Below are 45,232 nucleotides of genomic sequence, written 5' to 3'. Positions count from 1 at the left end.
TTGAGGGGTTAAGGCTCCCAGTAGACGACTGGGTTGATAGGCCGGATCTGGAAGGCGGGTAACCGCTGGAGGTGACCGGTACTAATAGGCCGAGGGCTTGTCCTCAGTTGCTCGCGTCCACTGTGTTGGTTCTGAAACCACGAACAGCCCCACGTTCCTGTTAGGGCGTGGTGCGGCTGACAGTTTCATAGTGTTTCGGTGGTTATAGCGTGAGGGAAACGCCCGGTTACATTCCGAACCCGGAAGCTAAGCCTTACAGCGCCGATGGTACTGCAGGGGGGACCCTGTGGGAGAGTAGGACGCCGCCGAACAAATTGTGAGAAAGGCCCACGCCATATGGCGTGGGCCTTTCTGCGTTTAAGCTCGCGGTTATGCGCTATGACCTGGTCATCTTCGACAACGACGGTGTGCTCGTCGACAGCGAGCCCATCTCCAACAGGCTGCTCGCCGGCTATCTCACCGAGCTGGGGCATCCGACCTCGTACGAGGACTCGCTGCGCGACTACATGGGCTCCGCCATGCACCGCGTACATGATCTGGTGGAGGAGCGGACCGGGCGGCGGCTGCCGGCGGACTTCGACGATGTCTTTCATGGGCGGGTGTTCGCGGCTTTCGAGCGGGAGTTGGAGCCGGTGCCCGGGGCCGTGGCGGTACTGGAGAAGCTGGCCGCCGACGGGGTTCCGTACTGTGTGGCGTCGTCCGGGAGTCATGAGCGGATTCGGGTGGGGCATCGGACGACCGGGCTGGACCGGTGGTTCGAGGACTCGCGGATCTTCAGTTCGGAGGATGTGGGGCGGGGGAAGCCGGCGCCGGATCTGTTCCTGTACGCGGCGGAGCGGATGGGGATCGCGCTGGCGCGGTGTGTGGTGGTCGAGGACAGTCCGCTGGGGGTGCAGGCGGCTGTGGCCGCCGGGATGGACGTGCTCGGGTTCACCGCGATGACGCCGGCCGAGAGGCTTGTCGGGGCCACCCGATTCTTCTCGGACATGGGGGAGCTGGCTGACCTGCTGGTCTGACATTTGTCACGCCGAGGTACGGACGATCGTTTCTACTGGCGGGCCGAGGGCTGCCCCGAAGCTGGGGGCATGTCGAAGAAGAAGGCGTTTGTGCCGCTCGTTCTGGACGTGGCGGTGCCGGTGGGGTCGTACTACCTGTTCAAGGACGGGCTCGGGATGAGCACGTTGGCCGCGCTGGGGTGGAGCAGTGTGGTGCCTGCCCTGCGGACCGGGTGGAGTGTGGCCAGGGACCGGGCGGTCAACGGGCTGGCCGCGCTCATCCTGTTCGTGAATGTGGTCGGGCTGCTGCTGAGCTTTGTCTCCGGGGACGCACGGCTGATGCTCGTCAAGGACAGCGGGATCAGCAGTGCGATCGGGATCGGGATTCTGGTCTCCGTGGTGCTGGGCAGGCCGATGATGACGGCCTTCATGAAGCCGCAGCTGGTGAAGGGGGAGGCGGCGCGCGAGGCCGCGTGGGAGCGGCTGGAGAGCGGGTCCGAGGACTTCCGGCGGGCCGAGCGGGTGTTCTCCGTGGTGTGGGGTGTGGTGCTGCTCGGGGAGTGTGTGGTGCGGATCGTGGGGGCGTACACGTTGCCGGTGGACACGATGGTGTGGCTGGGCACGGTCATCATGATCGTTGCGATGGCCGGCGGGTTCGTCGTCAGTGGGGCCCTGGCCGTCATGCCCATGAAGGCCATGCTCGCGGCGGAGGTGTGTGAGAAGGGTGCCGGGAGCGGTGGGAGTCGCGAGAGCGGGGAGTGTTCGGCCGCGGTCGCCCCTGGGGCTTCCTTGGCCGCTGTCGCCGAGTGAGCATCGTAAAGCTGAAGGAAACTCATCTTTGGCTAGATCTACCCACGAGTACGCCGGGGCCCTACGCTCGCCGCCATGACTGATGTGCTGCGGCGCGGTAGGGCCTCGCTGGCGTTCAGCTTCTTCGCGCAGGGCGTGGCCTTTGCTCTGCTGGTGACGCGGATCCCGGCCATTCAGGACCGGTACGGCGTCTCTGACGCGCTGCTGCCCGCCTTCCTCGCCGCGGTACCCGTCCTGGCCGGTGTCGGGAGTGTGTCGACCGAGCAGTTGGTGAAGCGGATACCGCCGAGCCGGGTGCTGCGCTGGGCCCAGCCCGTCGTGCTCCTGGCGCTGCTCGGGGTGGGGGCCGGGGACTCCATGGTCGAGCTGGGGGTCTCGCTGGCCGCGTTCGGGCTGGCCGTGGGTGCGCTGGACGCCTCGATGAACATGCTCGGGGTGAGCCTTCAGCGGGCGTACGGGCGCAGCATCATGCTGAGTTTCCATGCCGTGTTCAGCCTGGGCGGGATCGTGGGGGCCTCGCTCGCCTGGGTGGGGGCGCACTGGCATCTCGCGCTGTGGGTGTCGTATCTGCCGGTGGTGCTGGTGCTGCTGCCGGCCGCGCTGGTGGGGAGCCGGTGGTATGTCGATACCCGCGACCAGGAGGACGGGAGCGGGGCCGGTGCGGGGGCGGCGGACGAGAAGGCGGGCGGCGGCGGTCAGGGCCCCGCCTTCAAGTTGCTGCTGCCGCTGTGCCTGGTGATGTGCTTCGCGTACATCGGGGACTCGACCGTCTCCAACTGGAGCGCGAAGTATCTCAAGGACGTGCTGGGGAGTTCGGAGCAGCTGGCGACCGTGCCGTACAACGTGTACATGGTGACCACGCTGGTGGGGCGGGCCATCGGGGACCTCGGGGTACGGCGGTTCGGGGCCGTGGCCGTCGTACGGTGTGGGGCGTTGGTGGCGGCGGTCGGGTTCGCGGTGGTGGCCGTGGCGCCCGGGGCGTGGGTGGGGATGCTCGGGTTCACGCTGCTGGGGCTGGGGTTGTGTGTGCTGGTGCCGCAGACCTTCGCGGCGGCGGGGCGGTTGTTCCCCGGGGCGTCCGATGCGGCCGTCGCGCGGCTCAATGTCTTCAACTACGTGGGCTTCCTGGTCGGGTCGCCGTTGGTGGGGGCGCTGGGGGACCTGTGGAGCTACCGCGGGGCCATGCTCGTACCGATGGTGTTGGTGCTGGTGACGCTGGTGTACGCCCGGTCGTTCGAAACTCAACCGGACCGATACGGTGGCGGGCATGAGCGGCCGCGCACAGCTGATGTGGGACGAGGCAGTAACGGGCTATGACTTCGGTCCGGACCATCCGATGGATCCGGTACGGCTTGCCCTGACCTGGAAGCTTGTTCAGGCTTTCGGGCTTGACCGGGACGTGGAGGTCGTGGCGGCGAAGCCGGCCGGGGAGTCGACGCTGCGGCTGGTCCATCGCGAGGACTATGTCGAGGCCGTGAAGGCGGCGTCGGCGGATCCCGGGGCGGCCGACGGGTCGTACGGGCTGGGGACGATGGATGATCCCGCCTTCGCGGGGATGCATGAGGCGTCCGCCCTGATCGCCGGGCAGTCGGTGGGGGCCGCGGAGGCTGTGTGGCGGGGGGAGGCGCTGCACGCGGTGAACTTCGCGGGTGGGTTGCATCATGCGATGCCGGGGGGTGCGTCGGGGTTCTGCATCTACAACGACGCGTCGTTGGCGATCGCTCGGTTGTTGGAGTTGGGTGCTGAGCGGGTCGCCTATGTGGATGTCGATGTGCATCACGGGGATGGTGTGCAGGCGGCGTTCTGGGAGGATCCGCGGGTTCTGACGATTTCGCTGCACGAGCATCCTCGTACGTTGTTTCCGCAGACCGGGTGGCCGGAGGAGACGGGGGCGGAGGGGGCCGCGGAGGGGTCGGCCGTGAATGTGGCGTTGCCTGCGGGGACCGGGGATGCGGGGTGGTTGCGGGCGTTTCATGCGGTGGTGCCTGAGGTGCTTGCGGAGTTTCGGCCGCAGGTGTTGGTGACGCAGCATGGGGCGGATACGCATTTCGAGGATCCGTTGGCGCATTTGGCTGTGTCGTTGGATGCGCAGCGGGCTGTGCAGGTGGCGTGTCATGAGCTGGCTCATTCGTATGCCGAGGGGCGGTGGGTGGCGCTCGGTGGGGGTGGGTACGCGGTGGTGGATGTGGTGCCGCGGTCGTGGACGCATCTGGTGGGGGTTGCTGCGGGGCGGGAGATCTTGCCTGAGGCGGTGATTCCTGAGGGGTGGCGGCAGGAGGTGTTTGCTCGGACTCGGCAGTTGGGGCCCGGGCGGATGACCGATGGGCGGTGGCCGGTGTCTTTTGCGGGGTGGGAGGCGGGGTACGACCCTGCGGATCGGTTGGATCAGGCGGTGTTGGCTGCGCGGCGGGCGGTGTTTCCGTTGCGGGGGCTTTTGGCTTAGGGGCGCGGGTGGGTGGGGGGTGCGGGTCTTGGGGGTTTCGCCCCCGCCGCCCCTACCCGTCCCATCACCAGGGGCTGCCGCCCCTTCGACCCCGCCGTCCCTGGGGCTGCGCCCCCAGACCCCCGCTGTCGGCCCTTAAGGGGCCTCGTCCTCAAACGCCGGACGGGCTGGGAGGGCCTGGGCCGGGGTTCAGCTGTCCTCAAACGCCGGGCGGGCTGAAAATGCCCGGGCCGGTGTTCAGTAGTTCCCTGGCGCCGGAAGGGACGACAGGGGCTGGGGTGGGGTTTGGGGCCTGTTGGGTTACGCCGAGTGTGGGGTGTTTGGGGGTTCGGGGGGTGGGGGGTGGGGGGATGCGTCAGCATCGCTGGGGTGTTGAGTGCTGGGGATTTGCGGGGGCATCTTGTGGCGGCGCGGTTGGCGGGGGTGGTGGCTACTTCGCGGGAGGTGAGTCTGCGGAGTTATCGGTTGTTCGCGGCTCGGGATCCCCGGGTGCTGATCGGGCTGGATCCTGAAGGGGAGTGGGGGGTTCGGGAGCTCGTTGGGTTGATGGCTGAGCGGTGTGGGGTTTCGGGCGATCACCGGTCCACTGAAGGTCAGGATGTGATCGATCCGGAGCTGACTTTGGCGGCTTTGGACGCGTTTGCGGAACGGGTGGGGGCGGCGGCGCGGGGGCGGGTTCCGGTGTTTCTGGGGACCGGGCACCCCCATCGGCTGCTCGGGTTCTACGCCGCTCTGGCGGACGCGCTGTCGGCGGCGGGATGTGCCGTTCTCACCCCTGCGCATGGCCACTGTGTCGACATAACGACCCGGTTCGGTCTACGCACGTACAACCTTGACTACGTACGAGGAGTCGCGCTGGTGCGGGAACCAGGGGTGCCGGGCTCCGGTTGTGCGACCGGCGCACACACGCATTCACCACTCCCGGTTCGTACCGCTCTGGCCGCCGCGGCGGAGGCCGGCGGGCCGCTGCCCGGGCTCGTCATCGGGGATCACGGATGGGTCTGCGGGGCTGGTCAGCTGGGGTTTGAGGCCATTGGGCTGGCCGACACGGATGACCCCGCGCTGTTCGTGGGGGAGGCCGAAGGTGTCGTGTCCGTCGCCGTTCCACTTGATGACGCCGTGCGGTCTGATTACTACAGGCCACTTACCCGCTACGTACTCAATCGAGCGTGTCTGTCACAGTAGGCCGCCGATGGGTGCACCTCTTCCCCACTTGCATCACCCGCCCCTACATTGGGGAGTGAGCACGCAACGACGAAGAGTCACCGGAAGGGGAAGCCGGTGCCCGTCGAGTGCGGAAGGTTCAGGTGTGTCATGGCTGCAGCTGGCGAGAGGCCTCTGAACGAGGTTCAGTTCCTAACCGTGGCGGAAGTCGCCTCGGTGATGCGAGTGTCGAAGATGACCGTGTACCGACTGGTGCACAGCGGTCATCTGCCCGCGATCCGGGTGGGGCGGTCCTTCCGCGTCCCCGAGCAAGCGGTTCACGAGTACCTTCGCGAGAGCTACGTGGGGGTGGAAACCGCCTGACGACGTGGTCCGGGGGGACCCTCAGGGCAAGGTCAGGGATCCCCCCGGCACCTCGATTACGACCTCAGCGCTCGGGCGGGTAGGCTAGCCCCTTGTAGGTCGTATGGGCCCATGGCGCCCAGCACCGAGTGATGAGAAGTGAGCGAGGGTAGTCGTGGGCTCTGTTATCAAGAAGCGGCGCAAGCGGATGGCCAAGAAGAAGCACCGCAAGCTGCTCAAGCGCACGCGCGTTCAGCGTCGTAACAAGAAGTAGGCGGCCGGCCCAACGGGCCTGCCAGGCACTACGACGCCGCGTAAGCAGCGTGAATGTGGCCCCCCACCACACCTGGTGGGGGGCCACACGCGTATCCCGGCACCGAGGTCCGGCAATCGAAGTCCGGCATCGAGGTTCGGCAATCGCGGTCCGGCAATCGAAGCCCGGCCTGGCGTACGCAGGGCGTCCACATGGCTTGCTCTGGTCGTACGTCTGTGGATGCCGTCACTTCACGCATTGGGCGGTCATCACAGCGCAACATCGACCCGCTAAGTTGGGCCGCACACGGGGAACGCGGCGGAGTACGAGGGCTGGAAGGAAGGCGCTGATCTTGGGCAAGGTCGTGCTCGTGACCGGAGTGGCCCGTCAACTGGGGGGCCGGTTCGTACGACGGATCCAGCGTGACCCGGAGGTGGAGCGGGTCGTCGCCGTGGACGCCGTGCCCCCCGAGCACCATCTGGGCGGGGCGGACTTCATCCAGGCCGACATCCGGCAGCCCGGCATAGCGCGGGTGCTCGCGGAGACGTCCGCCGACACGGTCGTCCACCTGGACGTGACCGCCACCGCGCTGGGCAGCGGCAGCCGGACCCTGGTCAAGGAGACCAACGTCATCGGCACCATGCAGCTGCTGGGCGCCTGCCAGAAGTCGCCGACCGTGAAGCGTCTGGTGGTCAAGTCCAGTACGAACGTCTACGGGTCGGCGCCCCGGGATCCCGCCGTGTTCACCGAGACGACCCCGCCGAAGTCCCTGCCCAGCGGCGGCTTCGCCAAGGACACGGTCGAAGTCGAGGGGTATGTGCGGGGGTTCGCCCGCAGGAGGCCGGACGTCGCGGTGTGTGTGCTGCGGTTCGCCAACATCCTGGGGCCGACCGCGGAGACGCCCCTGGTCTCGTACTTCTCGCTGCCCGTCCTGCCGACGGTGTTCGGCTACGACCCCCGGCTCCAGTTCGTGCACGAGGACGACGTGATCGACGTGCTGCGGATCGCCTCGCACGATCCGGAGCGGGGCACGCTCAACAGCGGTACCTTCAACATCGCCGGTGACGGGGTACTGCTGCTGTCGCAGTGCTCACGGCGGCTCGGACGGCCCACCGTGCCCCTCCTGCTGCCCGCCGTCACGTGGGCGGGCTCGCTGGTGCGTACGCTGGGCATGACGGACTTCTCGCCCGAACAGATCCGGCTGCTCACCCACGGCCGGGTCGTGGCGACGGGCCAGATGCGTGACACGCTCGGGTTCCGGCCGAAGTACACGACGGCGGAGACCTTCGCGGACTTCGCCCGCAGCCGGGGCCCCGGGCTCCTGCCGCCGGAGGCCCTTGCGGGGGCCGTCGACCGGATCGCCGCGCTGCCCCTGGCGGGCAGCGGCCACCCCCCGACGACGAGCGCCAACTGAGGAGCGCATCAACGATGGCGGACGCCAAGGTCATTCCGTTCGACGACGACCGGAGCCGCGGGGGTGCCGTGCAGCGCCCGCCGCGGCGCCGGAGTGCCGGAGGCCGGCGCAAGAGCACGGAATCCTCGCTGGTCCGCGAGGTCCAGCCCCTGCCCAGCGGGCCGTCCGCGCAGGATGATGTTCCTGTGACACATGAGGAACAGCCGCCCGAGAAGCCCCAGGCCGGCGGTGGCCTGGAGCAGCGCATCGCGGGCGGTCTCGCCTTCCTGCGCCGCCGCCTCACCGGTGACTACGAGGTCGACGACTTCGGCTACGACGAGGAGTTGACCGACCAGGTCCTGATGTCCCTGCTGCGGCCGGTGTACGAGAAGTACTTCCGGGTCGAGGTGAAGGGCGTCGAGAACATCCCGTCCGAGGGCGGGGCGCTGATCGTCGCCAACCACTCCGGGACGCTTCCGATGGACGGCCTGATGTTGCAGGTCGCCGTCCACGACCATCACCCCGCGGGCCGGCATCTGCGGTTGCTCGCGGCGGACCTGGTCTTCATGCTGCCGGTGGTCAACGAGCTGGCCCGCAAGCTCGGCCACACCCTGGCCTGCGCGGAGGACGCCGAGCGGTTGCTCGCGCAGGGCGAGGTGGTCGGGGTGATGCCGGAGGGCTTCAAGGGCATCGGCAAGCCCTTCAGCGAGCGCTACAAGCTCCAGCGGTTCGGCCGCGGCGGCTTCGTCTCCACGGCGCTGCGGCAGGGCACCCCGATCATCCCCTGCTCGATCGTCGGGGCCGAGGAGATCTACCCGATGATCGGCAACGCCCGCACGCTCGCCCGGGTGCTGGGGTTCCCGTACTTCCCGCTGACGCCGACCTTCCCCTGGCTCGGCCCCCTCGGCGCGATCCCGCTGCCCACCAAGTGGACGATCCAGTTCGGCGAGCCGATCCTCACGGACGGCTATCCGCCGGAGGCGGCCGAGGACCCGATGCTGATGTTCAACCTCACCGACCAGGTCAGGGAACAGATCCAGCACACGCTGTACAAGCTTCTTGTGCAGCGGCGGTCGGTGTTCTTCTAGGTCTTCTTCCGGTACGTCGATGGGGGCGCCCCTTGTAGGAGGGGCGCCCCCATCGACGTACCGGAGAGGCTAGTTCGTGTCCTCGCCCTCGATGCCGAGGCCGGGGAGGAGGCCCGGGAGGAGCGGGGGGACGGTGACGTCGGGTTCGGTGGTGGGGGAGCTGGGGGTCGGCGCCGAGGGGATGGTGTCCTTCGGTGGGTCGAGGAGGCCGCCGGTGTTGCCGCCGAGCAGGCCGTCGCTCTCGCTGCCGGAGCCGGCCGAGTCGCTCGGGCCGTGACTGCCGGTGCCCTCGCTGTCGGACGAGCCGCCGCTGCCGACGCTGGGTGCCGAGGAACGGCCGGAGCCGGTCGACGTGTCGGAGGAGGCGGGTCCGGAGCCCTGCCGCTTGCCGCCGCCACCGCTCTGGGCGGGGGGTTGCGGGAGGAGGGACTGGAGCGGGGCGACCTCTTCCTCTATGGCGTCGAACACCGACGACACCTGCTGACTGACGTCGCCGAGCTGGACGGGCAGCCGCTCGCGGAGCGCGCCCCAGGCGTCGCGGTGCGAGCGGGAGAAGTTGTCGAGGGCCTGGATCGGGCCGAGGGAGTCCGGGTCGGCCTCGTAGGCCGCGGTGAGCAGGCGGTGGCCCTCGGACGCGTCGTGCTGCATGCCGGACAGGGCGCGGCGGATCTCGCCGAGGGACTCGTGGTCGAGGTGGCCGCCGCGGTCGCGCTCCATGAGCCGACGGGCCTCGCTGAGGCGGGTGGAGGCCTGGTCGAGATAGGCCACGCCGCGCTCGTCGTCCCCTTCGGACAGATAGCTGAGCTTGAAGTTCTCGATGCCGCGCTTGAGGCCGTAGAGCGAGTCGCCGGGCAGCGCGTCCGAGCTGGCGGCGGCGACTCCGCCGAAGGCGCTCGCGGCGACACCGACGCTCAGTCCGCCCGCGGCCAGGCCCTTGGTGAGCCGGGAGCGCGGTCGGAACTTCCCCAGTGGGCTCGCCCGGTGTGTGCCCCGGGCCCGCGAGGAACGCTGCTCGGGCACGGAAGGATCCGCCGCCGGGCCTCCGGGTGCCGTGCCCTCCAGCAGCATGGCCTCCATCGCGGCCACCAGCTGGGCCCTTTGGACGACCTTGACCTCGGGGTCCAGCTGTGGCTTGGGCAGCTCGCCGAGACACTCCGCGAGGGCCATCAGCCGACCCGGCTCGGTCTGGTCCGCAGCAGCCGGGGACGGTGGTGGTCCGTCGGACTGCTCGGCCGCCGTGTCCCGGTCGGACTGCTCCTCCAGAGCCTGGGCGAAGGCGTTCGCCCGCCGGTGCGCCGATACATTCGCGATCACTGGCGGCACCTCCTCTCGTCATGACGGTCGACTCCCCAGGGGGTCCTGAGGGTTGCACGCCCTGACCACAAGCACACGATCGAGTGATCGAAGTCGGCCAGGGAGTGACCACAGGGAGCCTGCATCCCGCACAACGAGTGGCGCGGCACTTGGGTTACGGACGGCGGATGATCGGATCGGGAAGCCAACGGACTTTCACTGACGGCTAGTTGACGATTACCGAGTGTGTCCTGTCAGCGGGCGTCGTCCGGGAGGAGCCGGGCGAGCGTGCGGACGGCTCGGTACTGAAGGGTCTTGATGGCGCCCTCGTTCTTGCCCATGACACGGGCGGTCTCGGCGACGGAGAGGCCCTGGAGGAAGCGCAGGGTCACGCACTCCTGCTGCTGCGGGTTGAGCCGTCGCACGGCTTCGAGGAGGGCGGCGTTCGACAGGGACTCCAGGACGGAGTCCTCGGGGGAACGTTCGACCTCGTTGGCGTCGAGCATCTCGCCGGTGGTGACTTCCAGACGGAAGCGGCTCGACTTGAAGTGGTCGGCGACGAGGTTGCGGGCGATGGTCACCAGCCAGGCGCCGAAGTCACGGCCCTGCCAGGTGAAGGTGCCGATCCGGCGCAGGGCGCGCAGGAACGTCTCGCTCGTCAGGTCCTCCGCGGTGGCCTTTCCGCCCACCCGGTAATAGATGTAGCGATAGACGGTGTCGCTGTACTGGTCGTAGAGGCGGCCGAAGGCATCGGCCTCGCCGGCCTGGGCGCGCTCCACGAGATCCATCATGCGGGCGCTGTCGCTGTCGGCGGCGGGGCGGCGGGCGGTGGTTGCGGCACCGGTCGAACGCCCTCGTCTTCCGACGGCGGCGCTGCCGTCGGCGAGCGCGTAGCACGGGCCGACGGGGGTGGTGGCAACGGCGAGGGCAGGGACGGCGTACGCGGTGGGGACGAAGCCGCGCAACAGGTCCTGGACCGTTGCGCGCAGCGTAGCCAGGCCCGAGGCGTCAACCCCGACGTGTGGGTACACGGGACTCCCAGAGGCAGAGCTTCCATCACGTGCAGTGCGGAACCGTTCACCCGTCGTAGCGACGGAAGGGGATCCGGATTGCGTCTGAGGAGAATAACGCTTAGTGCAGGCACTGCTACACGCAGTTGCTCAAATCATCGATTACGTCGCTTCTGTAACCGAATGACGGTCGATCAAGTACCGGTGCGTGATCGGGTGTTGATCGAAAAGGTGCGTGTTCCGTCCCTGTCCGGGGCGTGTTGTGGCCGTGTGCAGCCAACGTGACTGGACACGGGCGTGTCGGGGTATGGCCCGGGGATTGGCCGGGTCGTGCCGTAGGTGACCTGAAGTGATGCCGGTATTACCGGCGGCGCTTGTGCAGGGCGATCGCCGCGGCCGTGCCGCCCGCCACCGCGCCGACGCCGGCCGCCGCCGGGATGCCGACCTTCGCCGCCTTGCGGGCCGTGCGGTAGTCGCGCAGGCGCCACTCCAGCCGGCGGGCGTGCTTGCGCAGCTTGGAGTCGGGGTTGATGGCGTAGGGGTGGCCGACCAGGGAGAGCATCGGGATGTCGTTGTGCGAGTCGCTGTACGCGGCGCAGCGGGACAGGTCCAGGCCCTCCGCCGCCGCCAGGGCGCGGACGGCCTCCGCCTTCGCGGGGCCGTGCAGCGGTTCGCCGACCAGCTTGCCCGTGTAGACGCCGTCGACCGACTCGGCGACCGTGCCCAGGGCGCCGGTCAGGCCGAGGCGGCGGGCGATGACCTGGGCGATCTCCACCGGTGCCGCTGTGACCAACCACACCTTCTGGCCGGCGTCCAGATGCGCCTGGGCCAGGGCCCGGGTGCCGGGCCAGATGCGCTCGGCCATGTACTCGTCGTAGATCTCCTCGCCGATCGACTGGAGTTCGGCGACGCGGTGGCCCTGGACGATGGAGAGCGCGGAGTCGCGGGCCTCCTGCATGTGCTCGGGGTCCTCGACGCCGGCCAGCCGGAACCACGCCTGCTGCCAGGCGAACTTCGCGAGGTCGCGGGTCTCGAAGAACTTCCGCTTGTACAGGCCCCGCCCGAAGTGGAACAGGGCGGCGCCCTGCATGACGGTGTTGTCCAGGTCGAAGAAGGCGGCGGCGTGCGCGTCGCCCTGCACCGGGAACTCCGGTTCCTCACCGGAGACCGGAACCGGAACGTCCTGCGAGGACTTGCGGGCTGCCTCCGCCGAGGCCTCGCCTGCCAACACACTGCGCGCCGTGGCGGAGCGCCTACGGGGGGTGAGCCATCCGAGAGCGGCCATGGCGTGAGCATAGCCAGTTTGTTCGGTGGTTCCGGAGTCGAGAGGTTTGGAGGATGTGAACTCTCCGCGGCCGAGCCGTTAAACAGGCGGGAGAATGGCCGACATGACCCCCATCTTCCGGCGCCAGGCCTCCAGGGCCCCACAGGACCGACTGGTCACTCTGATCCGCAAACCCGGCTGCCATCTGTGTGACGACGCACAGTCGGTGGTGGAGAGGGTCTGCGGTGAGCTGGGCGTTCCGTGGGAGCCGAAGGACATCACCGAGGACCCTCAACTGCACGACCAGTACTGGGAGCAGATTCCCGTCGTCCTGATCGACGGGGAGCAGCACACGTTCTGGCGCGTGAACGAGGAGCGGTTGCGCAAAGCCTTGGCTTAGGATCGATGGCGACTTGGTCTCGGGGGCGGGGATCGTAGAGGAGAGTGTGCGGTTTTGCCCCCGAGAGAAGAGGAACGGTTGTGCCTGTGCGCCGGTTCCGCATCAGTGCGCCGGGGGCGCGTGACCCCGGTCACGTTGGCCGGGCAAAACGGACACCATCTTTGTGCACGCGTTCACAAAGACATAGCCTGCTTTCGACGGGGCGGTCCGGGGACGTATGACCGCCTGCAGCCCCGCTCTACCCGCAGGAGCACCGTGGCAACTGGCCGAACTCACCGACCGGCGACCCGTAGCCGAGGGATTCCCGAGGCCACCGTCGCCCGTCTTCCGCTGTACCTCCGTGCCCTGACCGCGTTGTCGGAGCGCTCGGTCCCCACCGTCTCCTCCGAGGAGCTCGCGGCCGCCGCGGGGGTCAACTCCGCGAAGCTGCGCAAGGACTTCTCGTACCTCGGCTCCTACGGGACGCGCGGTGTGGGCTACGACGTGGAGTACCTCGTCTACCAGATCTCCCGCGAGCTCGGCCTGACCCAGGACTGGCCGGTCGTGATCGTCGGTATCGGCAACCTCGGCGCCGCCCTCGCCAACTACGGCGGGTTCGCCTCCCGCGGATTCCGGGTCGCCGCGCTCATCGACGCCGATCCGGCGATGGCCGGGAAGCCCGTCGCGGGGATTCCGGTGCAGCACACCGATGAACTCGAGAAGATCATCGACGACAACGGTGTGTCCATCGGTGTCATCGCGACGCCCGCCGGCGCCGCCCAGCAGGTCTGCGACCGGCTCGTGGCCGCCGGAGTCACCTCCATCCTGAACTTCGCGCCGACCGTGCTGTCCGTGCCGGACGGCGTCGACGTGCGCAAGGTCGACCTCTCCATCGAGCTGCAGATCCTCGCCTTCCACGAGCAGCGCAAGGCCGGCGAGGAGGCCGCCGCGGCCGCCTCCGACGGAGCGGGGCCGGTCGCCGCCGCGCGCGGCGAGTCCGAGTCCGCCGACAAAGGGCCCGACGGGGACGTACCCGCCGTGATGCCGGCATGAGTCTCCTCGTCGTCGGGCTGAGCCACCGCAGTGCCCCGGTCAGCGTGCTGGAGCGGGCCTCGCTGAGCGCGGACGCCCAGATCAAGCTGCTCCAGGACACGGTCGCCGCCGAGCCGGCCACCGAGGCCGCGGTGCTCGCCACCTGCAACCGCATCGAGCTGTACGCCGACGTGGACAAGTTCCACGCGGGTGTCGCCGAGCTGTCCACGCTGCTCGCCCAGCACAGCGGGGTCGGGCTCGACGAGCTCACTCCCTATCTCTACGTGCACTACGAGGACCGGGCCGTCCACCATCTGTTCTCGGTGGCCTGCGGGCTCGACTCGATGGTCGTCGGCGAGGGGCAGATCCTCGGGCAGATCAAGGACTCGCTGGCCAGGGCGCAGGAGCTGCACAGCGCCGGTCGGCTGCTGAACGACCTGTTCCAGCAGGCGCTGCGGGTCGGCAAGCGGGCGCACTCCGAGACCGGGATCGACCGGGCCGGGCAGTCGCTGGTGACCTTCGGACTGGAGCAACTGGCTCTGGGCGGGGACGTCCAGGACTGGGCACGCGGCAAGAAGGCCCTGGTCATCGGCGCCGGATCCATGTCCTCGCTGGCCGCGGCCACGCTGGCGCGCGCGGGGGTCGCGGAGATCGTCGTCGCCAACCGCACGGCCGACCGGGCCGAGCGGCTCGTGGAGATCCTGAACGAGGGCGCGGCCTCCTCCGGCGGGGGCCTGGTGGCCCGCGCGGTGACGATGGACGCGGTGTCGGACGAACTGACACGTGCCGATGCGGTGGTGTCCTGTACGGGGGCCACCGGGCTTGTCCTGACTGCTGAGGCTGTGGCTACGGCTGTGTCGGGGCGGGTCGGTGTCGATGGGCCCGGTGCCGGCCGGGGGTCGGACGCGCAGTCCGGCGCTTACGGGGTGCCGCCTCTTCGTGGGGCGGGAGCCGGCCAAGCGGCACGGCTGCCCGCGGCCGGCGCGGACGACGAGAACTGTCCGCTCGATCTGAATTCCGTTCAGGCCACCGCCGGGTTCTCCGTGCTCGGCGAGGCCGCCGTGGCCGGGATGGCCGCCTCCGACCTCGAACAGCACGCGGCCTGGGTGGACAACGCCCCCCGGCCGCAGACGTCCACCCGCGCGGAAGCGGTGACCACCCTCGATCCCGCCGAGGAGGCCGACGCCATCGCCGCGCTCGCGGCCGCGGCGGCCACCGTCGGGCGGATTCCCGAGCGTCGTAGGCCCGAGCCGGTCGCCGAGATCCCGCGGCCGCGGCCCGTGCTCTTCCTGCTCGACCTCGCCATGCCGCGCGACATCGACGCGGGCGCGCACCGGCTCGCCGGGGTGCGGCTCGTCGACATCGAGTCGCTCGCGGACGCTTCCGCCGACGCGCCGATGGCGGCGGACGTCGACCAGGTCCGCCGTATCGTCGCCGACGAGGTCGCCGCCTTCGGGGCGGCGCAGCGGGCCGCGCACATCACGCCGACCGTGGTCGCGCTGCGCGCCATGGCCGCCGATGTCGTCGCGAACGAGATCGCCCGGCTGGACGGGCGGCTGCCCGAGCTCGACGACAAGCAGCGCGGCGAGATCACCCAGGCCGTGCGGCGCGTGGTCGACAAGCTGCTGCACGCGCCGACCGTACGGGTCAAGCAGCTCGCGGCCGAGCCCGGCGGCGCCGGGTACGCGGACGCGCTGCGCACCCTGTTCGATCTCGACCCCGAGACGGTGGCCGCCGTCTCCCGTGCCGAGGACAGCACAGAGAAGAACGGCAAGAACCGAGGGCCGGCATGACTCAGAAGGCATTGAGGCTCGGGACCAGGCGGAGCAGACTCGCCATGGCCCAGTCCGGGCAGGTGGCGGACGCCGTGAGCCAGGTGACCGGACGGCCCGTCGAGCTCGTCGCGATCACCACGTACGGCGATGTGTCCAAGGAGGCGCTCGCGCAGATCGGCGGCACGGGAGTGTTCGTCACCGCCCTGCGGGAAGCGCTGCTGAAGGGCGAGGTCGACTTCGCCGTGCACTCGCTGAAGGACCTGCCGACCGGACAGCCGGACGTGCTGGCGCTGGCCGCGATCCCCGAACGCGAGGACCCGCGCGACGTCATCGTCGCCCGCGACGCGCTGAAGTTCACCGACCTGCCGCGCGGCGCGCGCATCGGTACGGGTTCGCCGCGGCGCATGGCCCAGCTGAACGCGTACGCGCGCGGCCACGGGCTGGACATCGAAACGGTACCGATCCGCGGGAACGTGGATACCCGGATCGGATTTGTACGCGATGGTGTGCTCGATGCCGTCGTGCTGGCCGCGGCCGGACTCAATCGGATCGGTCGTGGTGATGAAGTGACTGATTTTCTATCGGTCGACACGGTTTTGCCCGCTCCCGGCCAGGGAGCACTCGCGATCGAATGTGCCGCGGACAACGCGGACCTGGTCGCAGCGCTCGGCGAACTCGACGACCCGTTCACACGGGTCGCCGTGACCGCCGAACGGTCACTGCTCGCCGCCCTGGAGGCCGGTTGCAGCGCCCCTGTGGGCGCGCTGGCCGACCTTCTGGCCGACGGGCAGATTGTCAAGGAAATGCGCCTGCGCGGCATAGTCGGCACGACCGACGGCACGCGCACGGTGCAGCTGTCCACCACCGGTCCCGTGCCCGAGACGTACGACCAAGCAATGGCGCTCGGCCGTGAACTCGCGGCCGAGATGCTAGCCCAGGGCGCGGCCGGTCTGATGGGGGAGCGAGCACAGTGAGCCCCACCACCCTTCCCGTCGCCGGTCCTGAACACGGGCACGTCACCTTCCTCGGTGCCGGACCCGGGGATCCGGGACTACTGACTCTGCGCGCCGTCGAGGCGCTGGCGAACGCGGACGTTCTCGTCGCCGGGCACGAAGTGCTCGACGTCGTACGTACGCATGCCAGGTCCGGTGTCGCCGTGGTGAACACGGATGCGGATCCCGCGGGTCGCCCCGCGGATCTTTCCTCCGGTCCCACGCCGGGCACAGGCGCGCCTCAACTAACGGTTGTTGACGGTGCGTCAACAACCGCTGGCGTCCCCGCCGTGCGGGATGCCGCACATCTTGTCATGGAGGCCGCGCGGGGCGGCAGGCGGGTCGTCCGTGCGGTGTCCGGGGACCCCGGACTCGACGCGTACGCCGCCGAGGAGATGCTGACCTGCGCCCGCGCGGGGGTGCCTTTCGAGGTCGTTCCCGGCGTCGCCGCCGCGGTCGGCGTGCCCGCGTACGCCGGTGTGCCGCTGCGCGACGCGCAGGGGGCCGACGTCCGGTTCGTCGACGGGCGGACCGCGTCCGACCGGTGCTGGACGGAGGTGGGGGCGTCGGACGGGACGGTGGTCGTGTCCACGACCCTGGATTCCGTCGCGGCCGCGGCCGGTGAGCTGGTCGCCGCCGGGCGCAAGCCCGACACTCCGTTGACCGTGACCGTCGCCGGTACCACCACGCGGCAGCGGACCTGGACCGCCACGCTGGGCACCATCGCCCAGACGCTGAAGCAGGCCAAGGTGCTGCCGTCCCCGGACGGGGGCCGGCCGGTGATAGCCGTGGTCGGTGAGCGGTCCGCCGCGGCTCAGCGTGAGCAGCTCTCGTGGTTCGAGTCCAAGCCGCTTTTCGGCTGGAAGGTGCTCGTGCCGCGCACCAAGGAGCAGGCGGCCTCGCTCTCCGACCAGCTGCGGTCCTACGGGGCCGTGCCGCACGAGGTGCCGACGATCGCCGTTGAGCCGCCGCGGACTCCGCAGCAGATGGAGCGGGCGGTGAAGGGGCTGGTGACCGGGCGGTACGAGTGGATTGCCTTCACGTCGGTCAATGCTGTGAAGGCCGTGCGGGAGAAGTTCGAGGAGTACGGGCTTGATGCTCGTGCCTTTGCCGGGATCAAGGTCGCGGCGGTGGGGGAGCAGACCGCTAAGGCACTGGTCGCGTTTGGTGTGAAGCCGGATCTGGTGCCCAGTGGGGAGCAGTCGGCTGCGGGGTTGTTGGAGGACTGGCCTCCTTATGATCCTGTTTTCGATCCGATCGACCGGGTTTTTCTGCCTCGGGCCGATATCGCCACGGAGACGTTGGTGGCGGGGCTTATCGAGCTCGGGTGGGAGGTCGACGACGTCACGGCCTATCGGACCGTGCGGGCCTCGCCGCCGCCGGCCGAGACGCGGGAGGCGATCAAGGGGGGTGGCTTTGATGCCGTTCTCTTTACGTCGTCCAGTACGGTGCGGAATCTGGTGGGTATCGCCGGTAAGCCGCACAACGTGACCGTGATCGCGTGTATTGGGCCTGCTACGGCCAAGACTGCCGAGGAGCATGGGCTGCGGGTGGATGTGATGGCTCCGGAGCCGTCCGTGCACAAGCTGGCCGAGGCGTTGGCCGACTTTGGTGCGCGGCGGAGGGCTGCGGCTGTGGAGGCGGGGGATCCCGTTACTCGGCCCAGTGAGCGGCGGCCGGGGGCTCGGCGGCGGAGGACCACTACCTGAGGTTTGGGGCGGGGCTGATTTGGTTGGGTCCGGTCTGGCGTGGTCTGGGCGGGCCTGGTCTGGGCGGGCCTGGTCTGGTCTGGTTCTACGTCGGGGTGACTGTGTGGCCGTAGCGGAGGAGGTTTTCCGGGTCGTACGTCGACTTTGTGTGGCGTAGGCGGTCGTAGACCTCCGGGGTCCAGGCTCGGGCTCGGTCGGACTCGTCGCCCGGGGTGCCGTGCAGGTTGACCATGGTGCGGCCCGTGCCGTACGGGGCCATGGCCGTGTTCAGGGCTGTCGTGGCCTGTTCCACGGCTTCTGCCATGGGGGGTGCGGCCAGGACGCCCACCGCCTCCAGGAGGTAGGCGGCGTCCCGGGCGCAGACCGCGTCCTCCGTGGCGGCCGGGCGGGAGAGGGCGCCGCCCATGTGGCGGATCTCCACCAGGAGGAGCGGGACGTCGGTGGCGTGTGGGCCCACCTGGTCGAGGAATGCCGTGATCGCTTCCGGGGGGAGGTCGCGGAGCAGCGTGCAGGACTCTCGGGCCGGGAGGGGGTCCTGGGGGTCCATGTAGATGCGGTCCACCGCCGCGTAGTCCATGTCCTCGACCGTGTCGATCGCGACGGGGGCGGCTGCGCGGAGCGGGGCGAGGAGGGTTTCGCCCTCGGCGGTGTCGCCGGTCCACGCGAGGCAGACCCTTGCCCAGAAGCCGCCTCGGAAGGGTTCGGGGATCTCTGGGAACGGGGGGAGGCGGAGGATGCTGAACGTGCTGTTCATCTCCGGGGGGACTGTTGTCGTCCAGTCCGCCCAGGTGGTGAGGAGGGCCTCCGCGTTCTCGCCCTCGGTGTAGATGCCGCCGCCGAGGATGCGAGGGAGGGGGAGCAGGTCGCAGGTGAGTTCGGTGACTATGCCTACGTTGCCCTTGCCGCCCCTGAGGGCCCAGAAGAGGTCGGGGTTCGTGGTGTTGTCCGTGTGGTGGAGGGTGCCGTCGGGGGTGACGACCTCGAAGGAGCGGACCAGGTCGGCCGCGTAGCCGTAGGTTCGGCCGAGGACGGGGAGGCCGCCGCCGAGGGTGTAGCCGACGACTCCGGCGTCTGTGGAGGAGCCGTTGAGGGTGGCGAGGCCGTGGGGGGTGGCCTTGTCCAGGACGTGCCGCCATTTCGCGCCCGCGGCGATGGTGGCTGTGCGGGTCGACTCGTCTATGCGTACGTCCGTCATGCGGGACGTGGTGATCAGTAGGCCCTGTTCTATGGGGTAGTTCGCGCCGTGGCCGGTGGCCTGGACGGCGACGGGGGTGTGGGTGGCCGAGGCCCAGCGGAGGGCTGTGACTATGTCGGCCGTGTCCGTCGCTCCGACGACCACGTCCGGGGTGTGCAGGGCGGCCAGGTTGAAGCCGGTGACCTCGTCGGCGTAGCCGGCTTCGCCGGGGTGGAGGACGGGGCCGTGGATGTCGGTGAGGGGGGTGTGCGGGGTGGGGTGTGGGGCGGTCATCGCGTCCTCCCGGGGCGCCGGGGTGGTTGTTCTTTCAGCTTGGACCTCGGTGGGGGGTGGCGCATGTGCGGATGCCTGCGGCGCGCTGTGCGGCCCCGGTGGGGGCGGATGTAGCGCCTACGGGTGTGGGGTGGGTCGGGGCCGGGTCGGGGGGTCTCCGTCCTCGGTCCGGCGGAACTGTGTCTCCGGGTAGTACTGCGTGTCGGACGCCGGCCGCTGCGGGCGGACACCCCCCGCCCCGTCCCCTCACCGCCGTGGGCGACCACTTCATCCGCCGGGCGACCGTCCTCACCTCAGGGGCGCGGGGAACTGCGCGACCAGCCGCAACGGGCCTGTAGACGCCCTACGACCTTCTGTGGCACCCCCATAGGCGCACGGCAACCCCACCCACCCGCACCCTCACACCGCACCCCCAGCGGAGCGCACCGCACCGCACCGGGGCCGACGATGCGTCGGCAAAGGGGGGCGCAGGGCGGGCGTAGCGTAGGTGGTATGACGACGTACGGTTCCTTTCCCGGTGCGCGGCCGCGGCGGTTGCGGGTCAGTCCTGTGATGCGGCGGATGGTCGCGGAGACGAGGCTGCATCCGGCCGACTTCATCCTTCCGGCGTTTGTGCGGGAGGGCGTGTCGGAGCCGGTGCCGATCGCTGCGATGCCCGGGGTGGTGCAGCACACGCGGGACACGTTGAAGAAGGCGGCGGCGGAGGCTGTGGCCGCGGGGATCTCCGGGATCATGCTGTTCGGCGTGCCGGAGGAGGACAAGAAGGATGCGGTCGGGTCGGCGGGGACCGATCCCGAGGGGATTCTTCAGGTGGCGATCCGGGATGTGCGGGCGGAGGTCGGGGACGAGCTGTTGGTGATGTCCGATCTGTGTCTGGACGAGACGACGGATCACGGGCACTGCGGGGTGCTGGACGCTCAGGGGCGGGTCGACAACGACGCCACGTTGGAGCGGTACGCCGAGATGGCGCAGGTGCAGGCCGATGCCGGGGCGCATGTGGTGGGGCCCAGCGGGATGATGGACGGGCAGATCGGCGTGATCCGGGACGCTCTCGATCAGATCGGGCGGGAGGACGTGGCGGTGCTTGCCTATACGGTCAAGTACGCTTCCGCGTTCTTCGGGCCGTTCCGGGAGGCCGTCGGGTCTTCGTTGAAGGGGGACCGGAAGACCTACCAGCAGGACCCGGCGAATGCGCGGGAGTCGATGCGGGAGTTGGCGCTGGATCTGGAGGAGGGCGCCGACATGGTGATGGTCAAGCCGGCCGGGCCCTACCTGGATGTGCTGGCGCGGGTCGCGGACGCGGTGGACGTGCCCGTCGCCGCTTATCAGATCTCGGGTGAGTACTCGATGATCGAGGCCGCCGCGGAGAAGGGCTGGATCGACCGGGACCAGGCGATCCTGGAGGCGCTGACCGGGATCAAGCGGGCCGGGGCGCAGAACATCCTGACCTACTGGGCCACCGAGGTGGCGCAGAAGCTGCGTTAGGGATGTGCCGGGGGCCTCGGCTGCTCCGTGGTGTGGGGGTCCTGGGGTGTTCTGAGGGTCGTGGCGGACGGGCCCTCGTCTCGCAGGCCCTCGCCGTCCTCGCACCCGGTGAGGGTGAGTGCCGCGAGGGCCGCCGCGGTGGCGGCGAGCAGTCGGAGGCGGGCGGGGCGTGCGGGCATGGGGTGGACCTCTCGGTGGGTGGGAGTGGTGACTCCACCCTGGGTGGTGGGGTGGGTCGGGTGCCAGCGTTGAGGGTGGATTCGGGACGGTGTGGGCCTTACCAGTGGTTTGACCTGGGGTTATGGCGTGTCCCGGGGTGAGTGGTCGGGACGCGGGACGGTGTTGTTCGGAGTGGGGCATCTTCAAGTGGCACTGGGCGTTAGGTTGTTGGCCCATGGTTGTCAGTTGAATGACTGGAGACGCCGATGTCCGGTGACGCCCTCAGCCTTGATCCCGCCGAGCTGAGAAGGAGGATCGACACCACCAAGGCGCACCCCGCGCGCGTCTACGACGTCTTCCTCGGCGGCAAGGACAACTACCCCGTCGACCGGGCGGCGGCCGCCGCCGCGCTCGCCGCCAATCCGCGCGGCTATCTCGACGTACGCCACAACCGGGACTTCCTGCGGCGGGCCGTCACCTCCCTGGCGCGGGAGGACGGGATCCGGCAGTTCCTCGACATCGGGACCGGGCTGCCGACCGCGGAGAACGTGCATCAGATCGCGCAGCGGATCATTCCCGACGCGCGGGTCGTGTACGTCGACAACGATCCGGTGGTGCTCGCGCACGCGCGGGCCCTGCTCACCAGTGGGCCCGAGGGGCGGACCGACTACATCGACGCCGACTTCAGGAATCCGGCGCAGATCCTGGAGCAGGCCGCCAAGACCCTCGATCTCGATCGGCCGGTGGCGTTGTGTCTCGTCGCCCTGCTGCATTTCGTGGAGGACGAGGAGGCCTATCCGATCGTGCGGGAGTTGGTGGAGGCGCTGCCGTCCGGGAGCCGGCTGGTGCTGACCCATCTGACCGAGGATCTGAATCCCGAGAACATCCGGGCCGTGCAACGGACGTACACCGAGCGTGGGTTCACCTTTGTGCTGCGGTCGGCGGCGGAGGTGGAGCGGTTCTTCACCGAGAGCGGGCTGGAGGTCGTGGAGCCCGGGGTCGTACCGGCGCACCGGTGGCGGGCCGACGACGCGGCGCCCGTTCCGGAGCAGCCGGAGGGCTCGTATCTCGCGACGCTCGACGACATCGAGAAGGTGCGGTACGCCGACATCAACGACGTGACGGACGCCGACATCAATGTGTATGCGGCCGTGGCGGAGAAGGGCTGAAGTGGCGCACGCAGGCCTAGGTCCAAAGGCCTAGGGGGGTTCCGGCCGTGGATTGTGGGAGGGGGCGGCGGGGGCGCCTACGTTGTGGGGCATGTCCGATGACACGGTGGAATTCGATCTCGACGCCTACCTCAAGCGGATCGGTTGGGAGGGGGAGCGGCGGGCCGACGTGGGGACGCTGAAGGCTGTGCATCTGGCGCACATGCGGGGGATCCCCTTCGAGAATCTGGAGGCCCTCGGTGGCGGGGCGCCGTCCCTCGATCCCGCTGATCTGATGGCCAAGCTCGTTCACGGTCGGCGGGGTGGCTACTGCTACGAGCACAACACGCTGTTCTCGCTCGCCCTGGAGGCCCTCGGCTTCCGGGTGGAGGCGCTGCTGACCGCACGGGTCGTCCTGGGCGCCGAGACGGTGGAGAGCCGGCCGCGCACCCACATGGCGCTGCTCGTCGAGGTGCCGGGGGAGTCGCGGCCGTATCTCACCGACGTCGGGTTCGGGGCGATCGGGGCGCTGCTGGAGCCGGTGCCGCTGGTCGCCGGTGTCGAGTTCCGGGATGCCGGGCGGCGGCATCGGCTGGTGCACGTGCCGCATCGGGGGCCGCTGGAGATGTGGGTGCTGGAGGCCCACGACTCGGGCCTCGAGGGCTGGGTGGCGCAGTACGCCTTCACTCTGGAGCCGTTCGAGAAGCCCGACTTCGAGGTCATCAACTGGCACATCGCGACGAATCCGCGGTCACCCTTCGCGCAGAGCCTGTACGTCCAGCACCTCAGCGCCGAACGGCATCTGCTGCTGCACGGCCGCCTCCTCACCGAGACGCGGGTCGACGACGGGACGGTGAGGGAGCGGCAGGTGGCGGAGGACGAGGTCGAGGTGCGGCGGTTGTTGGAGGAGGAGTTCGGGATCGTGGCCCCGGAGGGGGCGGTGTTGTAAGGGGCTGTTCCGCGGCCGGTTCCGCAACGGGCGTGGTGGGGTGTCAGTCCCACCAGAAGTGCCACGCCGGTTGGTTGAGGAGTTGGTGTTCGGCGTACTCGGCCAGGGTCGTGTCGCTGCCCTGCCAGATGGTGTCCGGGCAGAAGGCGAAGTGCTCGGCGGCGAGGGCCTGGGCGTCGGCGGGGGTGGTGGGCGGGGCCGCTACGGAGACCAGCAGGTGGTCGAAGCCGAGCGCCACGACCCGTATGCCGTAGCGGTCCTCCCAGGAGCGCAGGACCGCCGAGAGACGGGCGGTGTCGCCCTCGTGGTTCATCGGGCCCGTCCAGCCGATCGCCGTGGGGATGTCGGCGCTGCGGCGGGCCGGGACGAGGGCGAGGCGGGGGTCCTTGAGCGGGCCGTCGGCCAGGAGGGAGTCGGCGATCGCGGCGGCCACGGTGTCGGGGTCGTCGTCCCCGGCGGCTTCGGGCTCCTCCGCCAGGCCGGGCCATTCCTCGCCCTCCGCGGCGGACGCCTCCCAGAGGTCGGACAGGACCTCCTCGGCTTCGTGGTCGCCGGGGTAGGACATCTCGCCCGGCATCAACTCCCAGCTCTCCGGGGTGCCTTGGGAGCCGCCGGCCTCGATCGTCACCGGGAGCAGGCCGAGCGCGCGCGGGGCGTGCCGCAGGGCGTCCCAGGTGCCGGGGGCGGCCTCGTCGTCGGCCAGCCACAGCAGCGGCTCGTGCCACGGGCCCTCGTCCGTCGTGTCGACCAGCCGGCCGGGCGGGAGTGCGAGACCGAGGGACGCGAGCCTCGGCAGCGGGTTCGGAAGTGTCGCCATGCCGGTGACTTTAGGGGCAGCCACTGACAACGGGTCCGGGGGTGCTGCCGGAGCTCGCGCCGGTACGGCCGGGGCCGCCTCGGCCCTGTCCGTCAGAGACGCTCGGGCGTCCTGATGCTCAGCAGTGCCATGCCCTTGTGGAGGGTGCGGGCCGTCATGTCGCACAGGAAGAGGCGGTTCTCGACCTGGGCCGGGGAGTCGGCCTTGAGGACGGGGCACCTGTCGTAGAAGGACGTGTAGAGGGACGCCAGTTGGTAGAGGTACGCGGCCAGCTTGTGCGGGGCGTACTCCGCGGCGGCCTCGAAGACGGTGTCGCCGAAGGCGTCCAGGTGCAGGCCGAGGGCGCGCTCCGCCTCGTGCAGGTCCAGCTCCGGGTGGGCGGTCGGCTTCGTCTCGCCGGCCTTGCGGAGGATGGACTGGATACGGGCGTAGGCGTACTGGAGGTAGACGGAGGTGTCGCCGTTCAGCGAGACCATCTGGTCCAGGTCGAACTTGTAGTCCCGGCTGGGGGACGTGGACAGGTCGGCGTACTTCACCGCGCCGATGCCCACCTGCGCCGCCCGCTCCTGGATCTCGGCCTCGCTGAGGTCCTGCGCCTTCTCCCGTACGACCTCGGCGGCCCGCTCGACCGCCTCGTCCAGCAGATCCTCCAGCTTCACCGTCTCGCCCTCGCGCGTCTTGAACGGCTTGCCGTCGGCGCCCAGGACCGTGCCGTAGCCCATGTTGTGCGCGGTGACCTCGTCGCTGAGCCAGCCCGCGCGGCGGGCCGTCTCGAAGACCATCTTGAAGTGCAGCGACTGGCGTACGTCCACGACGTAGAGCAGCGAGGTGGCGTGCAGGCCGGTGACGCGGTCGCGGATCGCGGAGAGGTCGGACGCCGCGTAGCCGAAGCCGCCGTCCGCCTTCTGCACGATCAGCGGCACGGGCTGGTCGTCCTTGCCCCGGATCTCGTCGAAGAACACGACGAGCGCGCCCTCGGAGCGGACCGCGACGCCGGACTCCTCCAGGAGCCGCGCGGTCTCCGGCATCATGTCGTTGTACGCGGACTCGCCGACGATCTCCTCGTCGCGGATCTCCATGTCGAGCTTCTCGAAGACGGAGTAGAAGTAGACCTTCGACTCGTCCACGAACTGCTGCCACAGTTCCAGGGTCTCCTTGTCGCCCGACTGGAGGGCGACGACCCTCTTGCGGGCCCGCTCCTTGAACTCCTCGTCGGAGTCGAAGACCGCGCGGGAGGCCTTGTAGACGCGGTTCAGGTTCGACATGGCCTGCTCGCCGTCGACGGCGTCGGCCGGGGCCAGCTCGCCGGGGTGCTCGAACAGGTACTGGATGAGCATGCCGAACTGGGTGCCCCAGTCGCCGATGTGGTGCCGGCCGATCGTCCGCTCGCCGGTGAAGTCGAGCATGCCGCGCAGGGCGTCGCCGATCACCGCGGAACGCAGGTGGCCGACGTGCATCTCCTTCGCCACGTTCGGCTGGGCGTAGTCGACGACCGTGATGCCCGGCTTCTCCTTCGGCGGCACGCCGAGGCGGTCGGCGTCCGCGTACCGCGCGGCGAGGGTCTCGGTGATCGCCCGGTCCGCGATCGTGATGTTCAGGAAGCCGGGGCCCGAGACCTCGATCTCCTTGATCACGTCACCCGACTCGACCCGCCCGACGACCTGCGTCGCCAGCTCCCGCGGGTTCGCCTTGGCCTTCTTGGCGAGGGCCAGGATGCCGTTCGCCTGGAAGTCCGCCCGGTCGCTACGTCGCAGCAGCGGATCCGCGGAGTCGGCGTCCGGCAGAGCGGCCGTGAGGGCCGCCGCGAGACGCTGCTGGACGGAGTCGCTGAGGGACGTGACCGAGGTCATAGGAAGGGGTGCCGTTCTCCTCGTGGGGATCGATAGACACGGCCAGTATCCCATGGGGGGTAAAGCGGTTTTCCCGGGCGCGACGCGGTCTGGGAGAATGGGGCCACCATCAATGCCTTGAGTAAAAGAGGACGTGCCGATCGTGGCTCAGAGCACCGAGACCACCGACTGGGTCTCCCGTTTCGCGGATGAGGTCATCGAGGAGTCGGAGCGTCGGGCCCCGGGCAAACCCGTCGTCGTCGCGTCCGGGCTCTCGCCGTCCGGACCCATCCACCTGGGGAACCTGCGTGAGGTGATGACCCCGCACCTCGTCGCCGACGAGGTCCGGCGGCGTGGGCACCAGGTCCGGCACCTGATCTCCTGGGACGACTACGACCGCTACCGCAAGGTGCCGGCGGGCGTCCCCGGAGTCGACGAGTCGTGGGCCGAGCACATCGGCAAGCCGCTGACCTCCGTGCCCGCCCCCAAGGGCTCCGCGCACGCCAACTGGGCCGAGCACTTCAAGGCCGCCATGATCGACTCGCTCGCCGAGCTCGGCGTCGAGTTCGACGGGATCAGCCAGACCGCGCAGTACACCTCCGGGGTCTACCGCGAGCAGATCCTGCACGCCATGAAGCACCGCGGCGACATCGACGCGATCCTCGACCAGTACCGGACCAAGAAGGCCCCCGCCGCCGCGAAGAAGCAGCAGAAGCCCCTCGACGAGGCCGAGCTGGAGGCCGCCGAAGGGTCCGGTGCGGCCGCCGAGGACGACGGCTCCTCCGGGTCCGCCGGCTACTTCCCGTACAAGCCCTACTGCGGCAACTGCGAGAAGGACCTGACCACGGTCACCTCCTACGACGACGGCACCACCGAGCTGTCGTACACCTGCAACGCCTGCGGCTTCGCCGAGACCGTCCGGCTCAACGAGTTCAACCGCGGCAAGCTGGTCTGGAAGGTCGACTGGCCGATGCGGTGGGCGTACGAGGGAGTCGTGTTCGAGCCCAGCGGGGTCGACCACTCGTCCCCGGGGTCGAGCTTCCAGGTGGGCGGCCAGATCGTCGGGATCTTCGGCGGCAAGCAGCCCATCGGGCCGATGTACGCCTTCGTGGGTATCAGCGGGATGGCGAAGATGTCGTCCTCCAAGGGCGGGGTCCCCACCCCCGGGGACGCCCTGAAGATCATGGAGCCGCAGCTCCTGCGCTGGCTCTACGCCCGCCGCAGGCCCAACCAGTCGTTCAAGATCGCCTTCGACCAGGAGATCCAGCGGCTCTACGACGAGTGGGACAAGCTCGACGCCAAGGTGGCCGACGGGACCGCCCTCCCGGCCGACGCCGCCGCGCACTCCCGCGCGGTGCGCACGGCGGGCGGTGAACTGCCGCGGACGCCGCGGCCGATGCCGTACCGGACGCTGGCCTCCGTCGCCGACATCACCGCCGGGCACGAGGACCAGGCGCTGCGGATCCTCAGCGAGCTCGACCCCGCCGACCCGCTCGCCTCGCTCGACGCGGTACGGCCGCGGCTCGACAAGGCCGAGGCATGGATCAACACGCACGTGCCCGCCGACCAGCGGACCATCGTGCGCGACGAGCCCGACGCCGAGCTGCTGAAGTCCCTCGACGAGGCGTCCCAGCAGTCGCTGCGGCTGCTGCTCGACGGGCTCGCCTCGCACTGGTCCCTCGACGGACTGACCCACCTCGTGTACGGCGTGCCCAAGGTCCAGGCCGGCTTCTCCGCCGACGCCACGCCGAAGGAGCTGCCGGCCGAGATCAAGACCGCGCAGCGGACCTTCTTCGCCCTGCTGTACCACCTGCTGGTCGGGCGGGACACGGGGCCGCGGCTGCCCACGCTGCTGCTGGCGGTGGGGCAGGAGCGGGTGCGGGCCCTGCTCGGGGAGTAAGCCTGTTCTACGACGATGGGGGCGCCCGGTGTTCGCCGGGCGCCCCCATCCTCGTACCTCCGCGTGGTTACGCGATGTGGTCCTCTTCCAGTTCCGCGTTGTAGCGGTTGGTGAAGCGGTTGACCATGCGCTTCATGTCCTCCGGGGGGAGGGCGATGCTGAACTCGGCCTCCACGTTCTCGCCGAACTCACGGGGCGTGGGGTAGCCGCTGCCGCTTATCGACTGCTTGAAGACCTGGTAGTACGACTCCTCGTCCGGCTCGAAGTCCGGGATGCCGCCGCCCTCGCCCAGCTCACGGGTGCGGTTGGGGCCCACGGGGATGGGGAAGGTGCCGGTCTCCTCCGGCTCCAGGCGGTACTGCTCCTCGTACTGCTCCGCCTGCTGCTGCTCCGCGTACCACTGCTCGTACTGCTCCTGCGGGTTGTACGTGGGGTCGTAGCCGCCCTGGTAGTCGATCTGGCGGGGGGCTTCGAACCAGGGGCTCTGGTCGGGCTCGGGTTCGTCGGCCTGTTGCTCCGCCTCGGGGACGCTGGGCGGGGTCTGCGGCTGTTCGCTCCGGGGCGCCGCCTTCGCCAGGGCCGGAGTCTCCTGACGGTCGGCCGTGGCCAGTGCGGCGGGGTCGGCCGCCGCAGGCATCGGTGCCAGTTCCTGCTGCGGCGCCGGAGGCAGGAGCGCCGGTTCGATGCCCGCCGCCGCCAGGCCCGCCGGGGCGGTCTCCGCCAGGGGGACGCCGTAGCGGGCCAGGCGCAGCGGCATCAGGGACTCCACCGGGGCCTTGCGACGCCAGGCCCGGCCGAAGCGGGAGCGCAGCCGGGCCTGGTAGACGAGACGTTCCTGTTCGAGCTTGATGACCTGCTCGTAGGAGCGCAGCTCCCACAGCTTCATACGGCGCCACAGCAGGAAGGTGGGGACGGGCGAGAGGAGCCAGCGGGTGAGGCGGACGCCCTCCATGTGCTTGTCCGCCGTGATGTCGGCGATACGGCCGATCGCGTGCCGCGCCGCCTCGACGGAGACCACGAACAGGATCGGGATCACCGCGTGCATGCCGACACCCAGCGGGTCCGGCCAGGCCGCCGCGCCGTTGAAGGCGATCGTGGCGGCCGTCAGCAGCCACGCCGTCTGGCGGAGCAGGGGGAAGGGGATGCGGATCCAGGTCAGCAGGAGGTCCAGCGCCAGCAGGACGCAGATGCCCGCGTCGATGCCGATCGGGAAGACGTAGCTGAAGTTCCCGAAGCCCTTCTGGAGCGCGAGTTCACGGACCGCCGCGTAGGACCCCGCGAAGCCGATGCCGGCGATGATGACGGCACCGGTCACGACCACGCCGATCAGAACCCGGTGCATTCGTGTCAACTGCAGTGGCGCGGCCACCCGTACTCCCCTCCCCATGCATGTCGTTGCGCGCAACAGGGTGGCACATGTGTACGCCGAACGTGGCCCCGGTACGGCCGGAGCCCGGTCCCTGGAGGGGGCCGGGCTCCGTCAAAAAGGCGGTGTGAGCTGCGCGTTACGGCTGGTGTGTGACAGTCAGCTCTTCTTCGACGCTGAGGGGGAAGGGGACGGCGACTTCGACGCGCCCTTGGAGGCCGACGCCGACGACGACGGCGTGGGGCTCGCCGCGCCCGCGTCACCGCCCGTGCCACCCCCGCCGTTGGCGGCCGACACCGCGGCCACGGCCTCCTTGGTCGCCTTCTCGGCGAGCTTGGTCAGCGAGGCCGCGCTCGGGGTCTTCTCCCCCGCGAGACCCGCGCCGTTGTAGTCGAGGGTGATGACGACGTTCTCGACGCGCGTGACGACCGTCTGCTGCTTGAAGGAGCCTTCCTTCTTCTTCAGGTCGTACGTCACCGTCGTCGCCGCGTCACCCGTCCCGGACACCGGCTTCGACTTGGTGTTCTTCGCACCCGCGGAGGACTGCGCGTCCTGGATCTGCTTGTCGTAGTACTTCTGCGCCTGCTCCTCGCCCGAACCGCGCGAGGTGTCCGACTCGAAACGCAGCATCGAGACGTTCAGCCAGCGGAACTGGGAGCCCTTGACGCCGTTGTTGTCCAGGCTGCTCCACGAGCAGCTGGCACGCGTGCCCGCGTCGTCCGCGGTGCCCTCCTTGCCGGACTTGCCCTTCGGGACGAGCTCGCCCAGCGTCTTCTTCGTCACCGCACCGCACGCCTTCGGCAGCGACTTGTACACCGCCGCCTGCACCGTCGGCGACGGGCTCGCCGACGCCGACGCGGCCGTGTCCGCGCTCTTGCCGCCACTGTCGGCGTCGCCGGAGCCGGAGCCGGAGTCGGATGAGCAGCCGGCCACGATCAGCGCCACGGGGACGGCGGCCGCGCAGACAAGGACGCGGCCGCGGCCCCGGCCCCGACGCTTCGCTCGCTGGTCACCCTGGTCTCGCTGTGCTGGTCGCTGCATGGTTCCTTCACTCATGACGCTCGTGATTCCTGCCGTCGGATCGGGTCCGAGGGGCCACGGTACGCGGTGAGGCTGCCGTGCGGATGTGCTTCGACGGCTTCGTGTGCGCGCGTGAGAGGCGTGTGAAGGGGGGTCAGCCCGACAGCGAGTCGGCCAGCTGAGCGGCCAGATTCCGGGCCTTGTCCTGCATTTCCTTGCTGTCCGGGACCACGCCGATCGTCGTCGGCTGCTCCACGTACTCGATGGTCACGATGACGTTGGACGTGCGGAACGCCACAGTCACCGTGCGCTGCTGGGCCGTCGAACCCGAGCTGCTCAACGCGTCGTCGAGGAACGCCTCGTCGCCCAGGTCCTCCAGGAGACGGGGCTGCAGGAGCGACGGGGTGACCGACGGGGAGGGGGATCCCGACGGCGCGCCCGAGGAGGGGGAGGCGGGGGAGGAGGCGGAGGGAGTCGGGGAGGGCGACGTCGAGGCCGACGCGGAGTCGGTGGGGGTCGCCGTGGGGCTCGCCGGCTCGGACGCCGTCGGCTCCGGCAGGTCCGCCGCCGCCTCCAGCTTCGCGAACTGCTGCTCCGCCTGGCTGTCGCCGCTCACGGAACTGTCGTAGGACACCACCCGCTCGAAGTCGACCAGCAGATGGTCGGTGGCGTCCGTGGACTCCACCTTCCAACGGCAGCCCACCTTGCGGTCCGTGTCGTACGTCAGCGTCGCCTCGCCCTCGTACGCCTTCGTCCGCTGGTCCTCGTCCGCGATCTGCCGGATGCCGGGCAGCATCGAGTCCAGGGTGCCCTGGCCGACCGAGCCGCAGGGCTCGGGGAGCGTGCGGTACCGGCCCGGCTGGGCGGGGGCCGAGGCGGTGCCGGCGTCGCCGGGGTTGGAGTCGTCCGTCGTACCGGTGTCCCCGGAGCTTCCGGTGCAGCCGGCCAGCACGGCCGCGAGGAGTGCGGCGATGCCGGGGACGTAGGCCTTCCGCTGCACGGTGAGGCTCCTCTCGACGGTGTCGCGGTGCCCGGTCCTGTGCCGGTCCGCAGCCGGGTTCTTCAGTGTCCCCGCTGGTTAATCGCTTGCCGCGGGGGGTTGTGCCCTGGAGACAATGTGTATCGCACGCACGGCCGTGGACGCCGGTCCGTTGTCCCTTTCATTGACCTTGGCGCCGGTTTTGCGATTTAAGACTTCTGTTGGTTTCCGGGGGAATGAGGACGATATGTCGTACGTGGAAATGCCGGGCGCGAAGGTTCCGATCCGGATGTGGACCGACCCGGCCTCCGTCGAGGAGGGCGCGCTCCAGCAACTGCGGAACGTGGCCACCCTGCCGTGGATCAAGGGCCTCGCGGTCATGCCGGACGTCCACTACGGCAAGGGGGCGACGGTGGGGTCCGTCATCGCGATGCGGGGTGCGGTGTGTCCGGCGGCGGTGGGGGTGGACATCGGGTGTGGGATGTCTGCCGTGAAGACGTCCCTCACCGCGAACGATCTGCCGGGGGACCTGTCCCGGCTGCGGTCGAAGATCGAGCAGGCGATTCCGGTGGGGCGGGGGATGCATGACAGTCCCGTGGATCCGGGGCGGCTGCACGGGTTCGGTACTGCGGGGTGGGAGGACTTCTGGGGGCGGTTCGACGGGGTTGCGGACGCGGTGAAGTTCCGGGAGGAGCGGGCCGGGAAGCAGATGGGAACGCTCGGATCCGGCAACCACATGATCGAAGTCTGTCTGGATCAGTCGAATTCGGTCTGGCTCATGCTGCACTCCGGCTCCCGGAACATCGGCAAGGAACTGGCCGAGTACCACATCGGTGTCGCTCAGAAGCTTCCGCACAACCAGGGGCTGGTCGACCGCGACCTCGCGGTGTTCGTCTCGGACACTCCGCAGATGGCGGCGTACCGGAATGATCTTTACTGGGCGCAGGAATACGCCAAGTACAACCGCGCGATCATGATGGGGCTCCTGAAGGACGTGATCCGCAAGGAGTTCAAGAAGGCGAAGCCGACCTTCGAGACGGAGATCTCCTGCCACCACAACTACGTGGCGGAGGAGAGGTACGAGGGCATGGACCTGCTGGTCACTCGTAAGGGAGCGATCCGCGCGGGCTCCGGCGAGTACGGGATCATTCCCGGCTCGATGGGCACCAGCTCGTACATCGTGAAGGGGCTCGGAAACGAGAAGGCCTTCAACTCGGCTTCCCATGGGGCGGGTCGGCGGATGAGTCGGAACGCGGCCAAGAGGCGTTTCTCGGTGCGGGATCTGGAGGAGCAGACACGGGGTGTCGAGTGCCGCAAGGACTCCGGCGTGCTTGATGAGATTCCGGGTGCTTACAAGAACATCGACCAGGTGATGGAGCAGCAGCGCGATCTCGTCGAGGTCGTGGCGAAGCTGAAGCAGTTCATCTGTGTGAAGGGTTGAGAACGGTGTTGGGCGCGGTGATCGTGTGCCGCGCCCAACACGGGTTGCTCAGTCCGGCAGCGGCACGACGCCGTGCAGCAGTTTCCACCGGCGGTTTTGGCAAGGGCTCCGGGAGTAGCCGAGCTCTGCGGCGGCATGCGCGATGGTCGGTGCCGCGAGTAGGACGCGATCCATTTCCGCGGTCCATCGGATGCGGGGAGGCCTGCGTTCCATATTTGCAGGGCGTACCCAGGAGCCAAGTGAATCCGCGGCGTCCTGCTTCCGACTCAGCGACAGGCAGCCCGGGTAATACAGGTGGGATGCCAACTGCTGGGCGTTCTCCTTCGTGTACAGAATGTTGTAGATGTCGTCCCGGGCGTTACGTTTCAAAGTGCGCGCGGCGCCCGTGATCTCCTCGACGTAGAGGCACAAGTACGTGCCGATGGGGGTGCTCTGCGTGGTCAGAGAGACGAACGGGTGCCCCTGGCTCGTGTACCCCACCGAGCCGTCGGCGTCGATGATGCCTCGGACGTAGTCGCGGTCCGAGAACTCGACACAGGGCGGGGCGATCGTCTTCGACTTGCGGCCGTAAGGCAGGCCGAGTTCGTTGAGCAGAGTCCTGGCTTCGAGGGACCACAGGGTCCAGGTGGCCGAGGTGTGGGTCTCGGAGAAGTTCGTTGAACGCGTGCGCTCCGTAATGCTGCTGTTGTACGGCGTCAACTGCTGGAAGCTTCGCAGGAGAGCGATGTCTCGCGCGCTGATCTCGACGGTCAACCGCCCCCTCTGCCGCGATTGTTGGGAGAGATGCCCGTCCGCCTGCAAGAAGCCAAACATGTACGCGTACTCGGGGACCGTGAGGTCCATGAACTGGTGGGCGATAGGCTCGCAGTCAGCCATGCGGAAGCTGTTCCTTCCGTGCTGGTCAGGCCCTTGGCCGGGATGCCAGTCCCTGCCGAGGGCCGTCGTGTTGATGTTGTGGCGCGAGCCTAGGTCGCTGGTTCGGTCTCCGTTCGGGTGATCGACGACGTTCACTCCTGTGAGTTAACGGCCGCTGTCAGAGCTCCCGGTGGACCTTCGTGTTGGAGGCCTGGGCGCGGGGGCGGAGGACGAGGAGGTCCACGTTGACGTGGCTGGGGCGGGTGATGGTCCAGGTGATGGTGTCGGCGACGTCGTCGGCGGTGAGGGGCTCGGCGACGCCCTGGTAGACCTTTTCGGCCTTCTCCTTGTCGCCGGCGAAGCGGGTGAGGGCGAACTCGTCGGTCTTGACCATGCCGGGCGCGATCTCGATGACGCGGACGGGGCGGCCGACGATCTCCAGGCGGAGGGTCTCGGCGAGGACGTGGGCGCCGTGCTTGGCGGCGACATAGCCCGCGCCGCCCTCGTAGGTGCCGTGGCCGGCGGTGGAGGAGACGACGACGATCGTGCCGTCGCCGCTCGCGTCGAGCTTGGGGAGCAGCGCCTGGGTGAGGTTCAGGGTGCCGATGACGTTGGTCTCGTACATCGTGCGCCAGTCGGCGGGGTCGCCGGTCGCGACCGGGTCGGCGCCGAGGGCTCCGCCGGCGTTGTTGACCAGGACGCCGATCGTCTTGAAGGCCGAGGCGAACTCGTCCACCGCGGCGCGGTCGGTGACGTCGAGGGGGTAGGCCGTCGCCTGGTGGCCGGCCGCGGTGATCTCCTCCGCCAGCGCCTCGATACGGTCCTTGCGGCGGGCGGTGAGGACGACGCGGTAGCCGGCCTCCGCGAGCCGGCGTGCGGTGGCGGCACCGATGCCGCTGCTCGCGCCGGTGACGACGGCGATGCGGGAGGCGGCGGACGGGGCGGCGGGGGCCATGGGCTTGCTCCTCGTGCGGTCGGAGTGCGTTCGTACTATCGGAGTGCGTTCGTACTGCTGGACTACGGATGGACTGCCGACTGTCGTCAGGATAGGTGGGGGTGCCTCCGGGGCGGCCGGTGATCTCGTTCTGTGGGCGGTGCCAGAGGGTGCGCGGCGGAGTGCGGTGGGACAATGAGGTGGGTGATCCTCCGGCCGTGTGGAGGTGGAACATGGGAGAAGCACGCGAGGTCATGGACCGGCTCACGGACGCGCTGACCACGCATCCCGATCTGAAGGTCATCGGCGAGCTGTACGCCGAGGACGCCGTCGCCCTCACCCCCGACGAGGGGGAGATCCGCGGGCGCGACGGCATCGTCGAGTACTGGCGGCAGATGACGGAGGCGGTCCCCGAGGCCACGTTCGAGACGGTGCACTCGTACGAGGTCGGTGACACGGCCATCGACGAGGGCGTCTTCAGCGGGCGCAACACCGGGCCGCTGCATCTGCCGACCGGGGAGACGCTCCCCGCGACGCAGAAGGAGATCCGGATCCGCGGGGTCGACTTCGCCACGGTGAAGGACGGCCGGATCGTGGACTACCGGCTCTACTTCGACGAGATGGAGTTTCTGGGGCAGCTGGGACTGCTGCCCGACGAGCCGTCCTGAGCGAGCCGTTCGAGCGGTGTCACCTGATGGACGGCGCCTGTCGCTCGCTCCTCGTGGGATACATCCCCGTGTCGGTTACGCGGTGCGGTGGAGCGAGGAGTGGGTGGCATGCGGGCACGGGTGAGGGCAGGGCTGCGGGGTCTGGTCGTGTGGGGGGCCGCCCTGGCGGTGGTGGGCGGTGTCGCGCCGGTCGCGGGGGCCGACGACCGTGGGCCCGAGGCGGATCTCGCCTATCACGGCCTCGCCCGGATGGCCTCCGGCCGGGTGGACGTGCGGTTCACGCCCCGCAATCACGGCCCTTCGGCGGTGCCGGACGCGACGGTGCGGCTGCGCTGGTCGGAGCCCTTGGAGGACCGGCAGGCGATGCCGGAGGGGTGCGCGCGGTCGGGGCGGCAGGTGGTGCTGTGCCGGATCGGTGAGCTGGCCGCGGACGGTGTCGGGGAGCGGGTCGAGCTGCGGGTACGGCTGCTGGGCGTGCCGTCCGAGGTGCTGCTGGAGATCGACACGGTGTGGAGCGGCGGGGCGGTGGACCACGACCGGCTGAACGACCGGCAGCGGGTGCTGGTGCTGGACACGGGGGACGAGTACTACTTCTGAGCCCCGGCTCGGGCTCCAGTCTCATGAACCCCGGCCCCGGCTCCCGCCTCGGCGACAGCGCCTTCGGTGTCGTAGCGCTCGCGTGCCTCGTGCACCTCCATGATGTGCGTCTCCGCCCAGTTCTTCACGGCCTTCATCATCTCGGCGAGGCTGTGCCCGAGGTCGGTGAGGGCGTAGTCGACGCGGACGGGCACGGACGGGGTCACCGTGCGGGAGACGAGTCCGTCGCGCTCCAGCGAACGCAGGGTCTGCGTCAGCATCTTGGGGCTCACGCCGGCGAGCGTCCGGGCGAGATCGCTGTAGCGCAGGGTGCCGGAGGAGAGGGCGGCGAGGGTGAGGCACGCCCACTTCTCGCTGATGCGGCCCAGGAGTTGGTGGGTGGGGCAGGCCTTGATGAACGCGTCGTACTCGGTACGGGCCTGTTCACGCCGTTGGGCCGCGGTCATGGTCGGCATGGCTCACCTCCGGGGGACGTACGCACCTTCGGGTAACTACTTACCAACGGATAGTAGCTCTTCCTAGGGTTGCTGACAGCTGAGGAGATACCGAGGCGATCGGTGACATAGGGGAGTTTTCAGTCATGCGTGCAGTCATGCGTGCTGTGGTGGTGACGGCGTTCGGCGGGCCGGAGGTCGTGGAGGTCGTGGAGACGGCGGTGCCCGAGCCGGGGGCGGGGCAGGTGCGGATCAAGGTGGCGGCGAGCGCGTTGAACCCGGTGGACGCCGGGGTGCGCCAGGGCGTCTTCGGGGGCGCGGGGGAGCGGCTCGGGCTCGGCTGGGACATCGCGGGGACCGTGGACGCGGTCGGCGACGAGGTCGAGGGCCCTTGGGGCGCCGGGGACGCGGTGGTGGCGCTGGCCGTCGGTCCGGTGAAGGCACTCGGCGCGCATGCCGAGTATGTCGTGGTGGACTCCGGCGCGGTGGCGGCCGCGCCCCGGACGGTGGACATGGTCCACGCGGCCACGCTGCCCCTCAATGCCCTGGCCGCCGAACAGGCCCTGGAGCTGCTGGAGTTGGCGCCGGGGCAGTCCCTGCTGGTGACCGGTGCGTCGGGTGCGGTCGGCGGCTTCGCCATCCAACTCGCCGCGCGCCGCGGGGTGTCGGTGACCGGGCTCGCCCGTGCGTGGGACGAGGAGTTCGTACGGTCCCTGGGGGCGGCGGACTTCATGAGCGGCGGGCTCGGCGAGGGGCGGCGCTTCGACGCGGTGCTGGACGCGGCGGTTCTCGGTGAGGCGGCGTTGGAGGGGGTGCGGGACGGGGGCGTGTACGTCGGCGCCATACCCGGGGCGTATCCGGCGTCGGTACGGGGAGTGCGGACCACCGCGATCGGGGTGATCGCCGACGGGGAGCGGCTCGCGGAACTGGTCCGGCTGGTGGACGAGGGGGTGCTGACTCTTCGGGTCGCCGAGACCTACGCCCTGGACGAGGCGTCGAAGGCCCATGCCCGGCTCGCGGAGGGCGGGGTGCGGGGGCGGCTGGTCCTGGTGCCGTAGGGGTGGCTGCGCGGCCCGGTCGCCCGGTCGGCTCCGGATAGGTTACGGCCATGAAGATCATCGATCTGGAACCCGGCGACCCCCGTCTCGGCGCCGAGATACTGCCCGTTCTGCGCGAGCTGCGTCCGCATCTCACCGAGGAGCTCTTCGCGGAGGTGTATGCGGAGGGGCACGGGCAGGGGCTGCGGTTCAGCGCCGTCTACGACGGCGGCGGCTGCGTGGGGGTGGCCGGGTGGCGGGTGATCGTCAACACCAGTGGGTTGCGCACCTTGTACGTCGACGACCTGGTGACCGCGGAGGCGGCGCGGTCGCAGGGGGTCGGGCATGCGCTGCTCGCGTATCTGGAGGAGCGGGGGCGGGCGCTGCGGTGTCGGAGGCTGCGGCTGGACTCGGGCACCCAGCGCACCGACGCCCACCGCTTCTACCTGCGGGAACGGATGGGCATCAGGGCGTTCACCTTCATGAAGCCGCTGGATGGGGAGGAGGGTTAGGGGGACTCGGGGGAGTGGAATACGGCGGGCTGGAGGGCTGTTCAAGGGGTATAGTTGAACGGTCAACAACCTGGAGGGTGAGCGACCATGCAGTTCGGGATCTTCAGCGTCGGTGATGTCACGCCGGACCCGACCACGGGCCGGACGCCGACCGAGCGTGAGCGCATCAAGGCCATGGTCGCCATCGCGCTCAAGGCCGAGGAGGTCGGGCTGGACGTGTTCGCCACCGGTGAGCACCACAACCCGCCGTTCGTGCCGTCGTCGCCGACGACCATGCTCGGCTATGTGGCCGCGCGGACGGAGAAGCTGATCCTCTCCACCTCCACCACGCTGATCACCACCAACGACCCGGTGAAGATCGCCGAGGACTTCGCGATGCTCCAGCACCTGGCCGACGGCCGGGTGGACCTGATGATGGGCCGCGGCAACACCGGCCCGGTCTACCCCTGGTTCGGGCAGGACATCCGGCAGGGCATCAACCTCGCCGTCGAGAACTACGCCCTGCTGCGGCGGCTGTGGCGCGAGGACGTCGTGGACTGGGAGGGGAAGTTCCGCACCCCGCTCCAGGGCTTCACCTCCACGCCCCGGCCGCTGGACGGCGTACCGCCCTTCGTCTGGCACGGCTCCATCCGCTCGCCCGAGATCGCCGAGCAGGCCGCGTACTACGGCGACGGCTTCTTCCACAACAACATCTTCTGGCCGGCCGACCACACCAAGCGGATGGTCGACCTGTACCGGCAGCGGTACGCGCACTACGGGCACGGCACGGCCGAGCAGGCCGTCGTCGGGCTGGGCGGGCACGTGTTCATGCGGCGGAACTCCCAGGACGCCGTCCGCGAGTTCCGGCCCTACTTCGACGTCGCGCCCGTCTACGGACACGGGCCGTCGCTGGAGGAGTTCACCGACCAGACCCCGCTGACCGTCGGCTCGCCGCAGCAGGTCATCGAGAAGACGCTGGCCTTCCGCGACTACGCCGGTGACTACCAGCGCCAGCTGTTCCTGATCGACCACGCCGGGCTGCCCCTGAAGACCGTCCTGGAGCAGCTCGACATGCTCGGCGAGGAGGTCGTGCCGGTGCTGCGCAAGGAGTTCGCCGCGGGCCGTCCGGCCGACGTGCCGGAGGCACCGACCCATCAGTCCCTGCTCGCCGCCGCGAAGAAGGAGACCGTCGCATGAAGCTCGTCGTCGTCTCGGCCGGACTGAGCGTCCCGTCCTCCACCCGGCTGCTGGCCGACCGGCTGGCCGCCGCCGTGGGCCGGCGGACGGATGACGTGGTGGTACAGGTCGTCGAGCTGCGCGAGCTCGCCGTGGAGATCGCGCAGAACTTCACCAACGGCTTCCCGGGCCGGGCGCTGGCCGCCGCGATCGACGCGGTGACCGGGGCGGACGGCCTGATCGTGGTCACACCGGTGTTCTCGGCCTCCTACAGCGGACTGTTCAAGTCCTTCTTCGACGTGATCGACAAGGACGCGCTCGCGGGCACGCCGGTGCTGATCGCGGCGACCGGCGGCACCGCCCGGCACTCGATGGTGCTGGACCACGCGCTGCGGCCGCTCTTCAGCCACCTCAAGGCCGTCGTCGTCCCGACCGGGGTGTACGCGGCCTCCGAGGACTGGGGTGCCGCGGGCCTGGACGGGCGGATCGAGCGGGCGGCGGGCGAGCTGGCGGGGCTGATGAACGGCCTGTCCGCGGCGAAGCCGGTCGGGAACGACGACCTGGAGGTGGTCCCGTTCGCCGAACAGCTGGCGGCGCTGCGGGCCACGGGGTGAGAAGACGGTAGAGGCGTGAGAAGACGGTAGGGGCGCGGCCTCGGTTGCGCCCCCCGGGGTGAGAGGCGCGTAAGAAGGCCACCCGGTGAGCCGCTCATCACGTCGTGGGACGGCGGAAGCGAGGCACACTGAGGACGTGCCTCAAACCGTGCTGCTCGCCGAAGACGACCGCGCCATCCGTCACGCCCTGGAGCGCGCCCTGACCCTGGAGGGCTACCAGGTCACCGCGGTCTCCGACGGAGTCGAGGCGCTGGCGCAGGCCCACAAGTCCCCGCCGGACGTGCTCCTGCTCGACGTGATGATGCCCGGCATCGACGGACTCCAGGTCTGCCGGGTGCTGCGCGCCGAGGGCGACAGCACGCCGATCCTGATGCTGACGGCGCTCGTGGAGACGGCGGACCGGATCGCCGGTCTGGACGCGGGTGCCGACGACTACGTGGTGAAGCCCTTCGACGTCGAGGAGGTCTTCGCCCGGCTGCGCGCCCTGCTGCGCCGCACCAGCCCGGTGGGCGCCCTGACCGGCGTACCGAAGGCGTCGCCCGCCGCGGAGGGGCAGATCGAGGCGGCCGGGCTGCGCATGGACGTGCAGGCCCGCCGCGCCTGGCGCGGCCCCCGCGAGCTGGAGCTGACCCGCACCGAGTTCGAGCTGCTGGAACTGCTCGTGCGCAACGCGGGGATCGTGCTGGACCACTCCACGATCTACGACCGCATCTGGGGCTACGACTTCGGCCCCGGCTCCAAGAACCTCGCCGTCTACGTCGGCTACCTCCGCCGCAAGCTCGACGAGCCGGGTGCCCCGCAGCTGATCCACACCGTGCGGGGCGTGGGTTACGTGCTGCGGGAGGACTGAGTGGGCCGCCTCGGGCGGCTGCTGGGCAGGCGGCGGCCGCGGCTGCTGTCGTTGCGGACGACCTTCGCGGTGTCCTTCGCGGCGGTGACCGCGGCCGTGACCGTGCTGGTGGGCGTGTTGTCGTACAACGCGGCCGCGCGGCTGGTGCGGGTGGACCAGGAGTCGGTGTTCGACCAGGTCGTGCAGGACCTGCGGGACGAGGTCAGCCAGCACAGGATGACCCCGGACGACTTCTCCTCCTCCGCGCCGGGCCATGATCTCGTACGGCCGGCCCGCACCGATGTGCAGGTGCTCGGGCCGGACGGCGCGGTCCTCGACCCCGGGCGGCCGGGGCTGCCGGTCTCCGCCGCCGACCGGAGGATCGCGGGCGTCGCCCAGGCCGGGCGGATGGTCCAGCACAAGGACGTCGGCGTCGGCAGCGACGTCTACCGCGTCGCCACCGTCTCGCTCGGCGGCAGGCGGGGCGCGGTGCAGGTCGCGCAGGAGTTCAGCGACACCGAGGACCTGCTGCGGGCGCTCCAGCAGCGCACCCTGATCCTGATGGTCGCGGTCGTGACAGGAGCCGGTCTGTTCGGCTGGTGGCTCGCCCGGCGCATCACCCGCCGGCTGGTCATCCTCACCTCCGCCGCCGAGGACGTCGCCCGCACCCGGCGGCTCGGCATCCAGGTGCCCGTCCACGGCTACGACGAGGTCGGCCGCCTCGGCCGTGCCTTCGACCGCATGCTGGGGCGGCTCGCCCAGTCCGAGGAGGACCAGCGCCGACTGGTCCAGGACGCGGGGCACGAGCTGCGGACGCCGCTGACGTCGTTGCGTACGAACATCTCGCTGCTGCGCCGGATCGACGAGCTGCCGCCCGAGACACGGGAGGAGCTGGTCGCGGATCTGGGGCAGGAGGCGCGTGAACTGACCGATCTGGTCAATGAGTTGGTCGATCTGGCGGCGGGGCAGTCCGACACGGAGCCGCCGCAGCGGGTGGATCTCGCGGATATCGCCGATGAGGTGGCGGGGGTGGCTCGGCGGCGAACCGGGCGGGAGATCGTGGTGCGGGCGAGTGGGGACACGATGACCGACGGGCGGCCGGGGATGCTTCAGCGGGCGTTGTCCAACCTGGTGGAGAACGCGGTGAAGTTCGATCGGGGTGGGGGGCATCCGATCGAGGTCAGCGTTGTCGGGGCTGTGCGGGCGGGGGCTGTGCGGGCCGGAACTGTGCGGGTTGAGGTGCTGGATCGGGGGCCGGGGATCGCTGACGGGGATCTTGTGCGGGTGTTCGATCGGTTTTATCGGGCTGCGGATGCGCGGTCGTTGCCGGGGTCCGGGCTGGGGCTCTCGATTGTGCGGGAGGTGGCGTTGTCTCATGGGGGAGCGCCGTTTGCTGTGCCTCGGGAAGGGGGCGGGGCGGTGATCGGGTTTACGGTGGGTGGGGTGTGAGTACCGGGCGCCTTTGAGCTCGGGGGGGGGTCTGTGCGTTGGCGGGTGCGGGTGCGTTGTGGCTTGTCGCGCCCACGCGGCGGAGCCGCATATCGACACAGCCCCGCGCCCCTTAGGTGGGTTCAGCTCAGGGGGTTGGCAGGTGCTGGATGATCACGAGGCTGCTGTGCTCGCCGCTATCGACGAAGGGGCCGTCGCGCGGACGCTGATGGAGCTCGTCGCCGTTCCGAGTGTGACCGGGTCTGCCGCTGAGGCCGAGATTCAGCATCTGTTGGCCGGGCGGTTGGAGCGGCTCGGGATGGAGGTTGATCTGTGGGCGATGGATTTGGCCGAGTTGGTCGCGGATCCGGGTTTCCCTGGGGCTGAGGCGTCGCGGGACGAGGCGTGGGGGCTGGTGGGGCGGACGCCGGACGGTGGGGACGGGCCGGTGCTGGTGTTGCAGGGGCATGTGGACGTCGTGCCGGCCGGGGATCCGGCGGCCTGGGAGGGGGATCCGTTCGTGCCCCGGGTGACCGGGGATCTCGTGCACGGGCGCGGGGCGTGCGACATGAAGGCCGGGCTGGCGGCCCACCTGGCCGTGCTGGAGGCGGTCCGGGCGAGCGGGGTGCGGCTGCGCGGGCGGGTGGCCGCGCACTTCGTCGTCGGTGAGGAGGACGGCGGGCTCGGTGCCTTCGGGACGCTCCGGCGGGGACACGGCGGCGACGCGTGCGTCATCGCGGAACCGACGGCCGGGACGCTCATCACCGCCAACGCGGGCGCGCTGACCTTCCGGATCACCGTGAACGGCAAGTCCGCGCACGCCAGTTCGCGGGAGGAGGGCGTCAGCGCGATCGACGCGTATCTGCCGCTGCACCGGGCGCTGGCCCGGCTGGAGGCCGACCGCAACCGGGATCCGGATCCGCTGATGGCCGAGTACCCGATCCCCTACGCCCTGTCGGTCGGCGTGCTGCGGGCCGGTGACTGGGCCAGCAGCGTGCCCGATCTGCTGGTCGCGGAGGGGCGGTTGGGGGTACGGCTGGGAGAGGACCCGGCGTCCGCGCGGGCGGAGTTCGAGCGGTGTGTGGCGGACGCGTGCGCAGCCGACCCCTGGCTTCGGGCGCACCCGGTGTCCGTGACCTGGCCGGGCGGGCAGTTCGCGAGCGGCCGGCTGCCCGCGGGGCATCCGCTGCCCGACGTGATCCGGTCCGCCCACGCGGACGTGGTGGGCGGACCGGCGCCGAGGGAGCGCGGGGCGCCGTACGGCAGTGATCTGCGGTTGTACGGCGGGGCCGGGATCCCGACCGTGCAGTACGGGCCCGGGGACATCCGGGTGGCTCACAGCGCGCGCGAGCACGTGTCCGTGCGGGAAGTGGTGGCGGTGGCGCGGACGTTGGCGCTGACCGTGCTGCGGACGGTCGGCACGAAGTGAGCCGGGGGAGGCGGGGCGGGGCGGTCAGGAGGCTGCCGGTGTCCGGCCGAAGCAGCGTTCGAGTTCGGTGAGGTCGTAGAACGTGCTGCCCGGGGAGACGGGGCGGCAGCCGGTCTTGAAGGCGGTCTCCTTCTCGTTGTAGAGCATCCGCACCAGGTAGGTGCTGCCCCGGCGGAAGACGTCCCACTGGATGTTCGCGCCGAGCGGGGCGACGGACGCGCCGCGCCACGGGTTGTCGGCGTAGGTGTACGGCCGCGCGGTGGTGGCGCCCTCGGTGCTGCCGGGCAGGCCCATCAGGGCAGCCAGCGGGATGATCTCCTCGGCGTGTGTGAAGCGGAGTTCGGCGCCGAGGTCGCTGGTGCCGGCGCGCTTGGCCTCGACCTGCCGGAAGAGGTCGTCGAGGAGGACGCCCGCCATCCTGTACGTGATGTCGCTGTCCGCGAAGCCCGGTCCCTTCTCGTAGAAGTCCTCGGCGTCGCTCAGATACCCGAACCAGGCCGCGTCCCGCTTCGAGAGGAACCTGTCCATCCCCCAGCCCTTGCCGCCGGGGCTCTCGTCGCTCATGGCGGGCGCGATGGCGTACAGGTCGTAGACGGCCGTGGCGGCGGCCACGCGGTCGTCGTCGGAGAGGCGGTCTACGAAGGCCCCCTTGAAGAGCTTCCTCAGTACGGCCCTGGCGGCGCGGTGGGTGGCCGGCTGGTCGGTGATCGACTTCAGGGTGCTCGCGAGCCGCTGGTCGTTCGCGAGGTAGTCCCGATAGGCCGCGCCGCCCGCCGCCTTGTGGAAGTAGAGCTGGTCGACGTCCGTGCGGGTCGGGCCGATCAGCGGCTTCAGGGCCGGGTCGGTGGCGGCGAGCGCGCCCGCGTAGAGGTTCGCGCTGTCGATCGCGCGGCCCTGTCCCGAGCTGACGACGTCGATCTTCTCCTTGTCGTCGGCGATCCTCCGGAACAGTCCGGGCAGCCGCCGTTCCGTACGGACGGCCGTGTCCTGGATCTCCCGCTTGCCGCGTCCGCTGAGGTCGCCGTAGCCGACGGTGCTCATGGCCCGCTGCAGGGCCTGTGCCGTCGGCCCGAACCGCCGTCCCTTCGCGGTGAGTTCGCCCGCCGCCCCGGCCTTCTTCCACAGTGCCAGGACCAGGTCCGCGTCCTCGCCGTCGGTCGCGGCGCGCGAGCCGTGGCGGGAGACGTTCTCGGTGAACACGGGGGCGAAGCCGGCGGGGGGCCGCTGGTAGGAGCGCGGGTTCTGGCCGGGTGCGTACGTCGCCTTGGTGCCGTAGCCGTCCCGGGCACCGCCGTTCACGTCGGCGCTCGCGGGACCGGCGACCAGGAGCGCGGCGAGGGCGGTGGCGGTGGCCAGGGCGGGGGTGAGACGTCTCATGTGCGGATGGTTGGCGCGGGACGTGAACGGGGGGTGGCCCGGCGGTGGCGGCGGGTGGGGTGGGGGCTGGAGAGGGTGTGGCCTGCGGGTATTTCTTTGGCCAGGGGGTTTCGATGGAGCGGTAAAGGTGGCGGAGGCGGTTGGCCCGCCGGCTACAGGAGGACCGTGCAGCCCTGGTTCTCCAGGGTGGTCAGCAGGGGTGAGGCCGGGTCGCAGGTGTTCCAGCGCAGGTCCAGTTTCTCCAGGGCGGGGAGGGTGGGGAGCCAGTCCGGGAGGTGGGTGAGGTGGTTGCCGCGGAGGTCGAGGTGGCGCAGGCGGGGGAGGTGGGCCAGGGGTGGGGGGACGGTGGTGAGGGCGTTCTCGCGCAGGTCGAGGTGGCGTAGCTCCCGGAGGTCGGCCGTGGAGGCGGGGAGGGCGGCGAGGGTGTTGCCGCGGAGCCAGAGTTCGCGCAGGTCGTGGAGGCGGCCGAGGGTGTCGGGCAGGGTGCTCAACCGGTTGTGCTGGGCCCGGAGCTCGCGCAGGGAGGTCATGCCGCCGAGGGCGTCGGGCAGGGTGGTGAGGGCGTTCTCGCCGACGTTGAGGTAGCGCAGCCGTGTCAGGCGGCCCAGGGAGGCGGGGAGTTCGGTCAGCTTGTTGTCGTGCAGGTAGAGGAAGCCGGTGAGGCCGGTCAGGTCGCCGAGCTCGTCGGGGACGGCGGTGAGGTGGTTGTGGCCGAGGTCCAGGGTGGTCAGCCGGCGCAGGTCGCCGATGGCGGGCGGGAGGCCGGTGAGGCCGTTGTCCGCGAGGATCAGGATCCGGAGGTCGGTGCGCCGCCAGACCGACTCGGGTACGTGCCCCAGCTGCTGGCGCCAGAGGTTCAG

At 70.0% G+C, this 45,232-nt stretch carries 43 protein-coding genes and 2 rRNA genes (1 of these 45 only partly in view); 30 read left to right on the top strand and 15 right to left on the bottom strand.

Annotation, left to right across the window (positions count from 1 at the left end; translation table 11 throughout):
• The 11 genes from K4B79_RS40980 to K4B79_RS40930 all read left to right on the top strand — a co-directional run.
• Positions 1 to 105 (top strand): 23S ribosomal RNA (locus tag K4B79_RS40980); the annotation flags it as partial.
• An 89-nt stretch (positions 106 to 194) separates the two neighbouring features.
• Positions 195 to 311, top strand: a 5S ribosomal RNA gene (rrf, locus tag K4B79_RS40975).
• A 60-nt stretch (positions 312 to 371) separates the two neighbouring features.
• Positions 372 to 1,016 (top strand): HAD family hydrolase, encoded by a 645-nt coding sequence (locus K4B79_RS40970; RefSeq protein ID WP_232032514.1) that lies wholly within the window; start codon positions 372 to 374, stop codon positions 1,014 to 1,016.
• Between the two features lie 69 nt (positions 1,017 to 1,085).
• Positions 1,086 to 1,805, top strand: a complete 720-nt coding sequence (locus K4B79_RS40965; protein WP_232032513.1) for a VC0807 family protein — start codon at positions 1,086 to 1,088, stop codon at positions 1,803 to 1,805.
• Positions 1,806 to 1,880: 75 nt separating this feature from the next.
• Positions 1,881 to 3,122 (top strand): MFS transporter, encoded by a 1,242-nt coding sequence (locus K4B79_RS40960; RefSeq protein WP_232032512.1) that lies wholly within the window; start codon positions 1,881 to 1,883, stop codon positions 3,120 to 3,122.
• A complete protein-coding gene (locus K4B79_RS40955) occupies positions 3,073 to 4,248 on the top strand; it encodes an acetoin utilization protein AcuC (protein WP_232032511.1) in 1,176 nt (391 codons plus the stop codon). Before K4B79_RS40960 ends, K4B79_RS40955 begins: the two co-directional genes overlap by 50 nt.
• A gap of 369 nt (positions 4,249 to 4,617) precedes the next feature.
• Positions 4,618 to 5,433 carry a phosphatase gene (locus tag K4B79_RS40950; protein ID WP_232032510.1) on the top strand — a complete coding sequence of 272 codons (816 nt, stop codon included), beginning with the start codon at positions 4,618 to 4,620 and terminating at the stop codon, positions 5,431 to 5,433.
• 129 nt (positions 5,434 to 5,562) lie between these two features.
• Complete coding sequence (locus K4B79_RS40945; protein ID WP_004984898.1) at positions 5,563 to 5,775, top strand: helix-turn-helix domain-containing protein; 213 nt, start codon at positions 5,563 to 5,565, stop codon at positions 5,773 to 5,775.
• A gap of 154 nt (positions 5,776 to 5,929) precedes the next feature.
• The gene (locus K4B79_RS40940; RefSeq protein WP_003948845.1) at positions 5,930 to 6,028 is read left to right on the top strand and encodes a 30S ribosomal protein bS22; all 99 of its coding nucleotides are present in this window, start codon (positions 5,930 to 5,932) and stop codon (positions 6,026 to 6,028) included.
• Positions 6,029 to 6,359: 331 nt separating this feature from the next.
• A complete protein-coding gene (locus K4B79_RS40935) occupies positions 6,360 to 7,421 on the top strand; it encodes an NAD-dependent epimerase/dehydratase family protein (RefSeq protein ID WP_232032509.1) in 1,062 nt (353 codons plus the stop codon).
• Between the two features lie 14 nt (positions 7,422 to 7,435).
• Positions 7,436 to 8,488: a lysophospholipid acyltransferase family protein gene (locus tag K4B79_RS40930; protein ID WP_232032508.1), complete on the top strand. Its 1,053-nt coding sequence runs from the start codon at positions 7,436 to 7,438 to the stop codon at positions 8,486 to 8,488.
• Positions 8,489 to 8,557: 69 nt separating this feature from the next.
• Here the strand turns inward: K4B79_RS40930 and K4B79_RS40925 are convergent, their stop codons facing one another.
• From K4B79_RS40925 to K4B79_RS40915, 3 genes are all read right to left on the bottom strand, one after another.
• On the bottom strand, positions 8,558 to 9,802 hold the full coding sequence (locus K4B79_RS40925; RefSeq protein ID WP_232032507.1) for a DUF5667 domain-containing protein: 1,245 nt from the start codon (positions 9,800 to 9,802) through the stop codon (positions 8,558 to 8,560).
• A gap of 233 nt (positions 9,803 to 10,035) precedes the next feature.
• Complete coding sequence (locus K4B79_RS40920; protein WP_067437585.1) at positions 10,036 to 10,812, bottom strand: ECF subfamily RNA polymerase sigma factor, BldN family; 777 nt, start codon at positions 10,810 to 10,812, stop codon at positions 10,036 to 10,038.
• A gap of 340 nt (positions 10,813 to 11,152) precedes the next feature.
• Positions 11,153 to 12,076 carry an HAD family hydrolase gene (locus K4B79_RS40915; RefSeq protein ID WP_232032506.1) on the bottom strand — a complete coding sequence of 308 codons (924 nt, stop codon included), beginning with the start codon at positions 12,074 to 12,076 and terminating at the stop codon, positions 11,153 to 11,155.
• A gap of 94 nt (positions 12,077 to 12,170) precedes the next feature.
• On the opposite strand from K4B79_RS40915, the gene K4B79_RS40910 reads away from it, so the two are divergent.
• From K4B79_RS40910 to K4B79_RS40890, 5 genes are all read left to right on the top strand, one after another.
• On the top strand, positions 12,171 to 12,455 hold the full coding sequence (locus K4B79_RS40910) for a glutaredoxin family protein (RefSeq protein WP_232032505.1): 285 nt from the start codon (positions 12,171 to 12,173) through the stop codon (positions 12,453 to 12,455).
• Positions 12,456 to 12,710: 255 nt separating this feature from the next.
• Positions 12,711 to 13,487, top strand: coding sequence for a redox-sensing transcriptional repressor Rex (locus tag K4B79_RS40905; RefSeq protein WP_232032504.1), 777 nt, complete (start codon positions 12,711 to 12,713; stop codon positions 13,485 to 13,487).
• Positions 13,484 to 15,259, top strand: a complete 1,776-nt coding sequence (locus K4B79_RS40900; protein ID WP_232032503.1) for a glutamyl-tRNA reductase — start codon at positions 13,484 to 13,486, stop codon at positions 15,257 to 15,259. The genes K4B79_RS40905 and K4B79_RS40900 overlap by 4 nt, the downstream gene beginning before the upstream one ends.
• Positions 15,256 to 16,215, top strand: a complete 960-nt coding sequence (hemC, locus tag K4B79_RS40895) for a hydroxymethylbilane synthase (RefSeq protein WP_232032502.1) — start codon at positions 15,256 to 15,258, stop codon at positions 16,213 to 16,215. Before K4B79_RS40900 ends, hemC begins: the two co-directional genes overlap by 4 nt.
• The gene (locus K4B79_RS40890; RefSeq protein ID WP_232032501.1) at positions 16,212 to 17,942 is read left to right on the top strand and encodes a bifunctional uroporphyrinogen-III C-methyltransferase/uroporphyrinogen-III synthase; all 1,731 of its coding nucleotides are present in this window, start codon (positions 16,212 to 16,214) and stop codon (positions 17,940 to 17,942) included. Before hemC ends, K4B79_RS40890 begins: the two co-directional genes overlap by 4 nt.
• Before the next feature lie 85 nt (positions 17,943 to 18,027).
• Here the strand turns inward: K4B79_RS40890 and K4B79_RS40885 are convergent, their stop codons facing one another.
• Positions 18,028 to 19,410: an FAD-binding oxidoreductase gene (locus K4B79_RS40885; RefSeq protein WP_232032500.1), complete on the bottom strand. Its 1,383-nt coding sequence runs from the start codon at positions 19,408 to 19,410 to the stop codon at positions 18,028 to 18,030.
• Between the two features lie 492 nt (positions 19,411 to 19,902).
• On the opposite strand from K4B79_RS40885, the gene hemB reads away from it, so the two are divergent.
• Positions 19,903 to 20,895, top strand: coding sequence for a porphobilinogen synthase (gene hemB / locus K4B79_RS40880; RefSeq protein ID WP_232032499.1), 993 nt, complete (start codon positions 19,903 to 19,905; stop codon positions 20,893 to 20,895).
• Here the strand turns inward: hemB and K4B79_RS40875 are convergent.
• A complete protein-coding gene (locus K4B79_RS40875) occupies positions 20,892 to 21,074 on the bottom strand; it encodes a hypothetical protein (protein ID WP_232032498.1) in 183 nt (60 codons plus the stop codon). The two genes, hemB and K4B79_RS40875, sit on opposite strands and share 4 nt — an antisense overlap.
• A gap of 246 nt (positions 21,075 to 21,320) precedes the next feature.
• Here K4B79_RS40875 and K4B79_RS40870 point away from each other — a divergent pair, with 246 nt between their 5' ends.
• Together K4B79_RS40870 and K4B79_RS40865 are read left to right on the top strand one after the other, a co-directional pair.
• Complete coding sequence (locus tag K4B79_RS40870; protein ID WP_232032497.1) at positions 21,321 to 22,223, top strand: SAM-dependent methyltransferase; 903 nt, start codon at positions 21,321 to 21,323, stop codon at positions 22,221 to 22,223.
• A gap of 91 nt (positions 22,224 to 22,314) precedes the next feature.
• A complete protein-coding gene (locus K4B79_RS40865; protein ID WP_232032496.1) occupies positions 22,315 to 23,151 on the top strand; it encodes an arylamine N-acetyltransferase family protein in 837 nt (278 codons plus the stop codon).
• Between the two features lie 43 nt (positions 23,152 to 23,194).
• Here K4B79_RS40865 and K4B79_RS40860 read toward each other — a convergent pair whose 3' ends face one another.
• Both K4B79_RS40860 and argS read right to left on the bottom strand, forming a co-directional pair.
• Positions 23,195 to 23,968, bottom strand: a complete 774-nt coding sequence (locus K4B79_RS40860; RefSeq protein WP_232032495.1) for a DUF4253 domain-containing protein — start codon at positions 23,966 to 23,968, stop codon at positions 23,195 to 23,197.
• A gap of 92 nt (positions 23,969 to 24,060) precedes the next feature.
• On the bottom strand, positions 24,061 to 25,818 hold the full coding sequence (argS, locus tag K4B79_RS40855; RefSeq protein WP_232032494.1) for an arginine--tRNA ligase: 1,758 nt from the start codon (positions 25,816 to 25,818) through the stop codon (positions 24,061 to 24,063).
• 133 nt (positions 25,819 to 25,951) lie between these two features.
• On the opposite strand from argS, the gene lysS reads away from it, so the two are divergent.
• Positions 25,952 to 27,697, top strand: coding sequence for a lysine--tRNA ligase (lysS, locus tag K4B79_RS40850; RefSeq protein WP_232032493.1), 1,746 nt, complete (start codon positions 25,952 to 25,954; stop codon positions 27,695 to 27,697).
• Positions 27,698 to 27,764: 67 nt separating this feature from the next.
• Here the strand turns inward: lysS and K4B79_RS40845 are convergent, their stop codons facing one another.
• The 3 genes from K4B79_RS40845 to K4B79_RS40835 all read right to left on the bottom strand — a co-directional run bounded on the left by K4B79_RS40845 (position 27,765) and on the right by K4B79_RS40835 (position 31,083).
• Complete coding sequence (locus K4B79_RS40845) at positions 27,765 to 29,039, bottom strand: DUF2637 domain-containing protein (RefSeq protein ID WP_232032492.1); 1,275 nt, start codon at positions 29,037 to 29,039, stop codon at positions 27,765 to 27,767.
• A gap of 183 nt (positions 29,040 to 29,222) precedes the next feature.
• Positions 29,223 to 30,119, bottom strand: a complete 897-nt coding sequence (locus tag K4B79_RS40840; protein WP_232032491.1) for a DUF3558 family protein — start codon at positions 30,117 to 30,119, stop codon at positions 29,223 to 29,225.
• A 118-nt stretch (positions 30,120 to 30,237) separates the two neighbouring features.
• Positions 30,238 to 31,083 carry a DUF3558 domain-containing protein gene (locus K4B79_RS40835; protein WP_232032490.1) on the bottom strand — a complete coding sequence of 282 codons (846 nt, stop codon included), beginning with the start codon at positions 31,081 to 31,083 and terminating at the stop codon, positions 30,238 to 30,240.
• Between the two features lie 226 nt (positions 31,084 to 31,309).
• On the opposite strand from K4B79_RS40835, the gene K4B79_RS40830 reads away from it, so the two are divergent.
• The gene (locus tag K4B79_RS40830) at positions 31,310 to 32,503 is read left to right on the top strand and encodes an RtcB family protein (RefSeq protein ID WP_232032526.1); all 1,194 of its coding nucleotides are present in this window, start codon (positions 31,310 to 31,312) and stop codon (positions 32,501 to 32,503) included.
• Between the two features lie 48 nt (positions 32,504 to 32,551).
• On the opposite strand, the gene K4B79_RS40825 is transcribed toward K4B79_RS40830, so the two are convergent.
• Both K4B79_RS40825 and K4B79_RS40820 read right to left on the bottom strand, forming a co-directional pair.
• A complete protein-coding gene (locus K4B79_RS40825) occupies positions 32,552 to 33,379 on the bottom strand; it encodes a hypothetical protein (RefSeq protein WP_232032489.1) in 828 nt (275 codons plus the stop codon).
• Positions 33,380 to 33,536: 157 nt separating this feature from the next.
• Entirely contained in the window at positions 33,537 to 34,313 is a 777-nt protein-coding gene (locus tag K4B79_RS40820) for an SDR family NAD(P)-dependent oxidoreductase (protein ID WP_232032488.1), read from the bottom strand.
• Positions 34,314 to 34,525: 212 nt separating this feature from the next.
• Between K4B79_RS40820 and K4B79_RS40815 the strand changes: the two genes are divergently transcribed.
• Both K4B79_RS40815 and K4B79_RS40810 read left to right on the top strand, forming a co-directional pair.
• Positions 34,526 to 34,960: an ester cyclase gene (locus K4B79_RS40815; RefSeq protein ID WP_232032487.1), complete on the top strand. Its 435-nt coding sequence runs from the start codon at positions 34,526 to 34,528 to the stop codon at positions 34,958 to 34,960.
• A gap of 108 nt (positions 34,961 to 35,068) precedes the next feature.
• Positions 35,069 to 35,557: a hypothetical protein gene (locus tag K4B79_RS40810; RefSeq protein WP_232032486.1), complete on the top strand. Its 489-nt coding sequence runs from the start codon at positions 35,069 to 35,071 to the stop codon at positions 35,555 to 35,557.
• Here K4B79_RS40810 and K4B79_RS40805 read toward each other — a convergent pair.
• A complete protein-coding gene (locus K4B79_RS40805) occupies positions 35,548 to 36,012 on the bottom strand; it encodes a winged helix-turn-helix transcriptional regulator (protein ID WP_232032485.1) in 465 nt (154 codons plus the stop codon). The genes K4B79_RS40810 and K4B79_RS40805 overlap by 10 nt on opposite strands.
• A gap of 137 nt (positions 36,013 to 36,149) precedes the next feature.
• On the opposite strand from K4B79_RS40805, the gene K4B79_RS40800 reads away from it, so the two are divergent.
• From K4B79_RS40800 to K4B79_RS40770, 7 genes are all read left to right on the top strand, one after another.
• The gene (locus tag K4B79_RS40800) at positions 36,150 to 37,049 is read left to right on the top strand and encodes an NADP-dependent oxidoreductase (protein ID WP_232032525.1); all 900 of its coding nucleotides are present in this window, start codon (positions 36,150 to 36,152) and stop codon (positions 37,047 to 37,049) included.
• A gap of 50 nt (positions 37,050 to 37,099) precedes the next feature.
• Entirely contained in the window at positions 37,100 to 37,540 is a 441-nt protein-coding gene (locus K4B79_RS40795) for a GNAT family N-acetyltransferase (protein ID WP_232032484.1), read from the top strand.
• A gap of 87 nt (positions 37,541 to 37,627) precedes the next feature.
• The gene (locus tag K4B79_RS40790; RefSeq protein ID WP_232032483.1) at positions 37,628 to 38,716 is read left to right on the top strand and encodes an LLM class flavin-dependent oxidoreductase; all 1,089 of its coding nucleotides are present in this window, start codon (positions 37,628 to 37,630) and stop codon (positions 38,714 to 38,716) included.
• Complete coding sequence (locus tag K4B79_RS40785) at positions 38,713 to 39,309, top strand: FMN reductase (protein ID WP_232032482.1); 597 nt, start codon at positions 38,713 to 38,715, stop codon at positions 39,307 to 39,309. Before K4B79_RS40790 ends, K4B79_RS40785 begins: the two co-directional genes overlap by 4 nt.
• 148 nt (positions 39,310 to 39,457) lie before the next feature.
• On the top strand, positions 39,458 to 40,159 hold the full coding sequence (locus K4B79_RS40780) for a response regulator transcription factor (protein ID WP_306504586.1): 702 nt from the start codon (positions 39,458 to 39,460) through the stop codon (positions 40,157 to 40,159).
• The gene (locus K4B79_RS40775; protein ID WP_232032480.1) at positions 40,160 to 41,587 is read left to right on the top strand and encodes a HAMP domain-containing sensor histidine kinase; all 1,428 of its coding nucleotides are present in this window, start codon (positions 40,160 to 40,162) and stop codon (positions 41,585 to 41,587) included.
• A 142-nt stretch (positions 41,588 to 41,729) separates the two neighbouring features.
• Positions 41,730 to 42,995, top strand: coding sequence for an ArgE/DapE family deacylase (locus tag K4B79_RS40770; protein ID WP_232032479.1), 1,266 nt, complete (start codon positions 41,730 to 41,732; stop codon positions 42,993 to 42,995).
• A 24-nt stretch (positions 42,996 to 43,019) separates the two neighbouring features.
• On the opposite strand, the gene K4B79_RS40765 is transcribed toward K4B79_RS40770, so the two are convergent.
• A complete protein-coding gene (locus K4B79_RS40765) occupies positions 43,020 to 44,372 on the bottom strand; it encodes a histidine-type phosphatase (protein WP_232032478.1) in 1,353 nt (450 codons plus the stop codon).
• A gap of 152 nt (positions 44,373 to 44,524) precedes the next feature.
• Positions 44,525 to 45,232, bottom strand: partial view of a leucine-rich repeat domain-containing protein gene (locus K4B79_RS48430; protein WP_308280604.1) — the 3' portion only. The gene runs 594 nt beyond the window's last position; only the last 708 of its 1,302 coding nucleotides appear in the window; the start codon falls outside the window, past its right edge — the gene reads right to left on this strand; the stop codon is at positions 44,525 to 44,527.

This window comes from Streptomyces lincolnensis, from assembly GCF_021173675.1.
Lineage (GTDB): Bacteria > Actinomycetota > Actinomycetes > Streptomycetales > Streptomycetaceae > Streptomyces > Streptomyces lincolnensis_B.
This window is presented reverse-complemented; position numbering and strand designations above follow the sequence as displayed.

Bases quoted from the DNA above. Each gene is read 5' to 3' on its own strand.
- K4B79_RS40970 (WP_232032514.1), top strand. From the start codon at position 372: ATGCGCTATGACCTGGTCATCTTCGACAACGACGGTGTGCTCGTCGAC.
- K4B79_RS40965 (WP_232032513.1), top strand. From the start codon at position 1,086: ATGTCGAAGAAGAAGGCGTTTGTGCCGCTCGTTCTGGACGTGGCGGTG.
- K4B79_RS40960 (WP_232032512.1), top strand. From the start codon at position 1,881: ATGACTGATGTGCTGCGGCGCGGTAGGGCCTCGCTGGCGTTCAGCTTC.
- K4B79_RS40955 (WP_232032511.1), top strand. From the start codon at position 3,073: ATGAGCGGCCGCGCACAGCTGATGTGGGACGAGGCAGTAACGGGCTAT.
- K4B79_RS40945 (WP_004984898.1), top strand. From the start codon at position 5,563: ATGGCTGCAGCTGGCGAGAGGCCTCTGAACGAGGTTCAGTTCCTAACC.
- K4B79_RS40930 (WP_232032508.1), top strand. From the start codon at position 7,436: ATGGCGGACGCCAAGGTCATTCCGTTCGACGACGACCGGAGCCGCGGG.
- K4B79_RS40915 (WP_232032506.1), bottom strand. From the start codon at position 12,076: ATGGCCGCTCTCGGATGGCTCACCCCCCGTAGGCGCTCCGCCACGGCG.
- K4B79_RS40910 (WP_232032505.1), top strand. From the start codon at position 12,171: ATGGCCGACATGACCCCCATCTTCCGGCGCCAGGCCTCCAGGGCCCCA.
- K4B79_RS40900 (WP_232032503.1), top strand. From the start codon at position 13,484: ATGAGTCTCCTCGTCGTCGGGCTGAGCCACCGCAGTGCCCCGGTCAGC.
- hemC (WP_232032502.1), top strand. From the start codon at position 15,256: ATGACTCAGAAGGCATTGAGGCTCGGGACCAGGCGGAGCAGACTCGCC.
- K4B79_RS40885 (WP_232032500.1), bottom strand. From the start codon at position 19,410: ATGACCGCCCCACACCCCACCCCGCACACCCCCCTCACCGACATCCAC.
- hemB (WP_232032499.1), top strand. From the start codon at position 19,903: ATGACGACGTACGGTTCCTTTCCCGGTGCGCGGCCGCGGCGGTTGCGG.
- K4B79_RS40875 (WP_232032498.1), bottom strand. From the start codon at position 21,074: ATGCCCGCACGCCCCGCCCGCCTCCGACTGCTCGCCGCCACCGCGGCG.
- K4B79_RS40870 (WP_232032497.1), top strand. From the start codon at position 21,321: ATGTCCGGTGACGCCCTCAGCCTTGATCCCGCCGAGCTGAGAAGGAGG.
- K4B79_RS40865 (WP_232032496.1), top strand. From the start codon at position 22,315: ATGTCCGATGACACGGTGGAATTCGATCTCGACGCCTACCTCAAGCGG.
- K4B79_RS40860 (WP_232032495.1), bottom strand. From the start codon at position 23,968: ATGGCGACACTTCCGAACCCGCTGCCGAGGCTCGCGTCCCTCGGTCTC.
- argS (WP_232032494.1), bottom strand. From the start codon at position 25,818: ATGACCTCGGTCACGTCCCTCAGCGACTCCGTCCAGCAGCGTCTCGCG.
- K4B79_RS40845 (WP_232032492.1), bottom strand. From the start codon at position 29,039: ATGCACCGGGTTCTGATCGGCGTGGTCGTGACCGGTGCCGTCATCATC.
- K4B79_RS40840 (WP_232032491.1), bottom strand. From the start codon at position 30,119: ATGAGTGAAGGAACCATGCAGCGACCAGCACAGCGAGACCAGGGTGAC.
- K4B79_RS40830 (WP_232032526.1), top strand. From the start codon at position 31,310: ATGTCGTACGTGGAAATGCCGGGCGCGAAGGTTCCGATCCGGATGTGG.
- K4B79_RS40825 (WP_232032489.1), bottom strand. From the start codon at position 33,379: ATGGCTGACTGCGAGCCTATCGCCCACCAGTTCATGGACCTCACGGTC.
- K4B79_RS40820 (WP_232032488.1), bottom strand. From the start codon at position 34,313: ATGGCCCCCGCCGCCCCGTCCGCCGCCTCCCGCATCGCCGTCGTCACC.
- K4B79_RS40815 (WP_232032487.1), top strand. From the start codon at position 34,526: ATGGGAGAAGCACGCGAGGTCATGGACCGGCTCACGGACGCGCTGACC.
- K4B79_RS40810 (WP_232032486.1), top strand. From the start codon at position 35,069: ATGCGGGCACGGGTGAGGGCAGGGCTGCGGGGTCTGGTCGTGTGGGGG.
- K4B79_RS40805 (WP_232032485.1), bottom strand. From the start codon at position 36,012: ATGCCGACCATGACCGCGGCCCAACGGCGTGAACAGGCCCGTACCGAG.
- K4B79_RS40800 (WP_232032525.1), top strand. From the start codon at position 36,150: ATGCGTGCTGTGGTGGTGACGGCGTTCGGCGGGCCGGAGGTCGTGGAG.
- K4B79_RS40795 (WP_232032484.1), top strand. From the start codon at position 37,100: ATGAAGATCATCGATCTGGAACCCGGCGACCCCCGTCTCGGCGCCGAG.
- K4B79_RS40790 (WP_232032483.1), top strand. From the start codon at position 37,628: ATGCAGTTCGGGATCTTCAGCGTCGGTGATGTCACGCCGGACCCGACC.
- K4B79_RS40785 (WP_232032482.1), top strand. From the start codon at position 38,713: ATGAAGCTCGTCGTCGTCTCGGCCGGACTGAGCGTCCCGTCCTCCACC.
- K4B79_RS40765 (WP_232032478.1), bottom strand. From the start codon at position 44,372: ATGAGACGTCTCACCCCCGCCCTGGCCACCGCCACCGCCCTCGCCGCG.